General features: G+C 67.6%; 52 protein-coding genes and 1 tRNA gene (1 of these 53 running past the window's edge). 21 read left to right on the forward strand and 32 right to left on the reverse strand.

Annotated elements, in window-relative coordinates; translation table 11 throughout:
- A partial coding sequence (locus tag AC1DYK_RS05345; RefSeq protein ID WP_478165316.1) for a phospholipase D-like domain-containing protein occupies nucleotides 1-327 on the forward strand: 327 nt, incomplete at its 5' end.
- Nucleotides 328-330: 3 nt separating this feature from the next.
- The gene (locus tag AC1DYK_RS05350) at nucleotides 331-1,023 is read left to right on the forward strand and encodes a hypothetical protein (protein ID WP_478165317.1); all 693 of its coding nucleotides are present in this window, start codon (nucleotides 331-333) and stop codon (nucleotides 1,021-1,023) included.
- Between the two features lie 11 nt (nucleotides 1,024-1,034).
- On the opposite strand, the gene AC1DYK_RS05355 is transcribed toward AC1DYK_RS05350, so the two are convergent.
- Nucleotides 1,035-1,973, reverse strand: coding sequence for a LysR family transcriptional regulator (locus AC1DYK_RS05355; RefSeq protein ID WP_478165318.1), 939 nt, complete (start codon nucleotides 1,971-1,973; stop codon nucleotides 1,035-1,037).
- Nucleotides 1,974-2,091: 118 nt separating this feature from the next.
- On the opposite strand from AC1DYK_RS05355, the gene AC1DYK_RS05360 reads away from it, so the two are divergent.
- The 3 genes from AC1DYK_RS05360 to AC1DYK_RS05370 are packed head-to-tail and all read left to right on the forward strand — an operon-like array spanning nucleotide 2,092 to nucleotide 6,019.
- Entirely contained in the window at nucleotides 2,092-3,426 is a 1,335-nt protein-coding gene (locus AC1DYK_RS05360) for a DUF3100 domain-containing protein (RefSeq protein WP_478165319.1), read from the forward strand.
- 21 nt (nucleotides 3,427-3,447) lie between these two features.
- On the forward strand, nucleotides 3,448-4,617 hold the full coding sequence (locus AC1DYK_RS05365; protein ID WP_478165320.1) for a M20 aminoacylase family protein: 1,170 nt from the start codon (nucleotides 3,448-3,450) through the stop codon (nucleotides 4,615-4,617).
- Between the two features lie 7 nt (nucleotides 4,618-4,624).
- Nucleotides 4,625-6,019, forward strand: a complete 1,395-nt coding sequence (locus AC1DYK_RS05370) for an L-serine ammonia-lyase (protein WP_478165321.1) — start codon at nucleotides 4,625-4,627, stop codon at nucleotides 6,017-6,019.
- A gap of 34 nt (nucleotides 6,020-6,053) precedes the next feature.
- Here AC1DYK_RS05370 and AC1DYK_RS05375 read toward each other — a convergent pair whose 3' ends face one another.
- The 6 genes from AC1DYK_RS05375 to AC1DYK_RS05400 are packed head-to-tail and all read right to left on the reverse strand — an operon-like array spanning nucleotide 6,054 to nucleotide 10,500.
- Complete coding sequence (locus AC1DYK_RS05375; RefSeq protein ID WP_478165322.1) at nucleotides 6,054-6,377, reverse strand: non-heme iron oxygenase ferredoxin subunit; 324 nt, start codon at nucleotides 6,375-6,377, stop codon at nucleotides 6,054-6,056.
- A gap of 26 nt (nucleotides 6,378-6,403) precedes the next feature.
- Complete coding sequence (locus AC1DYK_RS05380; protein WP_478165323.1) at nucleotides 6,404-7,381, reverse strand: Bug family tripartite tricarboxylate transporter substrate binding protein; 978 nt, start codon at nucleotides 7,379-7,381, stop codon at nucleotides 6,404-6,406.
- A complete protein-coding gene (locus AC1DYK_RS05385; protein WP_478165324.1) occupies nucleotides 7,378-7,743 on the reverse strand; it encodes a chorismate mutase in 366 nt (121 codons plus the stop codon). The genes AC1DYK_RS05380 and AC1DYK_RS05385 overlap by 4 nt, the downstream gene beginning before the upstream one ends.
- Before the next feature lies 1 nt (nucleotide 7,744).
- A complete protein-coding gene (locus AC1DYK_RS05390) occupies nucleotides 7,745-8,224 on the reverse strand; it encodes an aromatic-ring-hydroxylating dioxygenase subunit beta (protein WP_478165325.1) in 480 nt (159 codons plus the stop codon).
- Complete coding sequence (locus AC1DYK_RS05395) at nucleotides 8,221-9,477, reverse strand: aromatic ring-hydroxylating dioxygenase subunit alpha (RefSeq protein ID WP_478165326.1); 1,257 nt, start codon at nucleotides 9,475-9,477, stop codon at nucleotides 8,221-8,223. Before AC1DYK_RS05395 ends, AC1DYK_RS05390 begins: the two co-directional genes overlap by 4 nt.
- 33 nt (nucleotides 9,478-9,510) lie before the next feature.
- Nucleotides 9,511-10,500 carry a 2Fe-2S iron-sulfur cluster-binding protein gene (locus AC1DYK_RS05400; RefSeq protein WP_478165327.1) on the reverse strand — a complete coding sequence of 330 codons (990 nt, stop codon included), beginning with the start codon at nucleotides 10,498-10,500 and terminating at the stop codon, nucleotides 9,511-9,513.
- A 129-nt stretch (nucleotides 10,501-10,629) separates the two neighbouring features.
- On the opposite strand from AC1DYK_RS05400, the gene AC1DYK_RS05405 reads away from it, so the two are divergent.
- Nucleotides 10,630-11,544, forward strand: a complete 915-nt coding sequence (locus tag AC1DYK_RS05405; protein ID WP_478165328.1) for a LysR family transcriptional regulator — start codon at nucleotides 10,630-10,632, stop codon at nucleotides 11,542-11,544.
- 12 nt (nucleotides 11,545-11,556) lie between these two features.
- Here AC1DYK_RS05405 and AC1DYK_RS05410 read toward each other — a convergent pair whose 3' ends face one another.
- From AC1DYK_RS05410 to guaB, 5 genes are all read right to left on the reverse strand, one after another.
- On the reverse strand, nucleotides 11,557-12,090 hold the full coding sequence (locus AC1DYK_RS05410) for a 2'-5' RNA ligase family protein (protein ID WP_478165329.1): 534 nt from the start codon (nucleotides 12,088-12,090) through the stop codon (nucleotides 11,557-11,559).
- Between the two features lie 10 nt (nucleotides 12,091-12,100).
- Nucleotides 12,101-13,747 (reverse strand): glutamine-hydrolyzing GMP synthase, encoded by a 1,647-nt coding sequence (gene guaA / locus AC1DYK_RS05415; RefSeq protein ID WP_478165330.1) that lies wholly within the window; start codon nucleotides 13,745-13,747, stop codon nucleotides 12,101-12,103.
- Between the two features lie 9 nt (nucleotides 13,748-13,756).
- Nucleotides 13,757-14,176, reverse strand: coding sequence for a type II toxin-antitoxin system VapC family toxin (locus tag AC1DYK_RS05420; RefSeq protein ID WP_478165454.1), 420 nt, complete (start codon nucleotides 14,174-14,176; stop codon nucleotides 13,757-13,759).
- Nucleotides 14,177-14,187: 11 nt separating this feature from the next.
- On the reverse strand, nucleotides 14,188-14,436 hold the full coding sequence (locus AC1DYK_RS05425) for a type II toxin-antitoxin system Phd/YefM family antitoxin (protein WP_478165331.1): 249 nt from the start codon (nucleotides 14,434-14,436) through the stop codon (nucleotides 14,188-14,190).
- Nucleotides 14,437-14,666: 230 nt separating this feature from the next.
- Nucleotides 14,667-16,136, reverse strand: coding sequence for an IMP dehydrogenase (guaB, locus tag AC1DYK_RS05430; protein WP_478093284.1), 1,470 nt, complete (start codon nucleotides 16,134-16,136; stop codon nucleotides 14,667-14,669).
- A 170-nt stretch (nucleotides 16,137-16,306) separates the two neighbouring features.
- On the opposite strand from guaB, the gene AC1DYK_RS05435 reads away from it, so the two are divergent.
- Nucleotides 16,307-16,840, forward strand: coding sequence for a DUF4124 domain-containing protein (locus AC1DYK_RS05435; RefSeq protein WP_478165332.1), 534 nt, complete (start codon nucleotides 16,307-16,309; stop codon nucleotides 16,838-16,840).
- Between the two features lie 26 nt (nucleotides 16,841-16,866).
- Here the strand turns inward: AC1DYK_RS05435 and AC1DYK_RS05440 are convergent, their stop codons facing one another.
- Both AC1DYK_RS05440 and AC1DYK_RS05445 read right to left on the reverse strand, forming a co-directional pair.
- Entirely contained in the window at nucleotides 16,867-17,199 is a 333-nt protein-coding gene (locus AC1DYK_RS05440; RefSeq protein ID WP_478165333.1) for an RnfH family protein, read from the reverse strand.
- The gene (locus AC1DYK_RS05445) at nucleotides 17,199-17,645 is read right to left on the reverse strand and encodes a type II toxin-antitoxin system RatA family toxin (RefSeq protein WP_478165334.1); all 447 of its coding nucleotides are present in this window, start codon (nucleotides 17,643-17,645) and stop codon (nucleotides 17,199-17,201) included. The genes AC1DYK_RS05440 and AC1DYK_RS05445 overlap by 1 nt, the downstream gene beginning before the upstream one ends.
- 62 nt (nucleotides 17,646-17,707) lie before the next feature.
- Between AC1DYK_RS05445 and smpB the strand changes: the two genes are divergently transcribed.
- The 4 genes from smpB to AC1DYK_RS05465 all read left to right on the forward strand — a co-directional run bounded on the left by smpB (nucleotide 17,708) and on the right by AC1DYK_RS05465 (nucleotide 19,940).
- Nucleotides 17,708-18,187 (forward strand): SsrA-binding protein SmpB, encoded by a 480-nt coding sequence (gene smpB / locus AC1DYK_RS05450; protein ID WP_478093290.1) that lies wholly within the window; start codon nucleotides 17,708-17,710, stop codon nucleotides 18,185-18,187.
- Between the two features lie 63 nt (nucleotides 18,188-18,250).
- Nucleotides 18,251-18,757 (forward strand): RNA polymerase sigma factor, encoded by a 507-nt coding sequence (locus AC1DYK_RS05455; RefSeq protein ID WP_478165335.1) that lies wholly within the window; start codon nucleotides 18,251-18,253, stop codon nucleotides 18,755-18,757.
- A 13-nt stretch (nucleotides 18,758-18,770) separates the two neighbouring features.
- Nucleotides 18,771-19,508 (forward strand): anti-sigma factor family protein, encoded by a 738-nt coding sequence (locus AC1DYK_RS05460; protein ID WP_478165336.1) that lies wholly within the window; start codon nucleotides 18,771-18,773, stop codon nucleotides 19,506-19,508.
- 48 nt (nucleotides 19,509-19,556) lie between these two features.
- The gene (locus tag AC1DYK_RS05465; protein WP_478165337.1) at nucleotides 19,557-19,940 is read left to right on the forward strand and encodes a COG4315 family predicted lipoprotein; all 384 of its coding nucleotides are present in this window, start codon (nucleotides 19,557-19,559) and stop codon (nucleotides 19,938-19,940) included.
- Nucleotides 19,941-20,011: 71 nt separating this feature from the next.
- Here AC1DYK_RS05465 and AC1DYK_RS05470 read toward each other — a convergent pair whose 3' ends face one another.
- The 12 genes from AC1DYK_RS05470 to AC1DYK_RS05525 all read right to left on the reverse strand — a co-directional run bounded on the left by AC1DYK_RS05470 (nucleotide 20,012) and on the right by AC1DYK_RS05525 (nucleotide 36,042).
- Entirely contained in the window at nucleotides 20,012-20,926 is a 915-nt protein-coding gene (locus AC1DYK_RS05470; RefSeq protein WP_478165338.1) for a DMT family transporter, read from the reverse strand.
- Between the two features lie 11 nt (nucleotides 20,927-20,937).
- Complete coding sequence (gene typA / locus AC1DYK_RS05475) at nucleotides 20,938-22,761, reverse strand: translational GTPase TypA (RefSeq protein WP_478155902.1); 1,824 nt, start codon at nucleotides 22,759-22,761, stop codon at nucleotides 20,938-20,940.
- A complete protein-coding gene (truB, locus tag AC1DYK_RS05480) occupies nucleotides 22,758-23,705 on the reverse strand; it encodes a tRNA pseudouridine(55) synthase TruB (RefSeq protein WP_478165339.1) in 948 nt (315 codons plus the stop codon). The genes typA and truB overlap by 4 nt, the downstream gene beginning before the upstream one ends.
- Nucleotides 23,706-23,707: 2 nt before the next feature.
- Nucleotides 23,708-24,079 carry a 30S ribosome-binding factor RbfA gene (rbfA, locus tag AC1DYK_RS05485; RefSeq protein ID WP_478165340.1) on the reverse strand — a complete coding sequence of 124 codons (372 nt, stop codon included), beginning with the start codon at nucleotides 24,077-24,079 and terminating at the stop codon, nucleotides 23,708-23,710.
- A gap of 21 nt (nucleotides 24,080-24,100) precedes the next feature.
- Nucleotides 24,101-27,010 carry a translation initiation factor IF-2 gene (gene infB / locus AC1DYK_RS05490; RefSeq protein ID WP_478165341.1) on the reverse strand — a complete coding sequence of 970 codons (2,910 nt, stop codon included), beginning with the start codon at nucleotides 27,008-27,010 and terminating at the stop codon, nucleotides 24,101-24,103.
- 24 nt (nucleotides 27,011-27,034) lie between these two features.
- The gene (gene nusA / locus AC1DYK_RS05495) at nucleotides 27,035-28,519 is read right to left on the reverse strand and encodes a transcription termination factor NusA (RefSeq protein WP_478088682.1); all 1,485 of its coding nucleotides are present in this window, start codon (nucleotides 28,517-28,519) and stop codon (nucleotides 27,035-27,037) included.
- A gap of 17 nt (nucleotides 28,520-28,536) precedes the next feature.
- Nucleotides 28,537-29,142 carry a ribosome maturation factor RimP gene (rimP, locus tag AC1DYK_RS05500; protein WP_478088684.1) on the reverse strand — a complete coding sequence of 202 codons (606 nt, stop codon included), beginning with the start codon at nucleotides 29,140-29,142 and terminating at the stop codon, nucleotides 28,537-28,539.
- Nucleotides 29,143-29,302: 160 nt separating this feature from the next.
- Nucleotides 29,303-30,508: a YbfB/YjiJ family MFS transporter gene (locus AC1DYK_RS05505; protein WP_478165342.1), complete on the reverse strand. Its 1,206-nt coding sequence runs from the start codon at nucleotides 30,506-30,508 to the stop codon at nucleotides 29,303-29,305.
- Nucleotides 30,509-30,527: 19 nt separating this feature from the next.
- Nucleotides 30,528-32,144, reverse strand: coding sequence for an ABC transporter ATP-binding protein (locus AC1DYK_RS05510; RefSeq protein WP_478165343.1), 1,617 nt, complete (start codon nucleotides 32,142-32,144; stop codon nucleotides 30,528-30,530).
- Between the two features lie 26 nt (nucleotides 32,145-32,170).
- The gene (locus tag AC1DYK_RS05515; RefSeq protein WP_478165344.1) at nucleotides 32,171-33,211 is read right to left on the reverse strand and encodes an ABC transporter permease; all 1,041 of its coding nucleotides are present in this window, start codon (nucleotides 33,209-33,211) and stop codon (nucleotides 32,171-32,173) included.
- Nucleotides 33,204-34,238 (reverse strand): microcin C ABC transporter permease YejB, encoded by a 1,035-nt coding sequence (locus AC1DYK_RS05520; protein WP_478155912.1) that lies wholly within the window; start codon nucleotides 34,236-34,238, stop codon nucleotides 33,204-33,206. The genes AC1DYK_RS05515 and AC1DYK_RS05520 overlap by 8 nt, the downstream gene beginning before the upstream one ends.
- Nucleotides 34,239-34,245: 7 nt before the next feature.
- Entirely contained in the window at nucleotides 34,246-36,042 is a 1,797-nt protein-coding gene (locus AC1DYK_RS05525) for an extracellular solute-binding protein (RefSeq protein ID WP_478165345.1), read from the reverse strand.
- Between the two features lie 37 nt (nucleotides 36,043-36,079).
- Here AC1DYK_RS05525 and fabI point away from each other — a divergent pair, with 37 nt between their 5' ends.
- The 3 genes from fabI to AC1DYK_RS05540 all read left to right on the forward strand — a co-directional run bounded on the left by fabI (nucleotide 36,080) and on the right by AC1DYK_RS05540 (nucleotide 38,810).
- Nucleotides 36,080-36,865, forward strand: a complete 786-nt coding sequence (gene fabI, locus AC1DYK_RS05530) for an enoyl-ACP reductase FabI (RefSeq protein WP_478088697.1) — start codon at nucleotides 36,080-36,082, stop codon at nucleotides 36,863-36,865.
- A 64-nt stretch (nucleotides 36,866-36,929) separates the two neighbouring features.
- Complete coding sequence (locus AC1DYK_RS05535; protein ID WP_478165346.1) at nucleotides 36,930-37,778, forward strand: DNA ligase; 849 nt, start codon at nucleotides 36,930-36,932, stop codon at nucleotides 37,776-37,778.
- 162 nt (nucleotides 37,779-37,940) lie between these two features.
- Complete coding sequence (locus AC1DYK_RS05540; protein WP_478165347.1) at nucleotides 37,941-38,810, forward strand: EamA family transporter; 870 nt, start codon at nucleotides 37,941-37,943, stop codon at nucleotides 38,808-38,810.
- On the opposite strand, the gene AC1DYK_RS05545 is transcribed toward AC1DYK_RS05540, so the two are convergent.
- Entirely contained in the window at nucleotides 38,773-41,127 is a 2,355-nt protein-coding gene (locus AC1DYK_RS05545; protein ID WP_478165348.1) for an Orn/Lys/Arg family decarboxylase, read from the reverse strand. The two genes, AC1DYK_RS05540 and AC1DYK_RS05545, sit on opposite strands and share 38 nt — an antisense overlap.
- Before the next feature lie 173 nt (nucleotides 41,128-41,300).
- On the opposite strand from AC1DYK_RS05545, the gene AC1DYK_RS05550 reads away from it, so the two are divergent.
- Nucleotides 41,301-41,391, forward strand: a tRNA-Ser gene (locus tag AC1DYK_RS05550).
- A 180-nt stretch (nucleotides 41,392-41,571) separates the two neighbouring features.
- Here the strand turns inward: AC1DYK_RS05550 and AC1DYK_RS05555 are convergent.
- The 4 genes from AC1DYK_RS05555 to AC1DYK_RS05570 all read right to left on the reverse strand — a co-directional run bounded on the left by AC1DYK_RS05555 (nucleotide 41,572) and on the right by AC1DYK_RS05570 (nucleotide 45,258).
- Nucleotides 41,572-42,777 carry a branched-chain amino acid ABC transporter substrate-binding protein gene (locus AC1DYK_RS05555; RefSeq protein ID WP_478165349.1) on the reverse strand — a complete coding sequence of 402 codons (1,206 nt, stop codon included), beginning with the start codon at nucleotides 42,775-42,777 and terminating at the stop codon, nucleotides 41,572-41,574.
- 122 nt (nucleotides 42,778-42,899) lie between these two features.
- A complete protein-coding gene (locus AC1DYK_RS05560) occupies nucleotides 42,900-43,286 on the reverse strand; it encodes a hypothetical protein (RefSeq protein WP_478165350.1) in 387 nt (128 codons plus the stop codon).
- 32 nt (nucleotides 43,287-43,318) lie between these two features.
- Nucleotides 43,319-43,756, reverse strand: coding sequence for a DNA polymerase III subunit chi (locus AC1DYK_RS05565; protein WP_478165351.1), 438 nt, complete (start codon nucleotides 43,754-43,756; stop codon nucleotides 43,319-43,321).
- Nucleotides 43,753-45,258 carry a leucyl aminopeptidase gene (locus AC1DYK_RS05570; RefSeq protein WP_478165352.1) on the reverse strand — a complete coding sequence of 502 codons (1,506 nt, stop codon included), beginning with the start codon at nucleotides 45,256-45,258 and terminating at the stop codon, nucleotides 43,753-43,755. The genes AC1DYK_RS05565 and AC1DYK_RS05570 overlap by 4 nt, the downstream gene beginning before the upstream one ends.
- Before the next feature lie 21 nt (nucleotides 45,259-45,279).
- Here AC1DYK_RS05570 and lptF point away from each other — a divergent pair, with 21 nt between their 5' ends.
- The 5 genes from lptF to AC1DYK_RS05595 all read left to right on the forward strand — a co-directional run bounded on the left by lptF (nucleotide 45,280) and on the right by AC1DYK_RS05595 (nucleotide 50,099).
- The gene (gene lptF / locus AC1DYK_RS05575; protein WP_478165353.1) at nucleotides 45,280-46,389 is read left to right on the forward strand and encodes an LPS export ABC transporter permease LptF; all 1,110 of its coding nucleotides are present in this window, start codon (nucleotides 45,280-45,282) and stop codon (nucleotides 46,387-46,389) included.
- Complete coding sequence (gene lptG / locus AC1DYK_RS05580; protein ID WP_478165354.1) at nucleotides 46,386-47,492, forward strand: LPS export ABC transporter permease LptG; 1,107 nt, start codon at nucleotides 46,386-46,388, stop codon at nucleotides 47,490-47,492. Before lptF ends, lptG begins: the two co-directional genes overlap by 4 nt.
- Before the next feature lie 70 nt (nucleotides 47,493-47,562).
- Nucleotides 47,563-47,931 carry a sirohydrochlorin chelatase gene (locus tag AC1DYK_RS05585; protein ID WP_478165355.1) on the forward strand — a complete coding sequence of 123 codons (369 nt, stop codon included), beginning with the start codon at nucleotides 47,563-47,565 and terminating at the stop codon, nucleotides 47,929-47,931.
- A 63-nt stretch (nucleotides 47,932-47,994) separates the two neighbouring features.
- The gene (locus tag AC1DYK_RS05590; protein ID WP_478155919.1) at nucleotides 47,995-48,936 is read left to right on the forward strand and encodes a CysB family HTH-type transcriptional regulator; all 942 of its coding nucleotides are present in this window, start codon (nucleotides 47,995-47,997) and stop codon (nucleotides 48,934-48,936) included.
- Nucleotides 48,933-50,099, forward strand: a complete 1,167-nt coding sequence (locus AC1DYK_RS05595) for a pyridoxal phosphate-dependent aminotransferase (protein ID WP_478165356.1) — start codon at nucleotides 48,933-48,935, stop codon at nucleotides 50,097-50,099. The genes AC1DYK_RS05590 and AC1DYK_RS05595 overlap by 4 nt, the downstream gene beginning before the upstream one ends.
- A 271-nt stretch (nucleotides 50,100-50,370) precedes the next feature.
- Here the strand turns inward: AC1DYK_RS05595 and hrpA are convergent, their stop codons facing one another.
- The gene (gene hrpA / locus AC1DYK_RS05600) at nucleotides 50,371-54,309 is read right to left on the reverse strand and encodes an ATP-dependent RNA helicase HrpA (RefSeq protein ID WP_478165357.1); all 3,939 of its coding nucleotides are present in this window, start codon (nucleotides 54,307-54,309) and stop codon (nucleotides 50,371-50,373) included.
- Nucleotides 54,310-54,377: 68 nt separating this feature from the next.
- On the opposite strand from hrpA, the gene argA reads away from it, so the two are divergent.
- Nucleotides 54,378-55,517 carry the 5' portion of an amino-acid N-acetyltransferase gene (gene argA, locus AC1DYK_RS05605; protein ID WP_478155924.1) on the forward strand. The gene runs 207 nt beyond the window's last position, so the window shows 1,140 of its 1,347 coding nt (coding positions 1-1,140); its start codon is at nucleotides 54,378-54,380; its stop codon lies beyond the right edge, outside the window.

A 55,517-nucleotide genomic window follows, 5' to 3' on the forward strand; every position in this document is an offset into this window, starting at 1 on the left:
CACACCATGAAGCACCTGAAACTGCACGCCAAGATGATGCTGGCCGATGGTGAGCGCGCGATCGTCGGCTCGATCAACCTCGCTCCGGGCAGCTTCGACGGCCGGCGCGAACTGGCCATCGAGACCGACCATTCCGGCACCGTGCAGCGGCTGGCGGAAACCGCGCAGCGCGACTGGGCGTCCTCGCACAGGATCGACCTCAGCGATGCGGGCCTKMTCCAYGACCTGSAGAAGCGRCAGCTCGATCCGCACCAGCTCGTGCTCGATGGCAGCCACGAGTCGCAGAAGGACAAGGACAAGCCGAAGACGCACAAGGCGAAGGGCTGAGCCGTGATGGCGCGCATCGGGTTGGCGGCGGCAGCGCTGCTCCTGGCCAACGCGGCGCTGGCGGCGGGCGATGCGGAATTTGCGATCCGCTGGGATCCGGCCGAGGGCGGCCCCGGGACGCTCGAAGCGATCGCCGAGGCCCTGCGGCTTCCCGATGGGAAGCGCAAGACCTTCGAGGTCCGGTACTTCGCCGTGAAGCAGCCTTCCGGCTCGCCCGAGGGCGCCAGCGCGATCGCCCGCGAGCGGCTCTCCGAAGGCCGGATGGAATCGATGTACAAGCTGCGCAGCCCCGTCGCCTTTCCGGCCCGCGGGCCGCAGGCCGACTGGCGCTGCCCGTTCAAGGTCGAAGCGAAGCGCCAGAACGAGGTCGACGTCGGCTGGAGCGTCGAGGGCGCGCCGAAGAAGAATTATTCGCGCAGCTGCGAGGCCGGCGGCCATATCGCCGACCTGCTGCCGGCCCGGTTCATGGCCCAGCCGCTGGACTGCACCAGCAGCATGCTGCGCCTGACCTCCGAGCGCATCAAGATCGAGCGCTGGAGCCTGCCCGGCGGCAGGCAGGCCTTCGAAGTGTCCACCAACGGCCGCGACACGGATGCCGACCTCGAAGCCTTCGCCGCTCGGGTGGTTCGCCCGCTGCTGGCGCTTGGCGTCAGGCCGCTCGCGCAAAGCAAGACCCAGCTCGGCAGCAGTTGTTGAGCGTGCAGGACTCAGCTCGCCGGCGCTCGCGCCGCCTCGCCCATCGTGCGGGCCATGTCGCTCACGATCAGGCGCAGCAACTCGGTCGCGGCGGGCGCCAGCATGCGCCCGTGGCGCGAGATCACGTGCGTGCGGCCCTGGGACAGCAGCGGATTCTTCATCGGCAGTTCAACGACCTCCGGCCTGTCGAGGTGAGGCGGCAGTGACATCCGGGTGCTCAGCGCATAGCCCAGGCCGGCGACGACAAAGTAGCCCAGCGCGCTGAACGAGGTGGTCGTGAGCAGGGTTGGCAGGCGCACGCCCTCGCCGATCTCGGCCGCTTCGATGTGCTGGCGCACCCCGAAGCTGCGCTTCAGCGTGGCGCCCGGATACGGCAGCAGGTCGGCCAGCTTGAGCGGCCGGCCCAGGCGCGCCAGCGGATGCGTCTCGAGCACCAGCGCCTGGATCGGCTGCGGGTGCGAGTGGTGCGAGCGCAGCCGCTCGTCCTTCGGCGGCTGGAACAGGAGGCCGATGTGGGCCCTCTCGTCGATCACCCGGCGCACGATCTCGTCGCTGCTGCCGACCTCCAGCGAGATCGTGATCGCCGGGTGCGCGCGCATGAAGGCCTGCAGGCTGTGGCGCATCAGCCAGTCGACGTAGCCCTCGCCGGCGACGATGTCGATATGGCCCCGCTCGACCTTGCGGATCGCATCCATCTGCGCCAGCAGGTGCTGCTTCTGGCTCTGCTGGCGGCGCAGATAGACCGCCAGCAGTTCGCCGGCGTCGGTCGGCGCCACGCCACGTCCGCGCCGCTCGAGCAGCAGCGTGCCGCATTCCTTTTCGAGCAGGCCGACCGCCCGGCTGACCGCCGACGGGTCCATGTCGAGCACCTCGGCGGCACCCCGGACGGATCCGCTTTCCAGCACCTGCATGAAATAGCGCAAGCGCCGCGTTTCCAGCTTGTCGTCCATGCCGCCTCCCGGTGAGCGTTGCATTCAATGCAACAAAGATCCTGAATTTTAGTCATTGATGCAATGACTTCTTTCTTTGAGACTCGGTCTGCCCCCACTTTCGGAAGACCTCAGCCTCATGACCTCCGCCACCGCCGCGCTCGCGCCCGAATCGCTGGATTCCTCTCCCACGGGCAAACTCAAGCTTGTCGTCGTGTCCTTGACCGTGGTCGCCATCGCCGAGCTGATCGGCGCCACCCAGTTCAAGCTCGGCCCCGGCAAGGTGGTGCTGCTGCCGATGCTGTGGGCGCTTCTGCTGGCCGCGGTCTGGGGCATCGCCGCGCGCCGCACCCCGGCGCTGGCGCGCATCCCCACGGGCCTGCAGTCCTACGCGGGCGGCCTGCTCAACGCCGGGCTGCTGCTGTTCATCGTCAAGCTGGGCCTGACGGTCGGCGCCGCGCTGCCGCAGGTCCGCCAGGCCGGCTGGGCGCTGGTCTTCCAGGAGTTCGGCCACGCCTTCGGCACCCTGGCGCTGGGGCTGCCGCTGGCCTTGCTGCTGGGCATCAAGCGAGAGGCCGTGGGCGCCACCTTCTCGGTCGGACGCGAGGGCAACCTGGTCATCATCGGCGAGAAGTACGGCATGGCCTCGCCCGAGGGCCGCGGCGTGCTGGCCGAGTACATCACCGGCACCGTTCTCGGGGCGCTGTTCATCGCGGTGCTCGCGGGCTTCATCACCAGCCTCGGCATTTTCGACCCGCGCTCGCTCGCCATGGGCGCCGGCGTCGGCTCGGGCAGCCTGATGGCGGCCGCGATCGGCGCCATCGGCGCCCAGCAGCCGGCCGAGATGCTGCCGCAGCTGACGGCCATCGCCGCCGCCTCGAACCTGCTGACCACGGTGGTCGGCTTCTACTTCACGCTGTTCCTTTCATTGCCGGTGTGCTCGTGGCTCTACGACCGGCTGGAGCCGGTGCTCGGCCGCTTCTCGAAACGCCAACCGGCCGACACCGCGGCGCTCGACGGTGGTGTCGCTGCCGGCTCCTCGGAGCTGCCCTTTGCCGACCAGGTGGTCGCCTGGGCGGTGGTCGGTGGCGGCGTGATGATCGGCAACCTGCTGTCGTACAAGGTCCCTTTGCTGCAGTCGCTGGCCGGCATGCTCGCAGTCATGGCCGTGGTGCTGCTGGTCGGCCTGGTGAAGCGCCTGCTGCCGATGATGCCGATGGTGCTGGTGCTCTCGCTGGTGGCCACGGTGGCCGGCATTCCCGGCCTGTTCCCGTTTTCCGACAGCCTGATCGCGCTCACCGCCAAGCTCAACTTCCTGGCCTTCACCACGCCGGTGCTGGCGCTCGCCGGCTTCTCCGTCGCCAAGGACCTGCCGGTGTTCCGCCAGCTCGGCTGGCGCATCGTGGTGGTCTCGCTCACCGCCACCGCCGGCACCTTCCTCGGCGCCACGCTGATCGCCGAAATCTTCCACTGACCCCTCCAGACGAACTGCCCCATGTACCGCGAACCCGAGATTGCCGAAGAAACGCGCGCACGAATGCTGGCCTGGCGCCATGACATCCACGCCAACCCCGAGACCGCCTTCGAGGAGCACCGCACCGCCAACGTGGTCGCCCACGCCCTGCTGCTGATGGGCATTCCGGCGCACCGGGGCCTGGCCGGCACCGGCGTGGTCGGCACCCTGACGAACGGCGAGGGTCCGAGCATCGCGCTGCGCGCCGACCTCGACGCGCTCCACATGACGGAGCTCGGCGAGCGCGCCCACAAGTCCACCTGCGCCGGCAAGATGCACGGCTGCGGCCACGACGGCCACACCGCGATGCTGCTCGGCGCGGCCGATCACCTGGCCCGGCACAAGCCTTTCCGCGGCACGGTCCACTTCGTTTTCCAGCCCGCCGAGGAGAACGAAGGCGGCGGCCGCAAGATGGTCGAGGAAGGCCTGTTCGACCGGTTCCCGGCGGACGCGGTCTACGGCATGCACAACTTCCCCGGCATGCCGCGTGGCCAGTTCGGGATTCGCACCGGCACCATGACCGCCTACCTCGACACCTTCGAGATCGTCATCACCGGCCGCGGCTGCCACGGCGCGATGCCCGAAACCGGCGTCGACCCGGTGATGATCTCGGCCCAGCTCATCAACGCGCTGCAGACCATCGTGAGCCGGCGGATCGGCGCCACCGAATCGGCGGTGGTCAGCGTGACGCAGATCCACGGCGGCGACACCTGGAACGTGGTGCCCGAGACGGTGGTGCTGCGCGGCACGGCGCGCACCCTGGATGCGGCCATCCAGGACAAGGTCGAGGCCGCGATGCACCAGATCTGCGCCGGCATGGCGCAGACCCACGGCGCCGGCGTGGCGCTGAAGTACATGCGCGGCTACCCGGGCGTGGTGAACACCGTCGACGAGACAGCGGCCGCGGTCGCGGCGGCCGCAAGCCTGGTCGGCGAGGCGCAGGTCCACACCGACATCAAGCCCGCGATGGGCTCGGAAGACTTCGCCTTCATGCTGCAGAAGCGGCCCGGCGCCTACATCGGCATCGGCGCCGGCGAAGGCCCCAACGACCCGCCGGTCCACAATCCCTACTACGACTTCAACGACAAGATCCTGCCGCTGGGCGCTGCCTACTGGGTGGCGCTGGTCAAGCAGCAGCTGGCTGCTGCATAGTTCGACCATGCTCTCCGTCTTCGACATCTTCAAGGTCGGCATCGGTCCGTCGAGCTCGCACACGGTCGGGCCGATGCGGGCGGCGCGGATGTTCGCGGGCGCGCTCGAGCGCGACGGCCTGCTGACGCGCACGGCGCGGGTGCAGGTCGATTTGCACGGCTCGCTCGGCGCCACCGGGCGCGGCCACGCGACCGACGTGGGCGTGATCCTCGGGCTCTTCGGCGAGGCGCCAGACAGCGTCGACCCCGCCGCGGTGCAGCCTCGGATCGAGGCCTTGCGGCGTTCCGGTACGCTGCTGCTGATGGGGCGCCAACCGATCGGCTTCGATCCGTTGCGCGACATTCGATTCATCGGCGACGAGTCCCTGGCCGAGCACCCCAACGGCATGCGCATGGTCGCGCTGGACGCGACCGGAACCCTGTTGGCCGACCGCCGCTATTTCTCGGTCGGTGGCGGCTTCGTGGTCGAGGGCGGCGCCGGGCCGGCGCCCGCCGAGACCGGCGCCGCCCAGGTCTGGCCGCACCCCTTCCGCACCGGCGACGAGCTGATCTCCCAAGCGGTGGAAGGCGGCCTTTCGGTGGCTCAGCTGATGCTGGCCAACGAGAGCGTCTGGCGCCCGCCCGTCGAGGTGCGCGCGGGCGTTCTGCGCATCTGGGCCGCGATGCGGCAGTGCGTGCAACGCGGCTTGGGCATCGACAACCCGAGCGCCGCCGCACGCCTGCCCGGCACGCTGAACATCCGCCGCCGGGCCCCGCAGCTTCACCGCGAACTGCTGGCGCGCGACGCCGGCGCCGCAGCGGCCGACCCGCTCGCCGCCATGGATTGGGTCAACGCGTTCGCTATGGCGGTCAACGAGGAGAACGCGGCCGGCGGCCGCGTGGTGACCGCGCCGACCAACGGCGCGGCAGGCGTGGTCCCCGCGGTGCTGCACTACTACGAGAAGTTCTGCCCCGGCGCCTCGGACGACGGCATCGTCGACTTCCTGCTCACCGCGGCCGCGATCGGCCTGTTGTACAAGGCCAACGCCTCGATCTCGGGCGCGGAGGTCGGTTGCCAGGGCGAGGTCGGCGTCGCCTGTTCGATGGCGGCTGGGGCGCTGGCCGCCGTCCTGGGCGGCACGCCGGCGCAAGTCGAGAACGCGGCCGAGATCGGCATGGAGCACAACCTCGGCCTCACCTGCGACCCGGTCGGCGGGCTGGTGCAGATCCCCTGCATCGAGCGCAACGCGATGGGCGCCGTCAAGGCCATCAACGCCGCGCGGCTGGCGCTGCGCGGCGACGGCCACCACTATGTGTCGCTCGACGCCGTCATCAAGACCATGATGCAGACCGGCGAGGACATGAAGTCGAAGTACAAGGAGACTTCGCTGGGCGGGCTGGCGGTGAACGTGGTGGAGTGCTGAGCAAGTTCCATCGTCGCCGCGGCCCGCCGGCCCCCTACGACGACTCGAACGCGAGGTAGACCCGGCCGCCCTCGATCTTCACCGGGTAGCTGCGCAGGTCTTCGGTGAGCGGCGCGCACATCGCCTTGCCGCTGCGGATGTCGAAACGGCCCTGGTGCAGCGGGCATTCGATTTCGTGGCCCTCCAGGAAACCGTCGCACAGCCTCGCGTGGCCGTGGGTGCAGATGTTGTCGGTGGCGTGGATGCCGTCGTCGGTGCCGTACAGGGCAATGTCCCGGCCCTGTACGTCAATGCCCACCACATCGTCGGTGGGCACGTCCTCGACCGCGGCAGCGTCTATCCATGTCATGGTGTGCATGTCGTTGAGTCTCTGTGTGGAAGATGTCAGTTGTCGGGCTTGAGGCCGGCGCGTTCGATCACGGGCTTCCAGCGGCGCAGTTCCTCGTCCATGAACCTGGACAGCGCCTCGGGCGTGCTGCCGACGGGGTCGAAGTACGCGGTCTGCAGGCGCTTCTGCGTCTCGGGGTCCTTCAGCACGGCCGCGATCTCGCGGCTCATGCGCTGCACGACCTCGGGCGGAGTGCCCTTGGGTGCCATGTAGGCGAACCACGGCACGGCCTGGATGTCGGGCAGGCCCGATTCGCGCAGCGTGGGCAGGTCGGGCAGCAGCGCCGAACGCTCGGCCGACGTCACGGCCAGCGCCTTGAGCCTCCCGGCCTTGACCTGCGGCATGACCGTCACCGGCGGCAGGCAGGCGTATTGCACGTCGCCCTGGACGAGCGCCGTGACGGCCTGGCCCGAGGACGCATACGGGATGTGAACCGCGAAGGAGCTGGTCTTGAGCTTGATCAGCTCCACGCCCAGGTGCGAGATCGAGCCGTTGCCGGTCGACGCGAAGTTGAACTTGCCGGGGTTCTGCTTCATGGCCGCGAGCCAACCCTTGACCGAGTCGACGTTCATCGAATTCGAAGCCGCGCACACGTTGGGCGTGGTGGCGGCCAGCGACACCGGCACCAGGTCCTTGAAGGGGTCGTACGGCAGATTCTTGTAGAGCACCGTGTTGTATACCAGCGGCGCGTTCACCGACAGCAGGAAGGTGTGGCCGTCGGGCGCCGCCTTCGAGGCCAGGTCGGTGCCGGTGTTGCCGCCGGCGCCCGGCTTGTTGTCGACGATCAGCGGCTGGCCGATGCGCGCGGCGAGCTTGTCGTTGACGATGCGCGCCAGGATGTCGGGCGACGAGCCGGCGGCGAACGGCACCACGATGCGAATCGGGCGCTGCGGCCACGCCTGCGCATGCACGGCGTTGCCGGCGAGCACGGCACAAGCCAGCGCTGCGAAGGTCCTGAGGCGGACGTGCTTCATGCGCGCAGCTCCACATCGACCATCCCGAGATGGTCCTGCTGCTCGCGGGCAATGAACCCCGCAATCAGCGCGCGGTAGCAGGCCTCGACCACTTCGGGATAGGCGCCCTCCTTCTCGGCCAGCGCCTTCACCTTGTCGATCACCTCCTGCTGGCGCTGCGGCGCCGACACCTGGAAGGCGTCGCGCTTGAAGCGCGCAGCATCCTTCACGTAGCGGCCGCGCTCGGCCAGCAGCGCGACGATCTTGCAGTCGAGTGCATCGATGTTCTCGCGCACCTCGGCCAGGTTGGCGCACAGGGGCTGGTAGGCTGGGTCGACGAAGCGCCGCAGCGGCGCACCATGTGTCTCGGGTTCTTTTGGCATGTCAGATCGGATAGATGATGGAGTTGGGGATCATTTCGCTGTCGAAAACGCACAGGCGCGAGGCGAACTTCAGCCCGTCCGGCGTCGGCACCACGGCATCGATGTAGCGCCCGACGTTGAACACGGTCGACGGCTGGTCGAGCTTGGTACGGAACACCGCGTAGTTGGCCTCGCTGTGGATCGTGCCGTCGTCGTCGACCGCGTGCACCGTCGGCAGGCCGACCACGTGGCGCTGATAGTAAGGGTCGTGGAACAGCGTCTCGCGGATGCCGTAGACGCGGTCTTCGAGCATGCCCCGGCTTTCGAACGAGAGCGTCGCCAGCGGCAGGCCGCGCTCGTGGTTCTCGCGCGGCTGCAGCCGGTAGCTGCACTGCTCGATGAAGAACCCGGGCCACAGATCCCATTGGCCCGAATCGACGGCATGCGCATAGGCGGCGTAGAGGCGCGCCAGTTCGAGATAGGTGTCGGTGCCGAGTTTCATGCGTCCATCACCTCGCGCCAGTAGCGGTACATGCCGCGGATCAGCGTCTCGGTCACCATGTGGTCGGTGTTCTCGACCTCGCGGCCGCCCAGTTCGGCGAGCGTGCGATGGCCGGGCCTCTGCTCGAAGCCCTGCTGCGAGAACTCGATCACCTCGCCGTCGTCGGCCGAGACGAAGCCCGCCGGGCCGAACAGGTTGGCCTGGCGCAGCCGGCGCTGCTGCATGTCCTCGCTGTCGTCCTCGAAGCCGAAATGGGTCCAGACGAAATCGAAGGCATCGTGGCCCACGGGCTGGATGTGGCGGGTGGACACACTGTTGACCTGCTGCTGCAGGATCAGGCTCGGGAACAAGGTCATCATGACCGCGGTCGGCCCGCCCCACCAGGGCTCGGGCGCGATGTCGAGGAAGCGCGGGTCCTTCAGCTGCATGCTCTCCTTGAAGCTCGACACCTGCGTCACCTGCGCCGCCTTGCCTGCATTGCCGCGGGTGGAAATCATCGCGGCGTGGCGGCCGTGCGCGTCCATCTTGAGTTCCGACTTGTTGTCGGCGCGCCAGAGCCCGAAGGTGACGAACCAGGTGTGCAGCAGGCCCGGGTGGTACGGGTCCTTGATGTTCTCCTGCATCAGCTTCCAGTTGCCGGGAATGCGCTGGCGGCTGTAGCCGAGGATCGTGAGCTTGCGGCCATCGAACAGGCGGTCGAAGTAACGCAGGATGTCGGGGCCCAGGAAGTCCTCGAACGACTCGATGCCATGGTCGAACGACGCGAAGACCACGCCCCCGCGAGACGCCACCTTGAGCTTGTTGAGACCGTGGTCCTCGACCTTGAAGTCAGCGGGCATGCCGCCATGCACCTTGCCGTCCTGCTTGACGCCACGGCGAAAGGGCACCCCCTGCAGGTCGCCCTTGAGCGTGTAGTTCCATTGGTGGTAGGGGCAGACGAACTCCTTGCGGTTGCCATGGCGCTCGCGGCAGAACTGCATGCCGCGGTGGGCGCAGACGTTTTCGAAGACGTGGATCACGCCCTCCTCGTCGCGCGACATGACGACCGAACGCTCGCCGATCGCCGTGCGCTTGAAATCGCCCGGATTCGGGATCTCGGCTTCGAGGCCGACATAGCACCAATGCTTCTCGTAGAAGAAGCGCTGCAGTTCTTTCCTGTGCAGCGCCTCGTCGGTGTAGGCCATGAAGGGAATGCGGCTGGTCTTGTCGCTTTCCCAGCGCAGCGCGATGGGGAACACGGCCTCGGCAGTCATGGGAGGTTTCCTTTCTTGTGTGGGGTCTTCACTTCAGGTGCCTTGCAGGTAGAAGGCATCGGCATGGGTCTTCTCGGGCACGAGGCCGCGACCGCGCACCCACTGGGTCAGGGCCTCGACCATCGGCGGCGATCCGCATAGGTAGGCGCGCCAGCCATCGAGGCTGCCGGGCCAGTCGGCACGGATCGCATCGGTGATCAGCCCCAGTCGCTGGCCATCGCGCGCGGGGCCGCTGACGACCACCACGTGCACCTCGAGGCCGGCATGAAGCGATTGCAGTTCGCGCAACTCGTCCAGGCCGTAGACATCGGCGTCGGAGCGCACGCCCAGGTAGAGATGGATGGGCTGGGTGAGGCCGGCCGCGATCGCGCCCCGCACGATGGACAGGATGGGCGCCAGTCCGGTGCCGCCCGCCGCGCAGAGCATGGGGCCGCCGTGCCTGGTGCGCAGGTAGGCCGTGCCCAAGGGTCCGCTCACCCGCACCGCGTCGCCGACGCGAAGCTGCTCGAAGATGTGCGCGGTGACCCGCCCGCCGGGAACGCGGCGCACGTGGAATTCGAGCTCCGCGTCACGGCTCAGGCCGGCCATCGAATACGGCCGTGCCAGGCCCGCCGCGAATTGCAGCTGCGCGTACTGGCCCGGCGAGAACGCCAGCGGCCGGTTCGGCTTCAGCCGCAGCCGGCGGATGTCGTGCGTGAGCGCATCGATGCCGGTCACCGTGGCCTTGAGGATGCGCGCCGGATGCACCACCACCTCGTCGGTTTCGGGAATCTCGATGGTGCAGCTTTCGGTCAGCGTGCTCTGGCAGGCCAGCACGTAGCGCTCGCCCTGCGCATCCGGACGGATGGCGTCCTGCCCCGCATCGAGCACCTGGCCCGACACCACCTTGCAGCGGCAGGTGCCGCAGCGCCCGGCCATGCAGCTGTACGACACCGGCACATGGTGCTCGCGCAGCACCTCCAGCAGATTGGCGCCGGGGCGGACCTCGAGGGTTTGTCCAAGGGGGTGAATGCGCAGATCCATCGTCGGGTGTCTTGTGGCGGTCTCTCGGGGCTGGTGGGTCTCTCAGGGGAGGGATGATGCGGGTCCGATGCAGATTGACCAATAGAATCTGGTGAATCATCTTCATCACCGATGTGAATAAAGGTAGGCATGCAGCTCAAGGACATCGACCTCAACCTGCTGCTGGTGTTCGACCGCATGCTGGCCGAGAAGCGCGTGTCGGCGGTGGCCGCATCGCTCGGGCTTTCGCAGCCCGCCATCAGCAACGCGCTGGGGCGGCTGCGCAAGCTGCTCGGCGACGAGCTCTTCCTGCGCACCGCGCGCGGCATGGAGCCCACCCCGTTCGCCTTGCAGCTGGCCGAGCCCGTGGCCTACGCGATGGGCGCGCTGCACACGGCCCTCAACCAGCAGGTGGTGTTCGACCCCGCCACGAGCACGCGCAGCTTCACCATCGCCATGACCGACATCGGCGAGATCTACTTCACGCCGCGGCTGATGGAAGCGCTGTCGGTCGCGGCGCCGGGCGTGACGATCAGCACGCTGCGCAACAACACCACGACCCGCCTGCGCGATGAACTGGAGACCGGCCACGTGGACATCGCCATCGGCCTGCTGCCGCAGCTCAAGGCCGGCGTGTTCCAGCGCCGCCTGTTCCGCCAGAACTATGTGTGCCTTTTCTCGGGCACGCATCCTCTGGCGCGCAAGCGCAGCGTGTCATTGAAGGACTTCGGTTCGGCCGATCATGTGCTGGTGCAGGCCGCCGGCACCGGTCACGGCAAGGCCGACGACGTGATGGCGGGGCAAGGCATCCAGCGGCGCATCCGTCTGCGCGTGCCGCATTTCGTCGCCATCGGCCATATCCTGCGCGCGAGCGAAATGATCGCCACCGTGCCCGAGCGACTGGCGCAGAGCATCGCCGAGCCCTTCGGACTGGTGTGGCGCCCTCACCCCGTGGCGCTGCCGCAGATTGCCATCAACCTGTTCTGGCACGCCAAGGTGCATCGCGATCCGGGCAACCAGTGGCTGCGTGGCCTCTTGTTCGACAACTTCGCGGATGGCGATTGACCGGCGCGGGAATCAGGTCTGCAAGGGCCAGCGCCCCAGCACGAGGTGCTGCCCTTTGCCGACGAGACTCCGTACCAGGACGAACTCGCGCGCCGTCCATGCGATGGGGGCCACCGATTGCTCCGGCACCACACGCGTGTCGCGCAGCAGTGTCAGGTGCGGCGTGAAGCTTCCCGTTTCGGCCGCCACGCCGTGGCTGCGCAACGCAACGCCCAGGTTGAAGCGAAATTCCTGCAGCCCCTCCATCGCCTGGCTCCCCAACAGCACCAGCGGGCGCTTCCTGGCGCGGGCCGGAAAGCTCGTGACCCGATCGAAGCTCAGCCCGAATGCGGGGCTGTCCAGGGTCTGCGCCGCCTGCCGAGCCCCGGTCACCAGGTCTTCCGGCCACACGCCGGAGCGGCCCAGGTAGTGCAAGGTGACGTGCAGCCGCTGCGTCCCGGTCGGGGGCGTCTTCAGACCATGATCGGCGCGCAAGCGGGTGGCGAGCGCTACCGCCCGGGCGGCGGCGGCGGCGTCCGGCTGGAGGGCGAAGAACAGGCTGTCCACCGCCCTCGGCTCATTCCCACTCGATCGTCGCCGGCGGCTTGCTGCTCACGTCGTAGGTCACGCGGTTGATGCCGCGCACCTCGTTGATGATCCGCCCCGAGACCTTCTTGAGCAGCGCGTAGGGCAGCTCGGCCCAGTCCGCGGTCATGAAGTCGCTGGTCTGCACCGCGCGCAGCGCCACCACGTAGTCGTAGGTGCGGCCGTCGCCCATCACGCCCACGCTCTTGACCGGCAGGAACACCGTGAAGGCCTGGCTCGTGAGGTCGTACCAGCTCTTGCCGCTCGAGGGATCGACGAAGTTGCGCAACTCCTCGATGAAGATCGCGTCGGCGCGGCGCAGCAGCTCGGCGTATTCCTTCTTGACCTCGCCGAGGATGCGCACGCCCAGGCCCGGGCCCGGGAACGGATGGCGATACACCATCTCGGGCGGCAGGCCGAGCGCGACGCCGAGTTCGCGCACCTCGTCCTTGAACAGGTCGCGCAGCGGCTCGAGCAGCTTCAGGCCCAGTTGCTCGGGCAGGCCGCCGACGTTGTGGTGGCTCTTGATGGTGACCGCCTTCTTGCTCTTGGCGCCGCCCGACTCGATCACGTCGGGATAGATGGTGCCCTGGGCCAGCCACGTGGCGCCCTTGACGGCCGGCAGGCCGTCAACTCCGAGCCTTCCGCCGGCGCTGGCCTTGAGCTTGGCGGCCTCCTGCTTGAACACGGTGACGAATTCGCCGCCGATGATCTTGCGCTTGGCCTCGGGATCGCTCACGCCGGCCAGCTTGCCCAGGAAGAGCTCGCTGGCGTCGACGCGGATCACCTTGGCGTGCAGCTGGCCGACGAACATGTCCATCACCATGTCGCCTTCGTTGAGCCGCAGCAGGCCGTGGTCGACGAAGACGCAGGTCAGCTGGTCGCCGATGGCGCGATGGATCAGCGCCGCGGCCACCGAGGAATCCACGCCGCCCGACAGGCCGAGGATCACTTCCTCGTCGCCGACCTGCTGGCGGATCGCTTCCACCGCTTCCGCGATGTGGTCGCGCATCACCCAATCGCGGCGGGCGCCGCAGATGCCGAGCACGAAGCGGTCGAGGATCGCCTTGCCCTGCTGCGTGTGCGTGACTTCGGGGTGGAACTGCAGCGCGTAGAAATGCCGCTGTTCATCGGCCATGCCGGCGATCGGGCAGCTCTCGGTCGAGGCCATCAGCTTGAAGCCGGGCGGCAGCTCGGTGACCTTGTCGCCGTGGCTCATCCAGACGTTGAGCATGCCGTGCCCGTCGTCGGTCGTGAAGTCGGCGATGTCGCGCAGCAACTCGGTGTGGCCGCGCGCGCGCACGGCCGCGAAGCCGAACTCGCGCTTGTGGCCGCCCTCGACCTTGCCGCCGAGCTGGTGCGCCATGGTCTGCATGCCGTAGCAGATGCCCAGCACCGGCACGCCGAGCTCGAACACCGCCTGCGGCGCCTTGTCCGTGGTTTCCTCGTAGACGCTCGCGTGGCTGCCGGACAGGATCACGCCCTTGAGCGTGCCGTCCTTGGCGAACTCGCGCACCCATTCGTCGCTGACGTCGCAGGGATGGACCTCCGAGAACACGTTCGCCTCGCGCACGCGGCGCGCGATCAGCTGGGTGACTTGGGAGCCGAAATCGAGGATGAGGATCTTGTCGTGTTGCATGGAGAAGACTCAGAGCGTTGAAATGTCGAAGAGGCGGACGCCCGCTTGCGGCGCCGCCTGGATGAGTTGCTCGTCGAAGGTGGCGAGCGGAAGATCGAGCGAGCGTGCGAGCCACAGATAGCCCGCGTCGTAGAGCGAGACACCGGCGTCGATGGCCACGGCGAGCACGGCCTTGTGCTGGGCCGGCGCCAGTTCGTGCAGTTCGACGCGGTGGCGAATGGCGTCGAGCACGCTCCAAAGCCCTTCGACCGCGGACGGCGGAATGCGGCCGCTGCGCACGCCGTTGGCGAGGATGTTGGCGCACTCCCATTGCCACGCATTGGGCGCCTGCGGCTCGACCTCGTCGCGGCGGATGGCGGCGTAGAGCTTGCGCGTGTGTTCGCTGGCCTGATCCGGCAGCAGCCAGGCCGAGGTGACCGAGGCATCCATGACGAAGGCCGTCACGATTGCCGCCCTTCGTCACGCAGGGTGCGCACGGCGGGGCCCGGCTTGATGGTCGCGTGCAACGCGTCGATCTGGCCCAGTTCGCGCGCGATCTGTTCGTCGGTGATGACCGGCTTGCGCCGCACCGGCAGCATGCGCACGACTTCCTTGCCGTGGCGTGTGATGCGCACTTCCTCGCCCTTCTCGACCAGGTCGATCAGGGCCGAGAAGTTGTTCTTGGCTTCAGCGATGCCGAGGGATTGCATTTGGGCCAGAAAAAAATGATCTGGCCCAAATTCTAATGCCAATCTGGCCCGACTTCCAATATCTGGCCAGATTGAACTCAGGCCGGCGCCGGGCGGCCCCCTCGGGGGGGCCGCGACCACACGAAGTGAGGGGGCGKGGGGGCCCAGGCCGGCGCCGGGCCGCCCCAAGGCGGCCTGCGGCCCCCTCGGGGGGCAGCGACCCACACGCAGTGGGGGAGCGTGGGGGCCATTTATTCAGCCCGGTAGTTCGGGGCTTCCTTGGTGATCTGCACGTCGTGCACATGGCTCTCGCGAATGCCCGCCGTGGTGATCTCGACGAACTCGGCCTTGTTCTTCATGTCCTCGATCGTGGCGCAGCCGCAGTAGCCCATGCTGGCGCGCAGCCCGCCGGACATCTGGTAGACGATCGACACCATCGAGCCCTTGTACGGCACGCGGCCCTCGATGCCTTCGGGAACCAGCTTGTCGGCGTTCGGGTTGCCGGTGCTCGATTCCTGGAAGTAGCGGTCGGCGCTGCCCTGCTGCATCGCCCCGATCGAGCCCATGCCGCGGTAGCTCTTGTAGCTGCGCCCCTGGAACAGCACGATCTCGCCGGGCGCCTCTTCGGTGCCGGCGAACATGCCGCCCATCATCACGGTGCTGGCGCCGGCCGCGATGGCCTTGGCGATATCGCCCGAATAGCGCACGCCGCCGTCGGCGATCAGCGGCACGCCCGTGCCCTGCAGCGCGGTGGCGACGTTGTCGATCGCCATGATCTGCGGCACGCCCACGCCGGCCACGATGCGGGTGGTGCAGATGGAGCCCGGGCCGATGCCGACCTTGACCGCGTCGGCGCCGGCATCGGCCAGCGCGCGCGCGGCATCGCCGGTGGCGATGTTGCCGCCGATGACGTCGACCTGCGGGTAGTTGTTCTTGACCCAGCGCACGCGCTCGATCACGCCGGCATGGTGGCCGTGCGCGGTGTCGACCACGATGGCGTCGACGCCGGCCTTGACCAGCGCCTCGACGCGCTCCTCGGTGCCCGCGCCCGCGCCCACCGCGGCGCCGACGCGCAGCCGCCCGCTGGCATCGCGCGCCGCGTTCGGGAAGCTGGTCTGCTTGGTGATGTCCTTGACGGTGATCAGGCCCTTGAGCTCCCAGGCCTCGTTGATCACCAGCAGGCGTTCGAGCTTGTGCTTGTTGAGCAGCGCCTTGGCGTCCGCCAGCGTGGTGCCGTCGGGCACGGTGATGAGCCGGTCGCGCTGGGTCATGATCTCGCTGACCGGCACGTCGTAGCGGCTCTCGAAGCGCAGGTCGCGCCCGGTGACGATGCCGACCACCTTGCCGGCGTCGCAGACCGGGAAGCCCGAAATGCCGAGCTGGTCCGACAGCGCCATCACCTGGCGTACGGTGTGGGTCGGGGTGATGACCACCGGGTCGCGCAGCACGCCGGATTCGTAGCGCTTCACCTTCGCCACCTGCGCCGCCTGCTCGGCGGCCGTGAGGTTCTTGTGAACGATGCCGATGCCGCCTTCCTGCGCGATCGCGATCGCGAGACGGGCTTCGGTCACGGTATCCATCGCCGCGGAAACCAGCGGCAGATTGAGCGTGATGTTGCGGGAGAGCCGGGTGGCGAGGGAGGTGTCCTTGGGCAGGACTTGGGAGAACGCTGGCACCAGCAACACGTCGTCGAAGGTGAGCGCTTTGCCGAGAAGGCGCATGGGTGAGGCTCCAAAAGGTGGATTGTAACGATGGCCCGGGGTCCGGGCAGCCGAAGGGACTCCCGCTTTCCGGCTGGCATGGGCCCCAGGCGCGCCCGAATGCCACCCGGGCGTTGCAAAAACGCCAGTGAGCTGGTTGCGAAACGTAAGGCAGCGCTAAACTTCCGCCCATGAAATTCGCGCAGCTGCTCCTCGTCGGGTCCGTGTTCCTGCTGCCCCTGGGCGCGCAAGCCCAATGGCAGTGGCTCGACAAGGACAACAAGAAGGTCTTCAGCGACCAGGCGCCGCCGCCCGACGTGCCCGAGAAGAACATCCTGCGCCGGCCCGGCCCGCCGGCCAAGCGACTGAGTTTCAGCGCACCGCCGGCGACAACCGATGTCGCGGCCGCCCCTGCGGCCGACGCGCAGCCGCCTGCGCCCGCGCCCGCCAGCAGCGCCAAGGGTGCCGGCGTCGACAAGGAACTTGAAGAGAAGGCGCGCAAGGCCGAAGAGGCCGAGAAGGCCAAGCAGGCGGCCGAAGCCCAGAAGTTCGCGCAGGCCAAGGCCGAGAACTGCACCCGGGCGCGCCAGAGCAAGGCGACCATGGACAGCGGCATCCGCGTGGCGCGCGTCAACGCCCAGGGCGAACGCGAGATCATGGACGACGCCGCGCGCGCGAGCGAGCAGCAGCGCCTTCAATCCATCATTGCGTCCGACTGCAAATAGCGGCGGCTAGGGCGTGTGAACAGGCCCTAGTATCCGGCTTTACCGCCTTTTCGGCGGCGCGCAAAGAGGCCCGTGCCGCGTGCGCCCTGCTGGCGGAATCGCTCGCGCCGCGCCACCTTCGGGTCCACCGTGAGCGGGCGGCACAGTTCGACGCGGTCGAGATCACTCACGCAGTGGGTCCATTCGACCGCCCTGCCCCAGATCCCCGGCGTCATCGAGGCCCAGTCGAGGTGCGGGAACGCCTGAGACAGGCCGCTCGCGAGCACCGCGTCGCGCACCGTCGCGCCCTCGGCCAGTTCGAGAACCTGCTCGAAGGTCTCGCGCGGCGCCGGAGAGCAGGCAACCGTGATCCTGGGCATCAGGCAGCGCCGTAGACCTGCTCGGCGCGCTTCACGAAGGCCTCCACCAGGTTCGAGGCGACCTTGTCGAACACCGGGCCGACCAGCGCCTGCAACGCGAAGTTGCTGAAGCCGTAGCTCAGGTTGAGCTCGACCCGGCAGGCGCGCTCGCCGTCTTCGCCGACCGGCGTGAAGGTCCAGATGCCGTCGAGGTTCGAGAAAGGCCCGTCGACCAGCTTCAGATGCACCTCGCGGCCCGCCACATGGGTGTTGCGGGTGGTGAAGCTGTGATGGAATCCGCTGAATGCGAGGCCGACCTCGGCCGTCATGCCGAGCTCGTCCTGCTCGATGACCTTGGCGCGATCGCACCACGGCAGGAACTCGGGATACTTCGCCACGTCGGTGACGAGCGCGTACATCTCTTCGGCGCTGTACCAGATAAGAACGGACTTGTGGACTGTTTTCATAGAATCGGCACCGCGTGCGCGACGGATTGTATTGAAGCCATGCAGCCCTCACCTGAAACACCATGGCCACGAAAAAGAAACAAGACCCCTCCTCCCGCATCGCCGACAACAAGAAGGCGGCCTACAACTATTTCTTCGAAGAACGCTTCGAGGCCGGCATGGTGCTCGAAGGCTGGGAGGTCAAGTCGCTGCGCGAAGGCAAGGTGCAGCTGACCGACGGCTACGTCGTCATCCGCGACGGCGAGCTCTACGTCATCGGCTGCCAGATCAACCCGCTGCACTCGGCCTCGACGCACGTCAACCCGGATTCGGTGCGTACCAAGAAGCTGCTGCTGCACAAGGAGCAGATCCGCCGCTTGATCGGCAAGGTCGAGCAGAAGGGCTACACGCTGGTGCCGCTGAACCTCCACTGGAAGGCCGGCAAGGTCAAGTGCGAGATCGCGCTGGCCAAGGGCAAGGCGGAGCACGACAAGCGCGACACCATCAAGGATCGCGAAGGCAAGCGCGAGGTCGAGCGCGCCATGAAGAGCCGCAGCCGTTGAAGATTATTTCGAGGCACATGGAATAAACGCCGTGCCGGCAGCGTTCGTGTATCAGTTACACCCATGGATCAACGCGCCCTCGTCTCCCATATCCCGAGCCTGCGGCGCTACGCCCGTGCGTTGACCGGTGATGCCTGGGCGGCCGACGACCTGGTGCAGGACACGCTGGAGCGCGCCTGCGGCAAGTGGCGGCTCTGGATCCTGGGCACCGACCTGCGGGCCTGGCTCTTCACGATCATGCACAACCTGTTCGCGAGTCAGCTGCGGCGTGCGCCGGCGCTCGCTCCGGTCGACCTCGACGACGTGGCGCACGAGCTGCGCGCCGTCGACTCGCAGCGCGACCAGGCGATCGATCTGCAGCGCTGCCTGCTGCTGCTGCCGGAGGATCAACGCGCGGTGCTGCTGCTGGTGGCGCTCGAGGATCTTTCGTACGCCCAGGTCGCAAAGGTGCTCGGCATTCCCGCCGGCACCGTGATGTCGCGCCTGTCGCGGGCACGCGCGCGCCTGCAAGCGCTGATGGACGAGGTGCCGACGGTGTCGAACCGCACCGCCTTGCACCGGATCAAGTAACCGGCTTTCCGTCATGCACGTCCCCCCTCCGCCCACCGACGCAGACCTGCACGCCTGGCAGGCCCAGCGCGACGCGTTGCGCCGGCTGCATCGCGAGGTGCTCGACGAGCCCGTCCCCGCCGCGCTGCTGCAAGCCGCGGGACAGGCCCCCGGGCGGCGCCCGGCCGAGCGCCGCTGGCTGCGCTGGGGCGGCATGGCAGCCGCCGTGGCGATCGCCTTCGGTGCCGGCTGGATGGGCAATTCCCACTGGCTGCGAGTAACCGGCGACCCGGCCCGCCTGGCCCGCTCCGCACCCGGCACCTTCGAGTTCGTGCATGCGGCGGCCGTCGCGCACGCGGTCTACTCGCCGGAAAAAAGACATCCGGTCGAGGTGGCGGCCGCCGAGCAGCAGCACCTGGTCCAGTGGCTCTCCAGGCGCCTCGACCGCCCATTGAAGCTGCCCGATCTGTCGGCCCAGGGCTACACGCTGGTCGGCGGCCGTCTGCTGCCGGGCAGCCAGGGGCCCAGGGCACAGTTCATGTTCGAACACGCCGGCGGCGAACGGGTCACGCTCTATGTCGGGAGCCAGGCCGAGACGACCGCGTCCGGGTCGGGCGAGACCGCCTTCCGATTCGCGACCGAGGGCCCGGTGGCCAGCTTCTACTGGGTCGATCGCGGCTTCGGCTACGCTCTGGCCGGCGCGTTGCCGCGCGACGCATTGCTGGGCCTCGCCACCGTGGTGTACCGGCAGCTCGACAGCGGCGGCGGATAGACTGCCCGGGCTGCATTCCGAATTTTTTTAACCGAAGGAGAAATCTTCATGAAACTGCTCAGCGCCTCGATTCTTGCCGTCGCCCTGCTCGCCGGCTGCGGCAGCATGTCCAGCAAGGCGCCGGACACTCCGACCCGCACCGCCGACGGCGTGCTGATCGGCCCGACCGGCATGACGCTCTACACCTTCGACCGCGACGTCGTCGGCAGCGGCAAGTCGGTCTGCAACGGTCCCTGCATCACCGCCTGGCCGGCACTGAAGGTGGCCGACGCCGCCAAGCCGATGGGCGCCTACACGATCATCGTGCGCGACGACGGCAGCAAGCAGTGGGCCTACAAGGGCGCTCCGCTCTACTACTGGTCGAAGGACACCAAGGCCGGCGACAAGACCGGCGACGGCTTCAACGGCGTCTGGAAGGTGGCTCGCCCCTGAGGCAGCCGGCGCGCCTGAAGGGCGCGTCATGCAAAAGGCCGGCGTCATGCGCCGGCCTTTTGCATTCTGGCTCAGTGCGCTGTCGGCAGAGCCCGCCTGGAGGCTTCGCGCCGGTCGCGAAGGCCCAGCAGCTCGTTGAAGACCAGCGCGCCGATCACCAGTGCGCCGCCGGTCAACACGCTGGGCTCGGGCTTCTCGCCCGCTCCGATCCAGGCCAGCGCGATGCCGAAGATCACTTCCAGCAAGGCCAGCAGTGCGACCTCGGGCGCCTTGAGCACCCGCGCGCACAGCACCGAGAGCACGCAGGGAATCGCGAGCTGGAACAGCCCGAGAAAGGCCAGCAGGCCGAGGTCGCGTGCATTGGCCTGGAACGGCCAGGCCAGCGGCAGCGTGACGAGCGTGGAGATCACCGCACCGATCAGCACCGCCGGCACCAGGTCGATGTCATGGCCCTTGGCATGGGCATGCTGCACCACGGTCCAGTTGCAGGCGCCGGCCAGCGGCACGCACAGCGCCACCAGGGTGCCGAGCAGTTGCCCCTCGCCGAGCTGGGTGCCGTACATCCAGCCAATGCCGAGGCCGGCCACGACGATGGCCGCCCAGGTCCGCGCCGGCAGCTTGTGGCCGATGAAGATCCTGGCGCCGAGCGCCGTCAGCAACGGGCCCAGTGCCATCGTCACCAGCACGTTGGCGACGCTGGTGAGCGTGAGCGCGACCATGAAGGCCGTGAACATCACGCTCCAGCAGATGCCGGAGATCCATAGCTCGCGCCCGCCCTGGCGAATCTTCGAGAACACCGCGCGGCCCTGCCAGAGCGGCAGGATCACGGCCAGCGACAGCAAGGTGAAGAAGCTGCGCCAGAAGGTGACCTCGAAGCTGCGCGCATGCTCGAGGTGCCGCGTGACGACGCCGGCCGTGGCCCACATCAGGGTCACGACGACCATCAGCCAGACGGCCCGCCCATGAGTCAAACCAGGTTTGCTCATGGCCTTCGAACTCAGTCGCGCGAAGCGCGCTTGCGCTCGTGTTCCTTCAGGTAGCGCTTGCGCAGGCGCACGCTCTTGGGCGTGATCTCGACCAGTTCGTCGTCTTCGATGAACTCGACGCCGTATTCGAGCGTGAGTTCGATCGGCGGCGTGATCTTGATCGCATCTTCCTTGCCCGAGACCCGGAAGTTGGTCAGCTGCTTGGTGCGGGTGGCATTGACCACGAGGTCGTTGTCGCGGCTGTGGATGCCGACGATCATGCCTTCGTACACCGGATCGTTGGCGCGCACGAACATGCGGCCGCGGTCATCGAGCTTGCCCAGCGCGTAGGTGAAGATCTCGCCGTCGTCCATCGAGATCAGCACGCCGTTCTTGCGGCTGCCGATCTCGCCCTTGAACGGTTCGTACTTGTCGAAGATGTTGGAGATCAGGCCCGAGCCGCGCGTCAGGTTCAGGAATTCGTTGGTGAAGCCGATCAGGCCCCGCGCCGGAATGCGGTACTCGAGGCGCACGCGGCCGCGGCCGTCCGGTTCCATGTTGACCAGTTCGCCCTTGCGTTCGCCCAGCGCCTGCATCACGCCGCCCTGGTGCTGATCCTCGATGTCGGCCGTGACCAGCTCGATCGGCTCGTGCTTCTCGCCGTTGATCTCGCGGAACACCACGCGCGGCTTGGACACGGCCATCTCGAAGCCTTCGCGGCGCATGTTCTCCAGCAGGATGGTCAGGTGCAGTTCACCGCGGCCCATGACCTCGAAGATGCCTTCCTCGTCGGTCTCGCTCACGCGCAACGCCACGTTGTGCTGCAGTTCCTTTTGCAGGCGGTCCCAGATCTGGCGGCTGGTGACGTACTTGCCTTCGCGGCCGGCCAGCGGGCTGGTGTTGACGCAGAAGTTCATGGTCAGGGTCGGCTCGTCGACCTTGAGCATCGGCAGCGGTGCCGGGTTCGACGGGTCGGTCACGGTGACGCCGATGCCGATGTCGGAGATGCCGTTGATCAGCACGATCTCGCCCGGGCCGGCCTCGGTGGCCTGCACACGCTCCAGGCCCTGGAAGGTCAGCACCTGGTTGACGCGGCCCTTGACGGTCTTGCCGTCCGGACCTTCCATCACCACCACGTCCATCATGGGCTTGATGGTGCCCTGGCTGATGCGGCCGACGCCGATGCGGCCGACGAAGGTCGAGAAGTCGAGCGCGGAGATCTGCAGCTGCAGCGGCGCCTTCGGGTCGCCCTTCTGCGCCGGCACGTGCTTCAGGATGGTGTTGAACAGGGCCGACATGTCGGGACCCCACTGCTCACCCTGGGCACCCTCTTCCATCGACGACCAGCCATTGATGCCCGAAGCGTAGACCACGGGAAAATCCAGCTGTTCATCCGTGGCGCCGAGCTTGTCGAACAGGTCGAAGGCGGCGTTGACCACATGGTCGGGGCGCGCGCCGGGCTTGTCGACCTTGTTCACCACCAGGATCGGCTTGAGACCGAGGGCCAGGGCCTTCTTGGTCACGAAACGGGTCTGGGGCATCGGGCCTTCTTGGGCGTCGATCAGCAGCACCACGCCGTCCACCATGCTGAGCGCACGCTCCACTTCGCCGCCGAAGTCGGCGTGGCCGGGGGTGTCGACGATGTTGATGTGCGTGCCTTCCCAGGTCACGGCGCAGTTCTTGGCCAGGATCGTGATGCCGCGCTCTTTTTCGATCGCGTTGTTGTCCATCACGGTGTCGACCACTTTCTCGTGTTCGGCGAAGGTGCCGGACTGGCGCAGCAGTTGGTCGACCATGGTGGTCTTGCCATGGTCCACGTGGGCGATGATGGCGATATTGCGAATCTGTTGGGTCATGGTGTCGCTTCGGTCAAAAGTAATGTCTGCTGGATTTCGATGGGGCTCAGCAGCCGCCCCGGGATCAGTTCGCCGGCCTTCACGTGGGCCGTGCCCAGGAAAGCCTCGGGCTGGTTGCCGAACACGGCCACGGCGGGCGCATCGGCCCAGTCGCCGCGACGGCGCAGGCCGGACAGGAAGCGCCCGGTATCTTCGGCGCCGAGCGTGACGCGCGTGTGATCGGCCACCAGGGCTTCGGTCGGCAGCAGGCAGGCCAGCCGCTCGTCCTCGGCCATGGCTTCGAGCGCTTCGAGCGTCACGCATTGCGAGGCGTCGAAGCCGCCGGTGGCGGTGCGGCGCAGCGCGGTCAGGTGGGCGCCGCAGCCCAGCGCCTCGCCGATGTCCTCGCCGAGGGTGCGAATGTAGGTGCCCTTGCTGACGGTCGCCTGGATGCGGATGTCGGTGTCGGAGGTCGATGCGAGCACGAGCTGGTAGACCACGACGTCGCGCGGTGCCCGCTCGACCTCGATGCCTTCGCGCGCGTATTCGTACAGCGCGCGGCCATCCTTCTTGAGCGCGCTGTGCATCGGCGGCACCTGGCGGATCGGGCCGGTGAACTGCGCCTGCACGCGCGCCAGGTCCTCCGCGCCCACGGCGACCGGCCGCTCGGCAATGATGTCGCCCTCCGCATCGCCGGTGGCGGTCTTCACCCCCAGGCGGGCGCTGGCCTCATAGGTCTTGTCGGCGTCGAGATGCAACTGGCTGAACTTGGTGGCGGCGCCGAAGCACAGCGGCAGAACGCCGGTCGCGAGCGGATCGAGCGTGCCCGTATGGCCCGCTTTTTCGGCGCGCAGCAACCACTTGGCCTTCTGCAAGGCCTGATTGCTGGAGAGACCCAGCGGTTTGTCGAGCAGCAACACCCCATGCACAGGGCGCCGCTGCACCCGTGTGCGTGGCGCGTTCATCTTCAGTCGTCTTTGGAACGTGAAGCGACGGCCTGCGCGATCAGCGCATTCATGTCGGCCGCACGTTCGGTCGTGCGGTCGAACTGGAAATGCAGCGTCGGCACCGTATGGATGTGCAGGCGCTTGAACAGGCCGTTGCGCAGGAAGCCCGCGGCCTGGTTCAAGGCTTCGGTGGTCTGGACCGGATCGCCCACGAGCAGGCTGAAGAAGATCTTCGCGTGCGCATAGTCGGGCGTGACCTCGACCGCCTGGATCGTGACCATGCCCACCCGCGGGTCCTTGAGTTCGCGCGCGATCAATTCCGTCAGATCGCGCTGGATCTGGTCGGCCACCTTGAAGGCGCGGTTCGGGGCTGCGGCTTTTCTCTTGGGCATGGTCGGCGTCGCTTCGTTCGCTTACAGCGTCCGGGCGATTTCCTTGATCTCGAAGAACTCCAGGTGATCACCTTCCTTGATGTCGTTGTAGTTCTTGAGCTTGATACCGCACTCGAAGCCTTCGCGCACTTCGCGCACGTCGTCCTTGAGCCGCTTGATCGAGTCGACTTCGCCGGTGTAGATCACCACGTTGTCGCGCAGCAGGCGGAAATGCGCGCTGCGGTTGACCAGGCCCGAGGTGACCATACAACCCGCGACCGTACCGATCTTGGAGGCCACGAACACGGTGCGGATCTCGGCCGAGCCGATGATCTCTTCGCGCCGCTCGGGAGCCAGCATGCCGGACATTGCGACCTTGATGTCGTCCACGGCGTCGTAAATGATGCTGTAGTAGTGCAGTTGCACGCCGTTGCTCTCGGCCAGCTTGCGCGCACCGGCATCGGCCCGCACGTTGAAGCCGATCACGATGGCCTTCGATGCGATGGCGAGGTTGATGTCGCTCTCGCTGATGCCGCCGACGCCGGCGTACACCATCTGCACCTTGACCTCTTCGGTCGCCAGCTTGAGCAGCGACTGGGCCAGCGCCTCTTGCGAACCCTGGACGTCGGCCTTGATGATGATCCGCAGCGTCTGCACTTCGCCCGCCGACAGGTCGGTGAACATGTTCTGCAGGTTGGCGGCCTGGGCCTTCGCCAGCTTGGTGTTGCGGAACTTGCCGGCCCGGTAGGTGGCGATCTCGCGCGCACGGCGCTCGTCGGCCATCACCATGAACTCGTCGCCGGCTTGCGGCACTTCGGTCAGGCCCTGGATCTCGACCGGGATCGAAGGACCCGCGGTCTTGATGGTCTTGCCGTCTTCGTCGAGCATGGCGCGCACGCGGCCATAGGTCGAGCCGGCCAGCACCACGTCGCCGGTCTTGAGCGTGCCGGACTGGACCAGCACGGTCGCCACCGGGCCGCGGCCCTTGTCGAGCTGGGCTTCGATGACCAGGCCCTTGGCGGCGGCATCGACCGGCGCCTTGAGTTCCAGCACTTCGGCCTGCAGCAGCACTTGTTCGAGCAGATCGTCCACGCCCTGCCCCGTCTTCGCGGAGACCGGCACGAACGGCACGTCGCCGCCGTACTCTTCAGGCACGACTTCTTCGGCCACCAGTTCCTGCTTGACACGGTCGAGGTTGGCATCGGGCTTGTCGACCTTGTTGATCGCGACCACGATCGGCACACCCGCCGCCTTCGCGTGCTTGATGGCTTCCTTGGTCTGCGGCATGACGCCGTCGTCGGCGGCCACCACCAGGATCACGATGTCGGTCGCCTGGGCACCGCGGGCACGCATGGCGGTGAACGCCTCGTGGCCCGGGGTGTCGAGGAAGGACACCATGCCGCGCTCGGTCTGGACGTGGTACGCCCCGATGTGCTGCGTGATGCCGCCGGCTTCGCCCGCGGCCACCTTGGCGCGGCGGATGTAGTCCAGCAGCGAGGTCTTGCCGTGGTCGACGTGACCCATGACGGTCACGACCGGTGCGCGCGGCAGGGCTTCTGCCTGCGTGGCCGAGACGTCCTCGTCGGTGAAGGCTTCCGGATCGTCCAGCGCGGCGACCACGGCCGTGTGGCCCATGTCTTCCACGATGATCATCGCGGTGTCCTGGTCCAGCGACTGGTTGATGGTCGCCATCTGGCCGAGCTTCATCAGTTGCTTGATGACTTCCGACGCCTTGACCGCCATCTTGTGCGCGAGCTCCGACACCGTGATGGTCTCGGGCACGTGCACTTCGAGCACGCGTGCCTCGACCGGTGCGGCCGGCATGCGCTCTTCCTGGCCTCCGCGGTCGTTGCCGCGGCGGCCGCGCGGGCCTCCGCGCCAATTGCCGCGACCGACGCCGCCGCTGGCATCGCCGCGGGTCTTGATTTCCTTCTTCTTGGCCGTGTCGCCAGCCCAGCTCGACGAGAGCTTGGCCGACTTGACTTCCTTGCCGGCGCCGGGCGCAGCGGCAGCACCGGGCGCAGCGGGCGCACCGGGGCGGGCCGGCGGCGCGGTCGGCTTGTGCAGCGTGCCCTTGACCGCGGCCTTCTCGGGCGCGGGCTTCTCGGGCGCCTTGTGCGGCACCAGCACGCGCGCCGGTGCATTCATCATGGCGCGAATGGCTTCGGCTTCGGCCAGCGCCTTGCGGCGGCGTTCGTCGAGGTCCTTGGCGCGGGCGGCTTCCTCGTCGGCGCGGGCCTTCGATTCGGCGGCGGCCTTGGCCTTGGCGTCGTCCTTGGCTTGCGTCGCGGCGGCTTCGGCGGCGGCCTTGCGGTCGGTCACGGCCGGCGCTTCCTCGGGCGCTTCGGGCGCGCCTTCGGTCACCGTGGCGGCGGCAGCGGCCTCGGCGGCCTTCTTGCTGGCGGCCTTGGCCTCCTGCTCGGCCTGCTCGGCGCGTTCGACCTTCTCGCGTTCGCGGGCTTCGGTTTCTTCGCGCAGGCGACGCTTCTCGGCCAGTTCTTCTTCCTGGCGACGGATCAGTTCGGCCTGGCGACGAGCGTCTTCCTCGCGACGGGCGAGTTCGGCTTCGTCGATCTGGGGCGCTGCGGGCGCAGCGGCGGGCGCTTCGGCTTCAGCGGCCGCAGTCGCCTCGGACACCGCCGGGTGGCCTTCGTCGCGCTGGATGAAGGTGCGCTTCTTGCGCACCTCGACCTGGATCGTGCGGGCGCGGCCGGTGGCGTCGGCCTGCTTGATCTCGCTGGTCGATTTCTTGGTCAGCGTGATCTTCTTGCGCTCCGGCTCGACGGTGCCGTGGCTGGCCTTCAGGAAGCCCAGCAAGCGCTGCTTGTCGGCCTCGCTGAGCGCATCGGTGGCGGCCTGCTTGGGCACGCCTGCGCTCTTGAGCTGGTCAAGCAAGGTTTCGGGAGTCTTCTTGAGTTCGTTCGCGAACTCGGCGACAGTGGTACTGGACATATTGGTTTCGTGCCTCCATGACCGTCACTCTTGGCCAGCGAACCAGTGTTCGCGGGCTTTCAAGATCAGGTTCTTGGCCTCATCGGCGGTTTGGCCGGTGATTTCGGTGAGTTCATCGACCGCAAGGTCGGCCAGGTCGTCACGGGTGTGGACACCCGCCTCGGCCAATTTGGGAATGAGGGCCGGATCGAGTCCGGCGAGGTCGCGCAGATCCTGCGAGACGCTCTCGACGTTTTCTTCCCGGGCGATTTCCATGGTCAGCAGCGCATCCTTGGCGCGCGACCGCAGTTCGTTGATCGTGTCTTCGTCGAAGCTCTCGATCTCGAGCAGCTCGGAGATCGGCACATAAGCCACTTCCTCGAGGCTGGTGAAGCCTTCGGAGATCAGGATGTCGGCGATTTCCTCGTCGACGTCGAGCTTCTCCATGAACAGCTTGCGGCTGGCATCGGTCTCGGTCGCCTGCTTCTGGGCCGACTCGTTGGCGTCCATGATGTTGATCTTCCAGCCGGTCAGGTCGGAGGCGAGCCTCACGTTCTGACCGCCACGGCCGATCGCGATCGCGAGGTTTTCCTCGTCGACCACCACGTCCATCGCATGCTTTTCCTCGTCGACCACGATCGACGAGACATTGGCCGGCGCCAGGGCGCCGATCACGAACTGGGCCGGATCCTCGCTCCACAGCACGATGTCCACGCGCTCGCCGGCGAGCTCGTTGGTGACCGCGTTGACCCGGGTGCCGCGCACGCCGACGCAGGTGCCGATCGGATCGACCCGCTTGTCATGCGAGAGCACGGCGATCTTGGCGCGCGAACCGGGGTCGCGGGCGCAGCTCTTGATCTCGAGCAGGCCCTGCTCGATCTCGGGCACTTCCTGGCGGAACAGCTCGATCATGAACTCGGGGGCCGAGCGCGACAGGATGATCGGCGCGCCGCGCAGCGTCAGGTCGACCTCCATGATCATGGCCCGCACGCGGTCGCCGTTGCGCAGGTTTTCCTTGGCGATCATCTCGCTGCGGCGCAGGCGGCCTTCGACCCGGCCCGCTTCAACGATGATGTCGCCCTTGTCCAGGCGCTTGACGGTGCCGGTGAAGATCTTCTCGCCGCGCGACATGAAGTCGTTGAGCAGCATCTCGCGCTCGGCGTCGCGGATCTTCTGCAGGATCACCTGCTTGGCGGCCATGGCGCCGATACGGCCGATCGGCACCGAATCCACCGATTCCTCGATGTACTCGTCGACCTCGATGTCGGGCATCTCTTCCTTGGCTTCGAACAGCAGGATTTCCTGGTCGGGCAGCTGCAGGCCGGCCTCGTCGGGAACCACGTGCCAGCGGCGGAAGGTCTCGTAGTCGCCGCTGTCGCGGTCGACGGCGACGCGAATGTCCACGTCGCCCTGATAGAGCTTCTTGGTGGCTTGCGCCAGGGCGGATTCGACCGCGCCGAAGACAACGTCACGTTCGACGTTCTTCTCGCGCGAGATCGCATCCACCAACATCAACATTTCGCGATTCATGCCACCACTCTCCTCGTTCAGTCCGACACCACGGTGCCGGGTTTTGGCCTGCGCCCATTGAAATCCACTATCGGGGCGAGCCGCGCTTCGCGCAACTCGTCCAACGCAAAACCCAGTGCCTGCAGGGGGGCAGGCACGCGCTTCTTGCTGATCTTCTGACCGGGCTTCGCCGCGGGCTCGTCGCTCCAGACGATCTGCCAGCCCTGCGAGCCGTCGGCTGCGACAACGCGCTCCAGCGTGCCGCGAAATTTCTTGCGGTTGGCCGCCACCTGGCCATTCGCCGCCGCGCCCATCGGCGCCTTCAGCGTGATGTCGATCACCTCGCCGGCAAAACGCTCGAAATCCTTCTCGTGACGCAACGGGCGGTCGATACCCGGCGATGACACCTCGAGCCGCTTGTAGTCGGCGCCGTCGACCTCGAGCGCGAACTGCAGCTGACGCGTGACCTTCTCGCAATCCTCGACAGTGACGAAAGGCTCCGGCGCACCCGCTGCATCCAAGTTGGGGCCTTGCCAGGGCAAATCAATCGTGACGCGCAGCAATCCCCCGGCCGAGCGCTCGATCTCGACCAGGTCGTAGCCGAGTCCGGCCACGGTTTGTTCCACTGTCTGCTGCAATGCCACGTGTTTGTATATGCCTTTGAAAACTGTTTGCCGTGCCCGATGCCGCCGCCGATCTCGGCATCGAAAATGCGTCGACCCATAAAAAAACGGGCGGTTGGTACTCGCCCGTTTGGTCGTGAGCCTCGAATTATATGCCAAATGCGTTACGAATCAGGGGTTTTTACGCACCTGGAAGCACTTTGGCAGGCCTGGAACGCCACCAGACATGGCTGAAAAGCAGCGCGCCGAGCGCCAGCGCCGCCGCCGCGACCAGCAACGGCATCGCGAACGAGCCGGTGCGCTGCGCCAGGGGCGCCGCGAACAGCGGGCCGAGGATCTGGCCGACCCCATAGGATGCGGTGGCATAGCCGATCAGTCCGGCCGCGGCGTTGCCGCGCAGCCGCCGCGCTTCCCGCATCGCGAACAGGGTGATGGCAGTGAAAGGCATGCCCAGCAACAGGCTCCCGAGCGCGAAGCCGACGATCGTCGGCCAGGCCACCGACAGCACCACGCCCAGCGCCTGCAAGCCGTAGGCGATGGCGAGCAGGAGCCGGTTGTCCCACTTCATCGGCGCCCGGGCGCCGATCAGCGCCCCCGGAACGACCGCCAGGCCGAGCAGCGGCCAGAACAAATCCGGCCAGGGCGAGCCCGGCAGGGCCTGCCGCGCGATCACCGGCAGGAAGGTGGCCGTGATGATGTAACCGAAGCCCGCCAGCCCGTAGAGCCCGACCAGCCAGCGGGCATCGCTGCGCGCCGCAGCGGATTCGGCCGCCGTCGGCGCCGCTGCCGGGCCGGGCTGGGCGCCCGCGGTGTCCGGGTGGCCGTCGCCGAAGATGTGCCAGATGAGCGCGATCAGGGCCAGCGACAGCAGGCCGAAGCCGATCCAGCCCGCGTCCGCCCCCCAGCGCCCGATGGCGCCGCCCAGCAGCCCGGTGACCGCGATGCCGATGCCGGGCCCGGAATAGATCACGCCGGCGAGCGCCGGCGCCCCGGTCTCGGCCAGCCGCCGCAGGCCCCAGCCGGAGGCGAAGACGAAGGTCCAGGCGCTCATCACGCCAGCGGCCGTGCGCAGCACGCCCCAGACGGTGAAACCGTGCAGCAGGCCCATCCCGAGCAACAAGGCCGCTGTGGCGACCAGGCCGCCGCGCACCATCGCAGCCGGCTGGATCCGGATCGCCGCGCAACTCACGGCGCCGAGAAAATAGCCGAGGTAATTGAGCGAGGCCAGCACGCCGCCGCCCTGCAGGTCCAGCTTTCCCTCGTGCAGCATGATCGGCAGCATCGGCGTGAAGGCGAAGCGCCCCAGGCCCATGGCGACCGCCAGCGTCACCATGCAGGCCAGGGCCGCGCGCCAGGCGCCGCGCCTGTCGTATCCGATCAGCGACATTCCATTCCTTTGAGTATTTCTAATCGGCCAGGGCTGCCGCGACCAGCTTTTGCGTGTAGGGGTGCTCGGGCGCGTCGAGCACCCGCAGGGCCGGCCCCGACTCGAGGATCGCGCCATCCTTCATGACGATGACCTGGTGCGCCATCGCGCGGATCACTTCCACGTCGTGGGTGATCAGCAGGTAGCTCAGGCCGCGTTCGCGCTGCAGGCGCTGCAGCAGGCCCAGCACCTGCTTCTGGATCGTGACGTCGAGCGCGCTGGTGGGTTCGTCGAGCACCAGCAGCTTCGGGTCGACCACCAGCGCCCGGGCGATCGCCAGCCGCTGCCGCTGGCCGCCGGAGAACTCGTGCGGATAGCGATCGAGCAGGGCCGGGAACTGGGCTTCGGTCAGGCCGACGTCGGCCAGCGCGTCGAGGGCGCGGCTGCGGCGGGCGCCGGTGTCGAGTTCGGGCGCATGGACGGTCAGCCCCTCGCCGACGATCTGCTCGACCGTCATGCGCGGCGACAGCGACGAGAACGGGTCCTGGAACACCACCTGCATCAGCCGCCGGAGCGACCGGTCGCTGGCAGCGCCGCCGTCCCACTGCCGGCCCGCGACGTCGAGCTCGCCCTGGTGCTTCAGTAGGCCGAGCGCGGCCAACGCCAGGGTCGACTTGCCCGAGCCGGACTCGCCGACCACGCCCAGGGTCTGGCCCGGCGCGATGCTGAAATCGGCGCCCTGCACCGCCACGAATTCGCCGTGGCGGAACCAGCCGCCGATGCCGGGCCGTGGCACCGGATAGATCACGCGCAGGGCCCTGGCCACGAGCACCGCCGGCGCGTTCGGATCGACCGCGAAGGCGGCCACGTCACGGGTCGGCCGGCTGTCGATCAGCTTGCGCGTGTACGGATGCTGCGGCGCATCGAACACGGCCCCGACCGCGCCATGCTCGACGATGTGGCCGTTCTCCATGACGGCCACGCGGTCGGCGAAGCGGCGCACCAGGTTCAGGTCGTGCGTGATCAGCAGCACCGCCATGCCGTGCTTGCGCTGCAGCTCGGCGAGCAGTTCGAGAATCTGGGCCCGCACCGTGACGTCGAGCGCGGTGGTCGGCTCGTCGGCCAGCAGCAGCCGCGGCTTGCAGGCCAGCGCCATCGCGATCATCGCGCGCTGGCGCTGGCCGCCGGAGAGCTGGTGCGGAAAGGAGCGGGCCCGCCGCGCCGGCTCCGGGATGCCGGTGTCGGCCAGCAGCTGCACCGCGGCCTCCTGGGCCGCACGCGCCGGCAGCGCCTGGTGCAGCTGGAGGACTTCGGCGATCTGGTCGCCGACCGTGTAGAGCGCATTGAGCGCGGTCATCGGCTCCTGGAAGATCATCGCGATCTCCTTGCCGCGGATGCCCCTGAGCTGTCGCTCGGGCATCGCGAGCAGGTCCCGCGCGCCACCGCCCTCCCCGCCGGCGAAGGCCGCGCCGCCCGAGATGTCGGCGTTCTGCACCAGCCGCAGCAGGCTCAGCGCGGTCACGGTCTTGCCCGAGCCCGACTCGCCGACCAGCGCCAGCTTCTCGCCCTCGCGGATCGAGAAGTCGATGCCGTGCACCACCTCCTTGTCGCCGAAGGCGACGCGCAGGCTTTGGACGTTCAACAGTTCAGCGCTCATTTGCTTGGGGCGGCCCGGCGCGGCGCTCATTGCTCGGCCTTCCGCGGATCGAGCGCATCGCGCAGCGCGTCGCCCATGAAGGTCAGCAGCATCAGCGTGACCACCAGCACCGCGAAGGTGGACAGCGAGATCCACCAGGCGTCGATGTTGGCCTTGCCCTGGCTCAGCAGCTCGCCCAGCGAAGGCGTCCCCGGCGGCACGCCGAGGCCCAGGAAGTCGAGCGAGGTCAGCGCCAGGATCGCCGCGCTCATGCGGAACGGCAGGAAGGTCACGACCGGCGTCATGCTGTTGGGCAGGATGTGGCGCCACATGATCTGCAGGTTGCCGACGCCGAGTGCGCGCGCTGCCCGCACGTAGTCCATCTGGCGGTTGCGCAGGAACTCGGCGCGCACGTAATCCGACAGCCCCATCCAGCCGAACAGGCTCAGCAGGATGAGCAGCAGCGACACGCTGGGCGCGAAGACCGCGCTGAAGATGATCAGCAGGTAGAGCTCGGGCATCGAGCTCCAGATCTCGATGAAGCGCTGGAACGCGAGGTCGGTCTTGCCGGCGAAGAAGCCCTGGACGGCGCCCGTCACGACCCCCAGCACCACGCCGATGAAGGTCAGCGCCAGCGCGAACAGGACGCTCACGCGGAAGCCGTAGATCAGCTGCGCCAGCAGGTCGCGGCCGCGATCGTCGCTGCCGAAGAAGTTCTCGGCGGAAGGCGCCGCGGGATTCGGGGACTTCGCGAAGTAGTTGAGGGTCTTCGGGCCGTAGGGGTTGGGCGCAAAGAGAGCCCAGTTGCCGCCCGAGGTGATGCGCTCGCGGATGAAAGGATCCAGGTAGTCGGCCGGCGTCTCGAAATCGCCGCCGAAGGTCTTCTCCGAGTAGTCGCGCGCCACCGGAAAGTAGGTCTGGCCCTCGTAGCGCACCACCAGCGGCTTGTCGGTGGAGAGCAGTTCGGCGAAGAGGCTCAGCACCACGAGCAGCGAGAAGAGGACCAGGCTCCAGTAGCCGAGCCGGTTGCGCTTGAAGCGCAGCCAGGCGCGGCGGCCGGGCGACACGGTGACGCCGCCGCTAGTCAAACTTCACCCTCGGGTCCACCAGTACATAGCAAAGGTCGCTGATCAGCTTGGTCACCAGCCCGATCAGCGTGAACAGGTAGAGCGTGCCCAGCACCACCGGATAGTCGCGCCGGATCACGCTCTCGTAGCTCAGCAGGCCCAGGCCGTCGAGCGAGAACAGCGTCTCGATCAACAGGGAGCCGGTGAAGAAGGCACCGATGAATGCCGCCGGAAAGCCGGTGACGATCGGGATCAGCGCATTGCGGAACACATGCTTCCACAGCACCTCGCGCTCGGTCAGCCCCTTGGCGCGCGCCGTCAGCACGTATTGCTTTCGGATCTCCTCGAGGAAGGAGTTCTTGGTCAGCATGGCCGTGACGGCGAAACTGCCGAGCACCATCGCCGTCACCGGCAGCGCGATGTGCCACAGGTAGTCGACGATCCGCGCGCCCCACCCCATGGCCTGCCAGCCCGGGGACGTCAAGCCGCGCAGCGGAAACCACTGCAACTGGCCGCCGAAGACCACGAGCAGCGCGACGCCCAGCACGAAGCCGGGGATGGCATAGCCGACCAGCACCACCAGCGTGGTCAGGAAGTCGAAGCGCGTGCCCGCCCGTACCGCCTTCGCGACGCCCAGGGGCACGGCGATCAGGTAGCTGATGAAGAAGGTCCACAGCCCCAGGCTGATCGACACCGGCATCTTTTCCTTGACCAGTTCCCAGACGGCCTTGCGCTGGTAGAAGCTCGTTCCCAGGTCGAAGCGCGCGTAGGACTTCAGCATCTGCCAGAAACGTTCGAGCGGCGGCTTGTCGAAGCCGTAGAGCTGCTTGATCTCCTCGATGCGCTGCGGATCCAGCCCCTGGCGCCCGCGGTAGCCTGCGCCGCTCGTGGCCGCGCGCTCGCCGCCGGAATCGCGCCCCTGCAACTGGGACACCATCTGCTCGACCGGCCCGCCCGGCACGAACTGGATCACGAGGAAGGTCAGCAGCAGCACACCGAACAGTGTCGGCACCATCAACAGCAGGCGTTTGAGGATGTAGCTGACCATGACGCTCCTACTTGTTGGCGGGCGATGCCCACCAGGTGCTCACGGCCCAGCTGTCGGCCTCGTAGTAAGGCGGGATCACCGGCGGCAGCACGAAGGGCCGCGGATGGTAGCCGATCAGGAATGCACCGCCGTAGTACTGCGGCACCGAGTAGTGGCCATGCGAGAGCACGCGGTCCAGCGCCCGCATCGCGGCGCTGAGTTCGGGGCGTGTCGTCGCCGTCACCACCTTCTGCAGCAGCGCATCGACGGCCGGGTCGGCGATGCCCCAGATGTTTCGCGAGCCGTCGGTGGCGGCCGCCTGCGAACCGAACAACTCGAGCAGTTCGCCGCCCGGCGACGTGCTGCCCGGCAGCCGCACCGACGTCATCTCGAAGTCGAAGTTGTCCATGCGTTGCTGGGCCAGCGAGAAGTCCACGGTGCGAAAGGTCATCTGGATCCCGAGCTTTCGCAGCGCCGTCTGGAAGGGCGTCGCGACGCGGATCAGCGAAGGCTGGTCGTTGAGGAACTCGATCGTGAAGACCTCGTCCTTGGCGTTGCGCAAGGCGCCATCCCGGTAGGTCCAGCCGGCCTCGGCCAGCAAGGCGCGCGCGCGGCGCAGGTTCTCGCGCAGGCTGCCCGGCGGCGCGGTGCTCGGCGAGATCGCGGCGGGGCCGAAGACCTCCGGCCGCAGCTTGTCGCGCAACGGTTCGAGCAGCGCCAGCTCTTCAGGCGTAGGCAGTCCTTCGGCGTGGAACTCGCTGTTCGGGAAATAGCCTTCCACGCGCTTGTAAAGCCCGTAGAACAGCTGCTTGTTGAGCCACTCGAAATCCATCGCCAGTCCGATCGCCTGGCGCACCCGGATGTCCTTGAACTTGGGATTGCGCGTATTGAAGACGTAGCCCTGGAAGTCACCGGGATTCCTGTTCTCGAAGGCGCGTTTCACGAGCTCGCCGGAGTCGAACTGCTTGCCCTTGTACTGGCGCGCCCAGTTGCGCGACGTGAACTCGCGCATGAAGTCGAATTCGTCCGCCTTGAGGCCTTCGAAGCGGGCGGTCTCGTCCAGGTAGATCCTGTAGGTGACACGGTCGAAGTTGAAGAAACCCTTGCGCACGGGCAGATCCGCGCCCCAGTAGTCCGGGTCGCGCGTGTAGGTGATGTCCCGGCCCATGCGCGGGTTGATGAGCTTGTACGGGCCCGAGCCGATCGGCACGTCGGTGGTGATCTGGTCGAAGGGCTTGCCGCCGCCCCAGGCCCGGCTGAACACCGGCATGCCGCCGACCATCAGCGGAAGCTCGGGATTGGGGCTCTTGAAGTCGAAGCGCACCGTTCTTTCGCCGATGGCCTTGGCGCCTTTCACTTCGGCGTAGATGGTCCGGAACTGGGGTGCCGCCAACGGGCCGGTGAGCGTGTTGAACGAATGCACCACATCCGCCGCGAGCACCGGGCTGCCGTCGTTGAAACGGGCCTTCGGATGGATCCTGAAGGTGGCGGATTTCTTGTCCGCCGCGACTTCGACGTCCTCGGCGAGAAGGCCGTAGGCCGTGGTCGGCTCCTCCGAATTGCCCGTCAGCAGGCTTTCGAACATCAGGTTGCCGATGCCGTACGGCGTCGTGCCCTTGAGCGTGAAGGGATTGAACTTGTCGAAGTTCGTCGGCCGCGTCGGCGGCACCATGCGGATTTCTCCGCCCTTGGGCGCCTGCGGATTGACATAGTCGAAGTGGGTGAACCCCGGCGGGTACTTGATGTCGCCGAACTGCGCATAGGCGTGCGCCGCCCAGGAAGGGGCGGCCCAGAGCATCCACACGAAAAGAAGCCAAACGCGCATGCGAGAATTCTGCCCAAGATTTACACGAGGTCGTCCCATGGGCTTTCTTTCCGGCAAAAAACTTCTGATCACAGGCGTTCTGAGCAACCGCTCCATTGCTTACGGCGTCGCCAAGGCCTGCCATGCGCAAGGCGCCGAGCTGGCGTTCAGCTACGTGGGCGAGCGCTTCAAGGACCGCATCACCGAGTTCGCGGCCGACTTCGACTCCACGCTCGTGTTCGACTGCGACGTCGGCGACGACGCCCAGATCGACAAGCTGTTCACCGACCTGGCCCAGGTCTGGCCGAAGTTCGACGGCTTCGTCCACAGCATCGGTTTCGCACCGCGCGAGGCGATCGCGGGCGACTTCCTCGAGGGGCTGTCGCGCGAAGGCTTCAAGATCGCGCACGACATCAGCGCGTACAGCTTCCCGGCGATGGCCAAAGCGGCCCTGCCCTACCTCAACGACAAGTCGGCCCTGTTGACGCTGACCTACCTGGGTGCGATCCGCGCCCTGCCCAACTACAACACCATGGGCCTGGCCAAGGCCTCGCTCGAAGCCTCGGTGCGCTACCTGGCCGAGTCGCTGGGCCCCAAGGGCATGCGCGTCAACGGTATCAGCGCCGGCCCGATCAAGACGCTGGCGGCCAGCGGCATCAAGGATTTCGGCAAGCTGCTGTCGGCGATCTCGAAGATCGCGCCGATGCGGCGCAACGTGACGATCGAAGAAGTCGGCAATGTGGCCGCCTTCCTGCTGAGCGACCTCGCAAGCGGCGTGACCGCCGAGATCACTTACGTGGATGGCGGCTTCAGCCAGGTGGTGGGCGGCGTTTCGGAAGGCTAGACACGCTTCGGATGGACGGGCGCGACGTCGCCCTGGTTGGGGGTTGGGGAGGAAGGACTTGTCAATGAACAAGATCGATCGACGGGCGTTCGTCTTGGCGGGACTCGCCTTTCTGGCCCCGGCGGCGCTGGCGCGCAATGCCGCACCGCCGCTGATGCTGGCCGAGGTCTACCGCCGCGGCATGCCGCTGGCGGACTACTGGGTCAGCGAGAAGTACGACGGCGTGCGGGCCTACTGGGACGGCAAGCAGCTGTGGACACGCGGCGGCGAACGGATCGTGGCGCCGGCCTGGTTCACGGCCGCGCTGCCGGCGGTCCCGATGGATGGCGAGCTCTGGGCCGGGCGCGGCCGCTTCGCGCACGCCGTCTCGACCGTGCGCAGCCAGACGCCGGCGGACCCCGCCTGGCGCGAGATGCGATTCATGGTGTTCGATCTGCCGGCCTCGCCGGGCGACTTAACGACCCGGCTCGCGGTCTTGCGCAAATTGCTGCCGATCACCGAGGCGCCCTGGATCGTGCCCGTGCCGCAGCTGCGCGCCAGCACCCACGAAGCGCTGCAGACCCTGCTCGACAAGACGGTGCACATGGGCGGCGAAGGCCTGATGCTGCATCGCGGCGGATCGCTCTATCGGGCCGAACGCAACGCCGACCTTCTCAAGGTCAAGCCCTTCGACGATGCCGAGGCACGCGTGCTGTCCTACGTGCCGGGGCGCGGCAAGCATGCCGGCCGCATGGGCGCGATGTGGGTCGAGACCGCCGACGGCAAGCGCTTCAAGCTCGGCGGCGGCTTCAGCGACGCCGAGCGCGAGAAGCCGCCGGCCATCGGCAGCTGGGTGACCTACCGCTACAACGGTACCAACCCGAGCGGCCTGCCGCGCTTCGCGCGCTTCCTGCGCGTGCGCGACGACGGCTGAGCAAGGACGGCCTCTGTGAATCCTAGACAATCTGCAGCAGAGTGACCCATCGCCGCGCGCACCTTGCGCAACAACAAGAAGACAACTTCCGCCTGAGGACTGCAATGGCACCGAGCAATTCCGGTATCGAGACCCCGCTCGCGCACAGCGCTGCATGCTGACGTGACGCTCAGCGCATCGATCGTCGGCGCCGTCCTGTTCGGCGCGCTGCTGCATGCCGGCTGGAATGCGCTCATCAAGTCGGGCGGCGACAAGGCGCTCGACACCGCACTGATCCACAGCCTGGGGCTCTTCATCGCGGTGCCGCTGCTGCTGTACACCGGGCTGCCCGCTCGCGCCGCCTGGCCCTACATGGCGGCCTCGCTCGCGATCCACCTGGGCTACTACATCGCGCTCGCAGGCGCCTACAAGCACGGCGACCTCGGCCTCACCTACCCCCTGATGCGCGGCTGCGCACCGCTGCTGGTCGCGATGGGCAGCCTGCCCTTCATCGGCGAAGGCATCTCGGCGGCGGCCTGGGCCGGTGTCGCGGTGATCTGCGTCGGCGTCGTCACCCTGGGCCTGTCGACCTCGGCGCTGCGCGACGGCGACGAGGCGCGGCGGCGCAAGGCCATCGGCTTCGCGCTGGCCAACGCGGCCATCATCGCGATCTACACCGTGGTCGACGGCATCGGCGTGCGCGCCTCGGGCGACGCCCTGGCCTACGTGGCGGGCCTGTTCGTGTTCGACGGCCTGCCTTACCTGCTGCTGGTCCTGTGGCGCCGCCCCGGTCAGCGCCGGGCCGCCCTGGCCTACATGGCGCGGCGCTGGAAGATCGCGCTCGTCGGCACCGTGGCCTCGCTGGGCAGCTACGGCATCGCGCTGTGGGCGATGACGCAGGCGCCAGTGGCCGTGGTCGCAGCGCTGCGCGAAACCTCGGTGCTGTTCGCCGCGGTCATCGGCACGCTGTTCCTGCGCGAGCCTTTCGGCTGGCAGCGCGCGATCGGCACGGGGGTCATCCTCGCGGGCGTGATGACCTTGCGGCTGGCTTGACGGTCGCTGGCTTGACCATTGCTGGCTTGACGGCCGGCGCCGGCACGGCCTCGGCCCGCACGCAGTCGGCGTAGTAGCGCTTCTTGCCCGTCTCGTCGATACGGCCCACCAAGCCGTGGATGTCGGTCTCGAAGCCCGGGCACTCGGTGTTGAACTCGCGCGCGAACTTGAGGTAGTCGACGATCTTCTTGTTGAAGACCTCGCCCGGGATCAAGAGCGGGATGCCCGGCGGGTACGGCGTGATCAGGCTGGTCGTGATGCGGCCCTCGAGGTGGTCGATCTCGACCCGCTCGGTCTTGCGGTGCGCGATGTGGGCGAAGGCATCGCTCGGCTTCATGGCCGGCGTCAGGTCGCTCAGGTACATCTCGGTGGTCAGGCGCGCGACATCGAAGCGCGCGTAGAGCTCGTGGATGTGATGGCACAGGTCGCGCAGCCCGAGGCGCTCGTACTTCGGATGCGCCTGGCAGAACTCCGGCATGATCCGCCACATCGGCTGGTTGCGGGCGTAGTCGTCCTTGAACTGCTGCAGCGCGGTCAGCAGCGTGTTCCAGCGGCCCTTGGTGATGCCGATCGTGAACATGATGAAGAAGCTGTAGAGCCCGGTCTTCTCCACGATCACGCCGTGCTCGGCCAGGAACTTGGTGACGATGCTGGCCGGGATCCCGGTCTCGGCGAACTTGCCGTTCAGATCCAGGCCCGGCGTCACGATGGTCGACTTGATCGGGTCGAGCATGTTGAAGCCGTCGGCCAGCTTGCCGAAGCCATGCCACTTGGCGGTGCGCGACTCGCCCTTGATGATCCAGTCGTCGGCCCGGCCGATGCCTTCGTCGACCAGCTTCTCGGGGCCCCAGACCTTGAACCACCATTCGTTCTTGCCGAATTCGGCCTCGACCTTGCGCATCGCGCGGCGGAAGTCGAGCGCCTCCAGGATGCTCTCCTCGACCAGCGCGGTGCCGCCGGGCGGCTCCATCATCGCCGCGGCGACGTCGCAGCTGGCGATGATCGCGTACTGCGGGCTGGTCGACGAGTGCATCAGGTAGGCCTCGTTGAACAGGTCGCGGTCGAGCGCCCGGTTCTGCGAGTCCTGCACCAGCACGTGGCTGGCCTGGCTGATGCCGGCCAGCAGCTTGTGGGTCGACTGGGTGGCGAACACCAGCGAGTCCTTCGGCCGCACGCGGCGCTTGCCCATCGCATGGTAGGCGCCGTAGAACGGATGGAAGGCCGCATGCGGCAGCCAGGCCTCGTCAAAGTGCAGCGTGTCGACGTAGCCGTCGAGCATGTTCTTGATGGTCTCGGTGTTGTAGATCACGCCGTCGTAGGTGGACTGCGTCAGCGTCATCACACGCGGCTTCACCTTGTTGGCGTCCACGTGCGAGAGCAGCGGGTTGGCCGCGATCTTGGCCTTGATCGCCGCGGGCTCGAACTCGCTCTTGGGGATCGGCCCGATGATGCCGAAGTGGTTGCGCGTGGGCTTCATGAAGACCGGAATCGCGCCGGTCATGATGATCGCGTGCAGGATCGACTTGTGGCAGTTGCGGTCCACCACCACCACGTCATCCGGCGCCACCGTGTGGTGCCACACCATCTTGTTGCTGGTGCTGGTGCCGTTGGTGACGAAGAAGCAATGGTCGGCGTTGAAGATCCGCGCCGCATTGCGCTCGCTGGCCGCCACCGGGCCGGTGTGGTCGAGCAGCTGGCCGAGTTCCTCGACCGCGTTGCAGACGTCGGCGCGCAGCATGTTCTCGCCAAAGAACTGGTGGAACATCTGGCCCACCGGGCTCTTCAGGAAGGCGACGCCGCCCGAGTGGCCGGGGCAGTGCCACGAGTACGAGCCGTCTTCGGCGTAGTCGATCAGCGCCTTGAAGAACGGCGGCTGCACGCCTTCCAGATAGCTCTTCGCTTCCCGGATGATGTGGCGCGCCACGAATTCCGGCGTGTCCTCGAACATGTGGATGAAGCCGTGCAGCTCGCGCAGGATGTCGTTCGGGATGTGGCGCGAAGTCTTGGTCTCGCCGTAGATGTAGATCGGCACGTCGGCGTTCTTGCGCCGCACTTCGCCGATGAAGCTGCGCAGGCTCAGCACCGCCGGGTCGAGGTCCGGGCCGACCGTGAACTCCTCGTCGTCGATCGACAGGATGAAGGCGCTGGCGCGGCTCTGCTGCTGCGCGAACTGGCTCAGGTCGCCGTAGCTGGTGACGCCCAGCACCTCGAAGCCCTCGCTCTCGAAGGCTTGCGCCAGGGCGCGGATACCGAGCCCCGAGGTGTTCTCGGAGCGGAAGTCCTCGTCGATGATGACGATGGGGAAGCGAAATTTCATGAGCGGGGCTCCGGACAGGCAAATAGGCGCGAAGTGTACGGAATTCAGATGAAGGATCGGGTCAGGTGGGCATCCGAAATCTGCTGCTATTCCTGCAGGGGCTTTCGGCTCCCTCGCCGAGGCGGCCCGACGGGTCAGAAAAGGTGGCGCGGCACTGCTACAATCGAAGGCTCGGAGCGGTGGATGAGCGGTTTAAGTCGCACGCCTGGAAAGCGTGTGAGGGTTAATAGCCCTCCGCGGGTTCGAATCCCGCCTGCTCCGCCAGAAAAAAACGTCTCCCGCAGCTTCCAACTGCAACCGGATCCGTCCTGAAAGCCCCGCCTGTCGGGGCTTTTTTGTGCGCGTCGCCTCGACGCCTTCGTCGACTTCTGCGTTTGCAGCCGCCCGGCGCACCCATGAAAAAAGGGGCCCGAAGGCCCCTTTTCTTGTTCGAGCGCGAAGCGCTCAGCGCACCACGGCGATCTGCGTACGCGCACCGTTCTTGTAGGTGTACAGCGTCAGCGCACCGTTCTTGATATCGCCCTTTTCGTCGAAGGCGATCGGGCCGGTCAGGCCGTTGTACTGCACCTTGCCGACTTCGGGCAGGTACTTCTCCGGATCGGACGAGCCCGCCTTTTCCATCGCGACGGCCATCACCTGCACTGCGTCGTAGACGTACGGTGCGTAGATCTGGACTTCGACGCCGTTCTTTTCCTTGAACTTGGCCTTCCAGGCATCCAGCGGAGCCTTGAAGTCGCCGTCCACGCCACCGGCTTCGGCACAGACCACCATGTCTTCGCCGATCGCATCGCCGGCCAGCTTGGCCAGTTCGCCGGTGCACAGGCCGTCGCCGCCCATGAACTTGACGTTCATGCCGAGCTGCTTGACCTGCTTGAGCATCGGGCCGCCGACGGCGTCCATGCCGCCGAAGAACAGGATGTCGGGCTGCGCGCCCTTGAGCTTGGTCAGGATGGCGTTGAAATCGGTCGACTTGTCGGTCGTGAATTCGTGGCCGACGATCGTGCCGCCGGCAGCCTTGACGGCTTTCTCGAATTCCTCGGCAACGCCCTGGCCGTAAGCGGTCCGGTCGTCGATCACGGCGATGTTCTTGCCCTTCAGGGTTTCGACCGCGTACTTGCCGAGCGTGCCACCCAGTTGCGTGTCGTCAGCCACCACGCGGAACGTCGTCTTGTAGCCCTGGCGGGTGTACTTCGGGTTGGTCGCCGACGGCGAGATCTGGGGGATGCCGGCGTCGCTGTACAGCTTGGAGGCCGGGATCGTGGTGCCCGAGTTCAGGTGGCCCACCACGCCATTGACCTTGCTGTCCACCAGCTTCTGCGCCACCGCGGTGCCCTGCTTGGGATCGCCCGCATCGTCTTCGGCAAGCAGTTCGAACTTGGCGACCTTGCCGCCGATCTTCACGCCCTTGGCGTTGAGGTCCTCGACCGCCATGCGAGCACCCAGTTCGTTGTCCTTGCCGAGGTGGGCGATGGCGCCGCTGGTCGGGCCAACGTGGCCGATCTTGACCACCAGAGCATCGCCCGGCGGGGCTGCGGGAGCGGGTGCAGCTGCAGTCGGCGCAGGAGCAGCGGGAGCGGCAGCTTCTTCCTTCTTGCCACAGGCCACGAGCGCGAGAGCGGCCAGGGCGACGGCTGTCCATTTCAATTGCATGAGAACCTCCAGAACATGGATAAGTAGAGTTGAAAACCGGTCTTTGGATCCGGGCACATGCATTGAGCAAATATCGCGCCGCGGATGCGCAGCGCCCTCGCGCTTTTCGACCCGCGCGCAGTTTAGCCCAAGGTTTGCGGTCCGAATGCTGGCGTAGACCCGGGGTTTTCGGAAAGCTCTTCGGCCAGCGCTTCGCTCACCAGAGCACGCAAAACGGCTTCGATTTCGCCGCGCAAAGCGGGGACCATGTTGTCGAGGTGCTGCTGAACGGCAGCTGACACCGCGTCGCTCACGCGCTCTTCGAGCGAGAGGTCGACGCGCTGCAGCACGCGGTGCAGCAACTGCTCTTCGAGCCGGAAGGCATCGGCCTCGGACCGCGCGGCCTCGGGGCTGAGCGCGACCGCCTGCAAAGGCTCGATCGCGGCCGGCGCCGCGGGCGCCGTCGATACCGGCGCCGGCTCCGCGGCACTCTGCGGCGCGCGCTCGAGCACCGTCGTCAGGGTGGGCACGAAGCGCGGCGGCGTGCGAGGTGTTGTGGCCATCAGGTCGCGCTCCCGCCATAGGCGTGGGTGCGGATCGCGTAGCCGCGGTCCTTGTAGTGCCGCCAGCGGGTGCGGCCGGCCAGGCGGTCGGCGTCGTCGCTGCCGACCAGGTCGATCAACCGCTCGAAGCGCTCGAACCTCGCGGGAAGCTCGACACCGAGGTTGACCAGGATCGGGCGGTCGGGCAGCGAGGCCGCGGCACCGTCCGCCAGCACCACCGGCGAACGGGCGACGATGAACGGCGCGTCGTCGCTGCGGCAATGGGCGATGAATTCGGTCGGCGAGAGCGTCCACAGCGACTGGTCGATCGCCTCCAGCAGCGCGGCATCGGCCACCACCACCAGCCGCGCCCCGTGGGCGCCCACCGCCTTGCGCAGCAGGCGGCAGGCGTAGCCCACCTTGTCGGGCATGTTGTAGTGGCCGTCGATCTCGGTCACTTGCGGGACCGGGCCGTGCCGGCCTTCTGCGCCTTGCGCGAAGACTTGGCGCTCGTGCCGCCCTTGCGGCTCTGCGCCAGGAGATAGTTCAACAGCAAGCCCACGGGCCGCCCCGTGGAGCCCTTGGCCGCCCCGCTCTTCCAGGCGGTGCCCGCAATGTCGAGGTGCGCCCAGGGGTAGTCGCTCGCGAAGCGCTGCAGGAACTTGGCTGCCGTGACGGCGCCGCCGGCGCGTCCCGCAACGTTGGCGACATCGGCGAAATTGCTCTTCAGCCCCTCGGCATAGTCCTCGTCGAGCGGCATCCGCCAGCAGCGATCCTGCGAAGCTTCGCCTGCGGCTTCGAGCGCGTCGGCCAGGGCATCGTCGCTCGAGAAGAGCCCGCTGCGTACGCCGCCCAGTGCCACCACGCAGGCCCCTGTGAGGGTGGCGATGTCGATCACCACCGACGGCGCGAAGCGCTTGGCATAGGTCAGCGCATCGCACAGGATCAGGCGCCCCTCGGCATCGGTGTTGAGCACCTCGATGGTCTGGCCGCTCATGCTGGTGATGACGTCACCCGGCTTGATCGCACGGCCGTCGTTCATGTTCTCGCAGGTCGGCACCAGGCCGACCACGTTGATCGGCGGCTGGATATCACCGAGCGCGCGGAACACGCCGAGCACGCTCGCGGCGCCGCACATGTCGAACTTCATCTCGTCCATCTCGGCCGCCGGCTTGAGCGAGACGCCACCGGTGTCGAAGGTGATGCCCTTGCCGACCAGCACGACCGGCGCCTGGTCCTTCGGCGCGCCGTGATAGCGCAGGACGATGAAGCGCAGCGGCTCGGCCGAGCCCTGCGCGACCGCGCCGAATGCGCCCATGCCGAGCTTGGCCACTTCCTTCGGGCCCAGCACCTCGCACTTGACGTTCGGCAGCTCGGCCAGCGCCTTCGCGGCCTCGGCCAGCATCGTGGGCGTGCAATGGTTGCCCGGCCGGTTGCCCCACTCCTTGGCCAGTTCGATGCCCGCGACCGTGGCGGTGGCCTGGTCGAAAGCCTCTCGCAGCGCAGCCGCGTCCGGCACGCCCAGGCTCAGCTGGCGCAGGGTCCGCGGCTCGGGCTTGGATTTGGTTTCGGTGTAGACATAGCTGGCATCGGCCGTGGCCAGCACCGCGCTGCCCAGGCACGCCGCGTCGACGGCCCCGGCAAAGACGATGGCCAGCCGCTTGGGATTGGAGCCCTTGGCCGCGTTGACGGCCGCGAGCACGGCCGTGCGGACGGCGGCCGGCCCGCCGTCGCCCAGCGGGGCCAGCAGCACGCGCGGCGCGGCCACGCCGCCCGCGCGGTACAGCGCGAGCAGCTTGCCGGCCTTGTCCGGCAGGTCGCCGGCGGTCCGGGCCTGCGCGACCAGGACGGAAAGCGCGTCCTTCGAGGTGGTGGTTCCGGCGGCCAGGAGCACGATGAGGACATCGGCTTTCTCGTTGGCGGCCTGGGCGATGGAGAGGGTCTTGAGTTGAAAGTCCATAATCCTTTTTTTCCCTCGACGATGTTATTCCATTCCTCTCTACGCAAGGAGCTGTCACGCAGCTTCGTGGCCACGCTGGTGGTGCTGGTCACCATCGTGATGACGATGATGCTGATCCGCACGCTCGGATTGGCCGCCAAGGGCAGCGTGAACCCCTCCGAGGTCTTCCTCGTGATGACCTACACCGTGCTCGGCTACATGCCGACCATCCTGAGCCTGTGCCTGTTCATCTCGATCGTCGGCACGCTGTCGCGCATGTACCGCGACAGCGAGATGGTGATCTGGTTCTCGAGCGGGCGCGGCCTGGCGGACTTCCTCCGGCCGCTGCTTCGCTTCGCCTGGCCGATCCTGCTGCTGATCACGCTGTTCGCGCTGGTCGGCTGGCCCTGGGCCAACTCCCAGACCCAGAACATGCGCGAACGCTACGAGCGCCGCAGCGACATCGAGCGTGTCGCGCCCGGCGAGTTCCGCGAGTCGGCCGGACGGCTGCGGGTGTTCTTCATCGACAAGGACGCGCCCGACAGCGCGACCGCCAGCAACGTGTTCATCTCGTCGGTGGAGCGCAACCTGCGCATCATCACCTCGGCCCGCAGCGGCCGCATGGAAGACCTGAACGGCATCCGCTATCTGATGCTGAGCAACGGGCAGCGCATCGAGGAGCCGCTGCAGCCGACCGGCATCAAGGTCAGCGAGTTCGAGACCTACGGCGCCAAGGTGGGCGGCCGCACGGCCGACTCGCTCGACGCGACGCCGGTGCGGGCGCGCACCACGCTGGCCTTGCTGCGCGATCCCAATGCCGTCAATCTCGCCGAACTCGCCTGGCGCGTCGGGCTGCTGTTCGCGGGGGCCAATTTCGTGCTGCTGGCGCTGACGCTGTCGAGCGTCAATCCGCGGGCGAGCCGCAGCGGCAACCTGCTGCTCGCGCTGTTCGCCTTCGTCGTCTACTACAACCTGCTCAATCTCGGCCAGAGCTGGATCGGCTCGGGCAGCGTCAGCGCGAGCGGTTTCCTGCTCGCGCTGCATGGCGGCGTGATGGTCCTGGGCCTGCTCTGGCTCGCGAAGCGACATTTCAACTGGGGCCTCCCGGCGCGGCGTGTCCGGGTCCGGCCTGAAACCACATCCAACGCGTGAAAACCATCCGCCGCCTGATCTATGCAGAGGTGCTGAGGGCAGTGGCCTTCGTCGCCCTGGGCTTCCTGAGCCTGTTCTTCTTCTTCGACTTCGTCGACGAGCTGCAGTCGGTCGGCAAACCCGACTCGCTCGGCTATGGCGCCGCCCAGGCGCTGCTCTACGTCGCGCTGCTGATCCCCAGTCACCTCTACGAGCTGCTGCCGATCGCGGTGCTGATCGGCACCATCTTCGTCATGACACGGCTGGCGCAGAGTTCCGAATTCACGATTCTTCGCACCAGCGGCCTGGGCCCCTGGCGCGCCCTGCACACGCTGCTGCTGCTGGGGCTCGGCTTCGTGGTGCTGACCTTCGCGATCGGCGACTACATCGCCCCGGCCTCCGACCGCACGGCCCAGCTGCTCAAGGCTCGCTACCAGGGCTCGCTGTCCCTGATCGGCAACACAGGGGCCTGGCTCAAGGAGCGGCAGGGCGACTCGTCGTTCGCGGTCAACGTGGTTTCGATGGCGCGAAACGGCATCCTGAAGGATCCGCGAATCCTCGAATTCGACGGCGATGGCTTCCTGGTCTCGCAGACCTCCGCGCCCGCGGCACGGGTCGAGCGCGGCCACTGGACCCTGGTGGGCGTCGAGCGCCAGCAATACGACACGCGCGGCCCCGCCGCCCCGCGCGTCGTCACCACCACGGTGCCGGTGCTCGAATGGCCGACCTCGCTGAGCAACGAAATGGTGTCTGTCGCGCTGCTGCGTCCGGACCGCATGCGCACGCTCGACCTGTTCGACTACATCCGCCACCTGGACGCCAACGGCCAGACCGCGCAGCGCTACGAGATCGAGTTCTGGCGCAAGGTGTTCTATCCGCTGTCCTGCCTGGTGATGATCGTGCTCGCCCTGCCCTTCGCCTACCTGCACTTCCGCCAGTCGGGGATTACCACCTACGTGTTCGGCGGCGTGATGATCGGGCTCAGCTTCATCCTGCTGAACAACGTCTTCGGCTACCTGGGCAACCTGGGCAACTGGTCGCCGTGGATCACGGCGGCGGCGCCCGGGCTGATCTACTCCGTGATGTCGCTGGGCGCCTTCACCTGGCTGGTGCTGAGGCGGTGAATGCTGCTCGCCCCCAGGTTGGGCCCGCTGCGTGCAGCCCGCCCACCCTTCGCCGGCCGGAGGTTTGACCATGAACTCGGGGCTGGGCATCGTGCTTTTCGCTCACGGGTCGCGTGACGAACGCTGGCGTGCGCCGGTCGAGGCGGTGGCACGGCAGGTCGCGGCGCTCGATCCCACGGTCCGGGTCGCCTGCGCCTACCTCGAACTGCTCGCCCCCGACCTGCGCACCGCGGCGCTGGCCCTGATTGCCGCCGGCGCCCGGACCATCCGGGTGGTGCCGCTCTTCCTGGGCATGGGCCGGCATGTGCGCGAGGACCTGCCCCGGCTGGTCGACGAACTCCGGGCCCTTCAGCCGGAGGTCGAGTTCTCGCTGCGCCCGGCCGTGGGCGAAGATCCCGACGTGATCGCCTTGCTGGCGCAAAAGGCACTCGAATCCTGAACTTTCGGCGATTTTCATAGACCGAGAAGGCATAATGAATCCGAAAATAATACGGAATCTGTTATGAATCTTCATCAGTTCAAGTTTGTCCAGGAAGCCGTGCGCCGCAACCTGAACCTGACCGAAGCTGCCAAGGCGCTTCACACCTCGCAGCCGGGCGTGTCGAAGGCGATCATCGAGCTCGAGGAAGAACTCGGCGTCGAGATCTTCGCCCGCCACGGCAAGCGCCTGAAGCGCGTCACCGAACCTGGCCAGCACGTGCTGGCGAGCATCGAACTCATCATGCGCGAAGTGGGCAACCTCAAGCGCATCGGCGAGCAGTTCAGCGCCCAGGACAGCGGCACCCTGTCGATCGCCACCACGCACACCCAGGCGCGCTATGTACTGCCGGTGCCGGTGGCGAAGCTGCGCGAAGCCTATCCGAAGGTCAACGTGAGCCTGCACCAGGGCTCGCCCGACCAGGTGGCGCGGATGGTGATCGACGAGATCGCCGAGATCGGCATCGCCACCGAATCGCTGGCCGACTACGCCGAACTCGTGACCATGCCCTGCTACGAGTGGCAGCACGTGCTGGTGCTGCCGCAGGGCCATCCGCTGGCGGACAAGGAACGCATTTCGCTCGAGGACCTGGCTTCCGAGCCGATCATCACCTACCACCCGTCGTTCACGGGGCGCACGCGCATCGACCACGCCTTCGCGCAGAAGAAGCTGGCGCCGCGCATCGCACTCGAGGCGATCGACTCGGACGTCATCAAGACCTACGTGCGGCTCGGCCTCGGCGTCGGCATCGTCGCCGAGATGGCGGTGCGCGACGACTCCAACGCCGACCTCGTGGTGCGCCCGATGGGCCACATCTTCGGCGTCAACATTGCGCGCGTGGCCTTCAAGCGCAGCGCCTACTTGCGCAACTTCGTCTTCAAATTCGCCGAGCTGCTCTCCGACCGGCTCGACCGCAACCTGATCGCCAAGGCCTTGAGCGGTCACCACCAGGACTACGAACTGTGAGCAGAGCGATCGCCCGCACCCCCGAGGTACTCACCAAGCTGCCCGCGGTGGGCACCACGATCTTCACCGTGATGTCGGCGCTGGCCGCCGAGAAGAACGCGGTGAATCTCGGTCAGGGCTTCCCGGATTTCAACTGCGACCCCAAGCTGCTGCAGGCCGTGACCGACGCCATGGCGGCGGGCCACAACCAGTATCCGCCGATGCCCGGCATCCTGCCGCTGCGCGAAGCGATCGCCGACAAGATCGAGACGCTGTACGGCCACCGCTACGACCCGCAGAGCGAGATCACGGTCACCGCCGGCGCCACCCAGGCCATCATCACGGCGATCCTCGCGGTGGTCCGCCCGGGCGACGAGGTGATCGTGCTGGAGCCCTGCTACGACAGCTACGTGCCGAACATCGACCTGGCCGGCGGCACCGTCGTTCGCGTGCCGCTCACGCCCGGCAGCTTCCGGCCCGACTTCGCGAAGATCGCCGCGGCGCTGTCGCCGCGCACGCGCGCGATCATCGTCAACACGCCGCACAACCCGAGCGCCACGGTCTGGACCGAGGCCGAGATGCGCCAGCTCGAAGACCTGCTGGCGCCCACCGACGTGCTGGTGATCAGCGACGAGGTCTACGAGCACATGGTCTACACCGGCGCGCGGCACGAGAGCGCGGCCCGTTTTCCCGGCCTGGCGGCGCGCAGCTTCATCGTCAGCAGCTTCGGCAAGACCTACCACGTGACCGGCTGGAAGGTCGGCTACGTGGCGGCGCCGGCCGCGCTGAGCGCCGAATTCCGCAAGGTGCACCAGTTCAACGTCTTCACGGTCAACACGCCGATGCAGCACGCGCTGGCCCGCTACATGGCCGATCCGGCGCCCTACCTGGAGCTGCCGGCCTTCTACCAGCGCAAGCGCGACCTGTTCGCCGAAGGGCTGGCGAAGACCCGGTTCAAGCTGCTGCCCAGCGGCGGCACCTACTTCCAGTGCGTCGACATCAGCGCGGTCAGCGACCTCGGCGAAGCGGCTTTCTGCCAGTGGCTCACGAGCGAGATCGGCGTCGCCGCGATTCCGCTTGCGGCCTTCTACGGCGACGGCTTCGACCAGCGCGTGGTGCGCTTCTGCTTCGCCAAGAAGGACGAAACCCTGCGCACGGCGATCGAGCGACTGGCTCGGTTGTAAAGCTCGCCCCCAGGTTGGCTCACTTCGTGTAGCCGCCCACCCCCTACCGGGGGCGCCGCGCTGCGGCCCGGCAAAGCCGGGTCCGCCGCGGCCCCCGAACGGGCGCGCTGCGCGCAGCCGAAGAACAAACACAGCGCCAGTATTCACCGGCCGGCGAAGCCAGGCCCATTGGTGAAACACCGCGGAACCGGCTCTGCCGGGCCGCTGGTGTTGCCCCCGGTAGGGGGTGGGCGCCCGACACGAAGTGCGGGCAACCTGGGGGCGAGCTTTGTCAGTGCCCCAGCTGCGCCCACAACTTGTCGAGGCGCTTGACGCTGACCGGCTGGGGCGTGCGCAGCTCCTGGGCAAAGAAGCTCACGCGCAGTTCCTCGAGCAGCCAGCGGAACTCGCTCATGCGCTCGTCGGCGGCGCCCTTGCGCTCGGCCAGCAGGCGCCAGTAGCGCTGCTCCTGGGGCCGCAGTTCCGCCAGCCGCTGGGTGTCGCGCGCCGGGTCGGCGCGCAGCTTGTCCAGCCTGAGGGTGATGGCCTTCAGGTAGCGTGCGAAGTGCGCAAGCCGCGGCCAGGGCGTGTCGGCGACGAAGCGCTTGCCCATCAGGCGCTGCAGCTGCTGGGCGGCATCGGCGGTGGCCTCGGGCTGCACCTTGGTGTCCTTGATCTTGCGCTGCGCCAGCCCGTATTCGACCAGGATCGCACCGGCCAGCCGCGCGATCTCGTTGGCGATCAGCGTGAGCCGGCCGCGGCCCTCCTCGAGCCGGCGCTTGAAGGCGAACTCGTCGGTCGGCAGCGGCTCCTGCAGGAAGGCCCGGTCGATCGCCACCTCGATGATCTGGACCCGCAATTCCTCGGCGGTGCCCAGCGGCATGTAGGCGACGGCCATCCTCTGCAGGTCGGGAACGTTCTTCTCCAGGTACTTCAGGGCGTCCTTGAGCTGCAGCGCGAAAAGCCGCCTGAGGCCCGCCCGGTGCTTCGCGGCGGCAACGGCAGGCTCGTCGAAGACTTCGATGCTCACCGCATCGGCGCCGTCGACCAGCGCCGGGAATCCGATCAGCGACTGCGCGCCGCGCCGCACTTCCATCAGCTCCGGCAGCTCGCCGAACGTCCAGCCCGTGTAGCGCTGGCCCGCGGGCAGCGAAGGGGCTGCCGCCTCGGGCAAGGCGGGCTTGGCGGCGCCCGGCGGACGGCCGTCGGTCGGTGCAGTGGCTGCGGGCCCGGCCGATGCCTTGACGTTGAGTCCCGCCAGCGCCTGGAATGCGCCTCGGGCCTGCGCGCCCAGTTCCGCCTTCAGCGCGCCCAGGTTGCGTCCCATGCCGAGTTGGCGGCCGTGCTCGTCGACCACGCGCAGGTTCATGAACAGATGCGGCGGCAGCATGTCGAGCTTGAAGTCGGCGCGCTTGACGTCGAGGCTGGTCTGGTCGCGCACCCGCTTGAGCAGCGCGTCGGTCAGCGAGCCGTTGCCGAAAGCCTCGGGCGCCGACAGCATGTCGGCGAAACGGGCGGCCGATTCGGGCAGCGGCACCAGGCGGGCGCGCGGCTTCTGCGGCAGGCTCTTCAGCAGGGCCTGGATCTTGTCCTTCAGCATGCCCGTGACCAGCCACTCGCAGCGCTCCTCGCTCACCTGGTTCAGCACGAACAGCGGCACGCTGACCGTGAGCCCGTCCTTGGCATCGCCCGGCTCGTGCAGGTAGGTCGCGGCGCAGTCGACGCCGCCCAGCCGCAGGGTCGGCGGAAACGCCTGGGTCGTGATGCCGGCCGCCTGGTGCCGCATCAGCTCGTCGCGCGTCAGGTACAGCAGCCGCGGCTGCGCCTTCGACTGGCCGCGGTACCAGTTCTCGAAGGTGATGCCGCTCGACACGTCGGGCGGCAGCTGGGCGTCGTAGAAGGCGTAGATCAGTTCGTCGTCGACCAGCACGTCCTGCCGGCGCGACTTGTGCTCGAGGCCTTCGACCTCGCGCACCAGCTTGCGGTTGGCGGCAAGAAAAGGCAGGTTGCTTTCCCACTGGCCGCCGACCAGCGCCTCGCGGATGAATATCTCGCGCGCCGCGACCGGATCGACCTTGCTGAAGTCGACCCGGCGCCCGCTGTAGACCACCAGCCCGTACAGCGTGGCGCGCTCCAGCGCCGCGACCTGGGCGCCCTTCTTTTCCCAGTGCGGGTCGAGCAACTGCTTCTTGAGCAGATGGCCGGCCACCTGCTCGAGCCATTGCGGCTCGATGTTGGCGATGCCGCGGCCGAAGAGCCGGGTGGTCTCCACCAGCTCGGCAACGACGATCCAGCGGCCCGGCTTCTTCTTCAGGTGGGCGCCCGGATGACGGTAGAACTTGATGCCGCGGGCGCCGAGATAGGCCTCGTCGTCCTCCAGCTTCCAGCCGACGTTGCCGAGCAGGCCCGAGAGCATCGACAGGTGCAGCGGCTCGTAGCCGGCCGGCTGGGCGTTGATGCGCCACTTGTGCTCGGTGACCACCGTCAGCAGCTGGGAATGGATATCGCGCCACTCGCGCACCCGACGGATGTTGATGAAGTTCTGCCGCAGCAGCTGCTCGTACTGCCGGTTGCTGAGCTTGTGCGTGTCGCCGTGGCCGCCGCGCGCATCCTGGATCCACTTCCACAGCCGCAGGTAGCCGCTGAACTCGCTCTTCTCGTCGTCGAACTTCGAATGCGCCTGGTCGGCCTGCTGCTGCATCTCCATCGGCCGGTCGCGCACGTCCTGCACCGACAGCGCGCTGGCGATCACCAGCACTTCCTCGAGGGCGCCGCGGCCGCGGGCCTCGAGGATCATCCGGCCGACGCGCGGGTCGAGCGGCAGCCGGGCCAGCTCGGCCCCCATCGGCGTGAGTTCGTTGGCATCGTCGACCGCGCCGAGCTCGTTGAGCAACTGGTAGCCGTCGGCGATCGCGCGCCGCTGCGGCGCCTCGAGGAAGGGGAAGCGTTCGACATCGCCCAGGTGCAGCGACTTCATCCGCAGGATCACGCCCGCCAGCGAGGAACGCAGGATCTCCGGGTCGGTGAAGCGCGGCCGGCCCTCGAAATCCTTCTCGTCGTAGAGCCGGATGCAGATGCCGTTGGCGACCCGGCCGCAGCGGCCGGCGCGCTGGTTGGCCGCCGCCTGGCTGATCGGCTCGACCAGCAGCTGCTCGACCTTGCTGCGGAAGCTGTAGCGCTTGACCCGCGCGGTGCCGGCATCGATCACGTAGCGGATCCCCGGCACGGTGAGCGAGGTCTCGGCGACGTTGGTGGCCAGCACGATGCGCCGGCCGCTGTGGTTGTCGAAGATCCGCTCCTGCTCGGCCTGCGACAGCCGGGCGAACAGCGGCAGCACTTCGGCGCTGCGCATCAGCGGCTGGTGGCTCAGGTGGCGGCGCAGGTGATCGGCGGCTTCCCGGATCTCGCGCTCGCCGGGCAGGAAGATCAGGATGTCGCCGGCGTTGTGCGGGTCGCGCCAGAGCTCGTCCACGCCCTCGGCGATGGCGTCGTTGAGGTCGTGGTCGCGCGACTCCTCGAAGGGCCGGTAGCGCTGTTCGACGGGGAAGGTCCGTCCCGACACCATGATCACCGGCGCCGGAATCATGGCCCCCCACGCTCCGCGCTGCGCGTCGTCGCTGCCCCCCGAGGGGGCCGCGCCCGCCTTGGGGCGGCCCGGCGCCGGGCGAGCGGAGGCGAAATGCTGCGCGAACCGGTCGGCATCGATGGTCGCCGAGGTCACGATCACCTTCAGGTCCGGCCGTCGCGGCAGGATCTCGCGCAGGTAGCCCAGCAGGAAGTCGATGTTCAGCGAGCGCTCGTGGGCCTCGTCGATGATGATCGTGTCGTAGGCCTTGAGCAGCGGATCGGTCTGCGTCTCCGCCAGCAGGATGCCGTCGGTCATCAGCTTGACCGAGGCGTCGCGCGACAGCCGGTCCTGGAAGCGCACCTTGTAGCCGACCACCTCGCCCAGCGGGGTCTTCAGTTCCTCCGCGATGCGCTTGGCGACCGAGGTCGCGGCGATGCGGCGCGGCTGCGTGTGGCCGATCAGCCGGCCTTTGCCTGGCGGCGCATTGAGCTTGCCGCGCCCGAGCTCCAGCACGATCTTGGGCAGTTGGGTGGTTTTGCCCGAGCCGGTCTCGCCGCAGACGATGACGACCTGGTTCGCCTCGATGGCGGCCCTGATTTCGTCGCGCCGGGCCGACACTGGCAGGGATTCGGGGAACTCGATTCGAAGAGGGGACGAGGACAAGGCGGGCAGTTCGGGGAAAATCGCCGATTATCTTGCGCCCGGCGCTCCCGCCTCCCCACACCCCGCCAATGTCCACCGTCTTCAACTTCACTTTCGTGCCCTGGTTCCGCTCGGTCGCGCCCTACATCCACATGCACCGCGGCAAGACCTTCGTGGTCGCGATGGCCGGCGAGGCGATCGCCGCGGGCAAGCTCGCGAACATCGCGCAGGACCTGGCGCTGATCCAGAGCATGGGCGTCAAGGTGGTGCTGGTGCACGGCTTCAGGCCGCAGGTCAACGAGCAGCTGCGCGCCAAGGGCCACGAGGCCAGGTACTCGCATGGCATCCGCATCACCGACGGCGTCGCGCTCGACTGCGCGCAGGAGGCCGCCGGCCAGCTGCGCTACGAAATCGAGGCCGCTTTCAGCCAGGGCCTGCCCAACACGCCGATGGCGGGCTCCACGATCCGCGTGATCTCGGGCAACTTCATCACCGCCCGTCCGGTCGGCGTGGTCGACGGCGTCGATTTCCAGCATTCGGGGCTGGTGCGCAAGGTCGATGCGGCCGGCATCCGCCGGGCGCTGGATTTCGGCTCGATGGTGCTGATGTCGCCGTTCGGCTTCTCGCCCACCGGCGAGGCCTTCAACCTCACGATGGAAGAGGTCGCGACCAGCGTGGCGATCTCGATCCAGGCCGACAAGCTGATCTTCCTGACCGAGGTTCCCGGCATCGGTCAGGACCCGAGCCTGCCGATCAGCGAGGACAATCCCGTCGACACCGAGCTGCCGCTCGACACCGCGCGCAAGCTGCTGGCCGACCTGCCGCCGCCGCAGCGGCCGACCGACACCGCCTTCTACCTGCAGCACTGCGTGAAGGCCTGCGAGGCGGGCATCGAGCGCAACCACATCCTGCCCTTCTCGGTCGACGGCTCGCTCCTGCTCGAGGTCTATGTGCACGACGGCATCGGCACCATGGTGATCGACGAGAAGCTCGAGTCGCTGCGGGAGGCGACCGCCGACGACATCGGCGGCATCCTGCAGCTGATCGAACCCTTCGAACGCGACGGCACGCTGGTCAAGCGCAGCCGCACCGAGATCGAGCGCGACATCGACCAGTACACCGTGATCGAGCACGACGGCGTGATCTTCGGCTGCGCGGCGCTGTATCCGTATCCCGAGGCGAAGACCGCCGAGATGGCCGCGCTGACCGTGTCGCCGCACTCGCAGGCC

The sequence above is a fragment of the Variovorax sp. P2_H12 genome, from assembly GCF_056403395.1.

Bases quoted from the DNA above. Each gene is read 5' to 3' on its own strand.
- AC1DYK_RS05355 (WP_478165318.1), bottom strand. From the start codon at position 1,973: ATGGACGACAAGCTGGAAACGCGGCGCTTGCGCTATTTCATGCAGGTG.
- AC1DYK_RS05360 (WP_478165319.1), top strand. From the start codon at position 2,092: ATGACCTCCGCCACCGCCGCGCTCGCGCCCGAATCGCTGGATTCCTCT.
- AC1DYK_RS05365 (WP_478165320.1), top strand. From the start codon at position 3,448: ATGTACCGCGAACCCGAGATTGCCGAAGAAACGCGCGCACGAATGCTG.
- AC1DYK_RS05370 (WP_478165321.1), top strand. From the start codon at position 4,625: ATGCTCTCCGTCTTCGACATCTTCAAGGTCGGCATCGGTCCGTCGAGC.
- AC1DYK_RS05375 (WP_478165322.1), bottom strand. From the start codon at position 6,377: ATGCACACCATGACATGGATAGACGCTGCCGCGGTCGAGGACGTGCCC.
- AC1DYK_RS05380 (WP_478165323.1), bottom strand. From the start codon at position 7,381: ATGAAGCACGTCCGCCTCAGGACCTTCGCAGCGCTGGCTTGTGCCGTG.
- AC1DYK_RS05385 (WP_478165324.1), bottom strand. From the start codon at position 7,743: ATGCCAAAAGAACCCGAGACACATGGTGCGCCGCTGCGGCGCTTCGTC.
- AC1DYK_RS05390 (WP_478165325.1), bottom strand. From the start codon at position 8,224: ATGAAACTCGGCACCGACACCTATCTCGAACTGGCGCGCCTCTACGCC.
- AC1DYK_RS05395 (WP_478165326.1), bottom strand. From the start codon at position 9,477: ATGACTGCCGAGGCCGTGTTCCCCATCGCGCTGCGCTGGGAAAGCGAC.
- AC1DYK_RS05400 (WP_478165327.1), bottom strand. From the start codon at position 10,500: ATGGATCTGCGCATTCACCCCCTTGGACAAACCCTCGAGGTCCGCCCC.
- AC1DYK_RS05405 (WP_478165328.1), top strand. From the start codon at position 10,630: ATGCAGCTCAAGGACATCGACCTCAACCTGCTGCTGGTGTTCGACCGC.
- guaA (WP_478165330.1), bottom strand. From the start codon at position 13,747: ATGCAACACGACAAGATCCTCATCCTCGATTTCGGCTCCCAAGTCACC.
- AC1DYK_RS05420 (WP_478165454.1), bottom strand. From the start codon at position 14,176: ATGGATGCCTCGGTCACCTCGGCCTGGCTGCTGCCGGATCAGGCCAGC.
- AC1DYK_RS05425 (WP_478165331.1), bottom strand. From the start codon at position 14,436: ATGCAATCCCTCGGCATCGCTGAAGCCAAGAACAACTTCTCGGCCCTG.
- guaB (WP_478093284.1), bottom strand. From the start codon at position 16,136: ATGCGCCTTCTCGGCAAAGCGCTCACCTTCGACGACGTGTTGCTGGTG.
- AC1DYK_RS05435 (WP_478165332.1), top strand. From the start codon at position 16,307: ATGAAATTCGCGCAGCTGCTCCTCGTCGGGTCCGTGTTCCTGCTGCCC.
- AC1DYK_RS05440 (WP_478165333.1), bottom strand. From the start codon at position 17,199: ATGCCCAGGATCACGGTTGCCTGCTCTCCGGCGCCGCGCGAGACCTTC.
- AC1DYK_RS05445 (WP_478165334.1), bottom strand. From the start codon at position 17,645: ATGAAAACAGTCCACAAGTCCGTTCTTATCTGGTACAGCGCCGAAGAG.
- smpB (WP_478093290.1), top strand. From the start codon at position 17,708: ATGGCCACGAAAAAGAAACAAGACCCCTCCTCCCGCATCGCCGACAAC.
- AC1DYK_RS05455 (WP_478165335.1), top strand. From the start codon at position 18,251: ATGGATCAACGCGCCCTCGTCTCCCATATCCCGAGCCTGCGGCGCTAC.
- AC1DYK_RS05460 (WP_478165336.1), top strand. From the start codon at position 18,771: ATGCACGTCCCCCCTCCGCCCACCGACGCAGACCTGCACGCCTGGCAG.
- AC1DYK_RS05465 (WP_478165337.1), top strand. From the start codon at position 19,557: ATGAAACTGCTCAGCGCCTCGATTCTTGCCGTCGCCCTGCTCGCCGGC.
- AC1DYK_RS05470 (WP_478165338.1), bottom strand. From the start codon at position 20,926: ATGAGCAAACCTGGTTTGACTCATGGGCGGGCCGTCTGGCTGATGGTC.
- typA (WP_478155902.1), bottom strand. From the start codon at position 22,761: ATGACCCAACAGATTCGCAATATCGCCATCATCGCCCACGTGGACCAT.
- truB (WP_478165339.1), bottom strand. From the start codon at position 23,705: ATGAACGCGCCACGCACACGGGTGCAGCGGCGCCCTGTGCATGGGGTG.
- rbfA (WP_478165340.1), bottom strand. From the start codon at position 24,079: ATGCCCAAGAGAAAAGCCGCAGCCCCGAACCGCGCCTTCAAGGTGGCC.
- infB (WP_478165341.1), bottom strand. From the start codon at position 27,010: ATGTCCAGTACCACTGTCGCCGAGTTCGCGAACGAACTCAAGAAGACT.
- nusA (WP_478088682.1), bottom strand. From the start codon at position 28,519: ATGAATCGCGAAATGTTGATGTTGGTGGATGCGATCTCGCGCGAGAAG.
- AC1DYK_RS05505 (WP_478165342.1), bottom strand. From the start codon at position 30,508: ATGTCGCTGATCGGATACGACAGGCGCGGCGCCTGGCGCGCGGCCCTG.
- AC1DYK_RS05510 (WP_478165343.1), bottom strand. From the start codon at position 32,144: ATGAGCGCTGAACTGTTGAACGTCCAAAGCCTGCGCGTCGCCTTCGGC.
- AC1DYK_RS05520 (WP_478155912.1), bottom strand. From the start codon at position 34,238: ATGGTCAGCTACATCCTCAAACGCCTGCTGTTGATGGTGCCGACACTG.
- AC1DYK_RS05525 (WP_478165345.1), bottom strand. From the start codon at position 36,042: ATGCGCGTTTGGCTTCTTTTCGTGTGGATGCTCTGGGCCGCCCCTTCC.
- fabI (WP_478088697.1), top strand. From the start codon at position 36,080: ATGGGCTTTCTTTCCGGCAAAAAACTTCTGATCACAGGCGTTCTGAGC.
- AC1DYK_RS05535 (WP_478165346.1), top strand. From the start codon at position 36,930: ATGAACAAGATCGATCGACGGGCGTTCGTCTTGGCGGGACTCGCCTTT.
- AC1DYK_RS05545 (WP_478165348.1), bottom strand. From the start codon at position 41,127: ATGAAATTTCGCTTCCCCATCGTCATCATCGACGAGGACTTCCGCTCC.
- AC1DYK_RS05555 (WP_478165349.1), bottom strand. From the start codon at position 42,777: ATGCAATTGAAATGGACAGCCGTCGCCCTGGCCGCTCTCGCGCTCGTG.
- AC1DYK_RS05570 (WP_478165352.1), bottom strand. From the start codon at position 45,258: ATGGACTTTCAACTCAAGACCCTCTCCATCGCCCAGGCCGCCAACGAG.
- lptF (WP_478165353.1), top strand. From the start codon at position 45,280: ATGTTATTCCATTCCTCTCTACGCAAGGAGCTGTCACGCAGCTTCGTG.
- AC1DYK_RS05585 (WP_478165355.1), top strand. From the start codon at position 47,563: ATGAACTCGGGGCTGGGCATCGTGCTTTTCGCTCACGGGTCGCGTGAC.
- AC1DYK_RS05590 (WP_478155919.1), top strand. From the start codon at position 47,995: ATGAATCTTCATCAGTTCAAGTTTGTCCAGGAAGCCGTGCGCCGCAAC.